This window comes from Kitasatospora sp. SC0581, assembly GCF_048159585.1.
Taxonomy (GTDB): Bacteria; Actinomycetota; Actinomycetes; order Streptomycetales; family Streptomycetaceae; genus Kitasatospora.
The window spans coordinates 55,446-110,085 of sequence record NZ_JBLRWA010000007.1; the positions used below are offsets into that span (position 1 = coordinate 55,446).

Here is a 54,640-nt window from a genome sequence, read left to right on the forward strand (position 1 = left end):
AGGTTCTCCCCGATGGTGTCGCCGAGCAGCGGGACGTCCGAGGTGCCGGAGGCGTAGCTGCGCGGGGTCGGCGTGGTCGGCACGGGCGGGCTCCCTGGGGACGGCGGTGCGGGACGGGGTCCATGGTCGCGGGCGCCGGCCCCGCGCCGCCACCCCCGAACGGGGGTACGGACACGGCGCTGGGGCCGCCCGTCACGGTCGACGGACGGCCCCAGCGCGCGGGGTCACTTGTTGATGCAGGTGTTGCCGAACGCCGGGTTGAGGAGCCCGATGATGTCGATCGAGTTCCCGCAGACGTTGGCCTCCAGGTTGATCGGGACCTGGATCACGTTGCCGGACAGGATGCCGGGCGAACCGATGGCGGCCCCGTTGGCGGTGGCGTCGCCGGCGGACGCGGTGCCGGCCCCGGCGAGGACCGTCACCGCGGCGAGGGCGGTGGCGGCGAAGGTGGTACGCATACGCATTGCGTCACTCCTTGTGAGCAGAGCGGGTCGAAGTGTGACGATCACACCTCGCCCACGATCACAAGGGATGCGCTCCTCCGCACGCCGGATTCGCCCGTCTAGGGCGTGTCGCCCTCCCGACCCACCGGCTCCCCGCCCTCGGGGCCGGCGCCGCCGAGCGATTCCAGCAGGTCCCGGGCCGGACGAAGCCCTGGCTCGGCCGCGACCGCGCGGTGCAGCAGCCCGAGGGCGAGCGGCCCCTCCCCGGCCGCCAGGGCCTCCAGTGCGTGGTTGTAGTCGATCCGTCCGGCGTAACGCAGCCGGAACAGCACGGACAGGTCCTCCCGGCAGGACGGGCAGCGCAGGGTCACCGGGTCCGCCGGAACCCTGCACAGCGGGCACGGCACCGGCGGGGCCCCAAGGGCCGCGACAGCGCCCCCGGCGCCCGGGACGGACACGGCGTCCACCGCGTCCACGGCGCTCATCGCGGCCCCGCCTCCTCCGGCCGGACCGGGCCGAGCGACTCCTGGGCCGGCTCGCTGCCCAGCTCCCGCTGCGCCTGCGCGTACAGGGCCAGCAGGTTCGACATGTGGGTGTTCACGTCCGCCATGTTGGGCGCCTCCACGGCCTCGTCCAGGCCGCGCAGCTCGGCCATGATCAGCTGGGCCAGGGCGGGCGAGACCATGCTCTGGGTCACATAGATGTTGCACATGGTCAGCATCCGCATGGTGTGCCCGAGCGAGTCGCACAGCTCGTCCGCCTTGCGGGCCGAGCGCACCGCGCCGTCCCAGTCGGCGGCCTCCCGGCGCAGCCGCAGCTCGGCGGCCACCGACCGCAGCCGGTCCAGGTCGCTCGGGTCGAGGAGCTTCTCGCAGTAGTGGATGAACAGGCTCAGGTACGCCTCCGAGCCGCGCACCCAGCGCTGGGCCTTGAGCTGCTGCTGGGCCCGCTCCAGCGCCGCGTCCACCGACTGGCCGCGGGTCTGCCCGGCCGCCAGGTCGTCCAGGGTGTCCATCAGCCGCTGCGCCTCGCGCATCTCGGCCTCGGTCAGCTCGCCGCCCCAGCGGTCGGTGAAGGACTCGATCTGCCGCTGCTGCTCCTCCACCTGCACCTTCAGCTCCGGGTCGAGGGTGACCCGCTCCAGCTTGACGGTCTTCTCGGCGCCGCCCTGGATCCGCACCGACAGCGTGATGGTGCGGTCCCGGTCGAGGCCGAAGGCGACCTCCACCGGGGTACGGCCGCCCAGGCCCTCGGGCAGCCGCAGGGTGAGGTGGCCGATCAGCTCGTTCTGCTGGGCGATCTCGTGCTCGCCCTCGTAGACCGCGACCTCCAGCCGCTGCCGGCCGCTGCCGGAGACCACGAACTCCCGGCTGACCGGCGAACTCGTCGGGTAGCTGGTGTTCTTGGGGATGATGACGGCGAGGCGGCCGTCGTTCAGCTCGATGCCGAGGTTCTTCGGGGTGATGTCGAACGGGTTGGTGACCTGCGCCAGCTCGCCGCAGCCCGGGCAGACCTCACAGCCCGGCGGGTTCACCAGGCCGCAGGAGGCGCAGCGCAGGCCGACGTCCTCGGCGGCGGTGGTGGCCACCCTGGTGTGGCCCGGGGCGGCCGAGTTGAGCGGCTCGCCGCACAGCTCGCAGGCGGTGACGCCGGGGGCGGCCGGGGTGCCGCAGCGCGGGCAGTTGCCGCCGTGCACCACGGCGGTGGCCCGGGTGGCCTGCCGCGGGACCGTCCCGCCGCCGCCCGAACCGTCCAGCGCCTGCTCGCACTTGGGGCAGGAGGCCGCCCCGGCGTCGACCGGGAGGTGGCAGGTCGGGCAGGAGACCCGGTCGCCGCCGAGCAGGCCGGCGGCGCAGTTGGCGCAGTTGGAGGCGGACAGGTCGCCGGGGGCCCGGCACTCGGGGCACTCCACCTCGCCGACCAGCGCGGACTGCACGGCCGCGCCGAGCGCCACGCACTGCATCGGGTTGACGCCGCGCCGGATCCGGCGGGGGCCGAAGACCTCGCCGAGCCGGCGGGCGACCAGCGGGATCGCGGTCGAGCCGCCGACCAGCACCACCTCGTCGATGTCCCCGACGGTCAGGTTGGCCTGCATGATGGCCTTGTGGGTCAGCTCGATGGTGCGCTCGATCCGGGCCTCGATCAGCTCCTCGAAGCGGGCCCGCTCGAACTCCGTCTCCAGCACCAGCTGTCCGGCGCCCAGGCCCGGCAGGATGACCTCGGAGGACTCCTGGTGGGAGAGCTCGATCTTGATGGTCTCGGCGGTCGCGGCGATCTTCGGACGGTCGCGCAGGTCGGGCTGGTACTCCGCGCCGTACTCCTCGCGGATGTCCTCCAGCAGCGCGGTGGTGATCCCCCGGTCGAAGTCGTCGCCGCCGAGCAGGTTGTCGCCCTCGATGCCGAGCACCGAGACCGAGCCGGGCACCAGCAGCAGGATGGAGATGTCGAAGGTGCCGCCGCCGAGGTCGTAGACCAGGACGGTCTTCCCCTCCTCGCCCGCCTCGGAGGTGATGCCGTAGGCGAGGGCGGCTGCGGTCGGCTCGTTGATGATCCGCAGCACGTGCAGGCCGGCCATCCGGCCCGCCTCCTGGGTGGCCGCGACCTGCCGCTCGCCGAAGTACGCGGGGACGGTGATGACGGCGCGGTGGAAGGGCTCGCCGAAGCGCTGCTCGGCATCCTCCTTGAGGCGGTGCAGGATGATCGCGGAGATCTCGATCGGCGTGTACGAGCGGCCGTTGAACCAGACGTTGACGTCGCCGTCGGTGCCCGCGGTGACCTTGTAGTCCACCTCCTTCAGGGCCGCCTGGACCTGCGGGTCCTTGAACTTGCGGCCCATGAAGCGCTTGACCGAGCGGATCACGTTGGCGCCGTCGACGGCGATCCGGCTGCGCGCGGTGGAACCCACCAGCAGCTCGCCCTTGCGGCCGCTGCCGACCACGGAGGGCGTCGCCTCCTGGTTCTGCCGGTTGAAGATGATCTCCGGCTCGCCCCGGCGCAGGTGGGCGACCACGGAGTTGGTGGTGCCCAGGTCGATGCCGAGTGTGCGGTACATGTCGTTCCCCTCTTGCCCCTCGTGGTCCTGGCTACTTCTTGCGCTTCATCTGCCTGGCCTGCTCGGCCACGGCCTTGGCCCGGCGGCGGGCCCGGGGCGGGGCCGCCTTGGGCTGGGCCCGGGTGACCGGCGCGGCGGCTTCGGGTGCGTCGTCCGCCTCGGGTGCCTCGGGTGTCTCGGGCTTGACGGTCTCGGCGGCTTCCGTTGCCTCGAAGGCTTCGACGGTCTCGACGGTCTCGGCGGCCCCGGTGGCCCCGGCGGCCCCGGGCGCCTCCGGCTCGGCGACCGCAGGCTCCGGGTACGGGTCCGGGTGCGGCTCCGACTCCGGTGCGGCGACCACCACTTGGGCCCGGCGCAGCACCTCGTCCCCCCAGAAGAACCCGGTCACCACCGTCCGTACCACCGTCTCCGGCGCCACCCCGGACCGGGCCTCGGTGCCCACGATCTCGGTCAGGTCCGGGTCGGCCGTCATGCCCTCCAGCCGCATCGGCCGCACCCTGGCCTTGGCGAGCTGCCCGAGCAGCCGGCGCCGGGTGGCCTCCAGGCCGGCGCCGCGCCCGAGCGCCACCAGCTCGCGGTCCAGGCCGAGGGCGGCGAGCGCGTCGTCCACCTCGACCAGGATGCCCAGCAGTTCGCGCTGCTCGGCCCGGGCTTCCTGCTTCTGCTCCGTCAGCTTGCTCCCCAGCAGGGACGCCCGGAAGAGCAGTCGGCCGAACGCCTGCTCCAGGTCGACGTCCTCGACGCCGGGCGGGATCTCCAGCGGCCGGTGGCCACCGGCCGGGGCTTCGGCGGGTGCGTCGGCAGGGGCGGCGGCGGGCGCGTCGGTGGGTGCGTCGGTCATTCTGGGACCTCGATCTGCGGCAGCACGGACAGGTCCGCCGCGTAGCGGGCGGGGACGGGCGGTTCGGGGTCGGCGCCGCCGGGGGCGGGCTCGGTGAAGTCGGCGGCCAGCTCGGCCCGGTGGAGGGCGGGCAGGGCGGCGGGCGGCAGCGGCGGGCGCTCGATCACCAGCAGCGGCTCGACGAGTGCGGGGGCGAGCAGCTCGGCGGCCTGGTCGACCGGCTCCGGCGGGAGGGGCCGCTGGAGGTCCGCCTCCAGGCGCCGGTCCGGGTTGCGCAGCAGCGCGGCGGCCTCCTGGATCTGCTGCCGGGTGTACCGGCCGGCCCGCATCGCCGGTCCGACGGCGAGGTTGATCTCGCGCACGCCGGCCGTGAGCGGGATGCCCAGGACCTCGTACGGCGACGGTTCGTGCAGTGGCATGGCGGGAGGTCTCTCTCCTCACGGTGGCGGTGGCGGTTCGGTCGGCGGTTCGGGTGACGGCCCGGGGCGACGGGGATCGGCCTGCGGTCTTCGGCGTACGGTCCAGGACGCTCCCGACTGCCGTGCGGTTGCCGTCAGTAGAGCGACCTGATCCGCATCTGCATGGCGTGCAGCTCAGGGTCGTCCGGGCTGTACTCGACGGCCGTGCGGGCCAGCTCCTTGGCCTCGCGCAGTTTCCGGGCGTTGGCCTGCTGGACGGCGAACGAGCCGTAGACGATGCCGAGTTCGCGGCACAGCTTGTCGGTGTCCTCCTGGGTGCCGGACAGTTCGAGCGCCTCCTCCAGCAGCTTGATCGCCGCCCGGTAGCGGCGGGCCTCGTAGTGGCTGATGGCCTTGCCGCGCCAGAGGCTGACCATCAGGCGGCGGATGTCGGTCGAGTCGTCGTAGGACCTGGCCTTCTCGAGCATCGCGGCCTGGTCCGCGAACGGCTTGTCCTGCATCGCGTCCACCACGTGGTTGGCGATCAGCACCGAGACCAGGCGCGGGGCCTCGTGCTCGACCCCGCCCTCCCACTCCGGGTCGGCGCGCAGCGCCTCGGCCATCCACGCGACGGCGCGCCGGTGGTCGTCGGCGAAGGCCGCCGAGCGGGCGAGCTGGCGCAGGACGAAGATCAGGCCGATCCGGTGGTCGGGGTCGGGGTTGAGTTCGACGAGCGCCCGCCAGGCGCCGGCGGCCTCCTCCAGTTCCGCGTCGGTGGCGTCGGGGTGGCTGAGCTGGCCGGCCCGGTTACCGAGGGCGGCCTCCAGGAAGTGCCGGGCGGTCGGGTCGCCGGGGACCAGCTCCAGGCTCTTCTCCAGCAGCCCGAGGGCGCGGGAGTAGTCCTTGTCCTCGTTGTTGATCTTGCGCGCCCACTGGGCGTAGGTGGCGCCGAGGTCGCCCCGCACCTCGGGGTCGTCGGGGGCCAACGCCAGGGCCTTCTCCAGGAGTTCGGCGGCTCCGGCCTGGTCGTCCAGGCTGTTCTTGAGCAGCGCGCGGGCGGCCCGGACCCCGGACTCGGCGGCGATCGCGGCGGCGTCGGCGGGCAGCCTGGCGCCGGGGACGGCCCGGGCGCGGGAGAGGCTGTCCAGGGCCTCGCGCCAGTCCTGGTTGCGGTGGTGCTCGCGGGCCTGGCTGACCAGGGACTCGCCGAGCAGTTCCTGCCAGTCCTCGCCGCGCCGCTGCTCGGGCACCGCGTCCAGGGCGGCGACGGCGGCGGCCTGCCGGCCCTGGAGCTGCAGGTAGCGCTGCGGGCCGAGTTCGCCGAACAGGCCGAGGGCCCGGGTGGGAGCGGGCGCGTCGGGGCCGGACGGGCGCTGCCGCCAGGGCCGGACGGCCTGCTCGAAGGCCTCGGCCCAGCCGTCCGCTCCGGGATCGGCGCGCAGCAGCCGGTCGAGGGTCGGGCCGAGCGCGAGGCGGCGGGCCGGGCGGCCTGGCAGGGTGATCCGGACGTCCTCCTGGGCGAGCGCGTCCGCGCAGTGGGTCTCCAGGCCGAGGCGCAGCGTCCAGGCGGTGACCTCGTCCCCGCTGCGCCCGGCGGCCCGGTCCAGGGCGCGCAGGTCGTCGCGGAGGCGGTCGAGCAGTCCGGCGCGGGCGGCGGCCAGCCGCTGGGGCTCGGCGGTGCGGCCGGTGGTCCGGGCGGACTCGGCCCACAGCTCGGGCTGGTGCAGGGCGGCGACGAGGCTGCCGATCGTCCAGGCCCAGACCTCCTCGCCTGGGCTGTCGGGACCGTCGGCGGTGTCGGCGGCGGCATCGGAGGTGTCGGCGGCATCGGAGGCACCGGCGGCGAGCCGGTAGCCGGCCAGGCCGAGCGCGTGCAGCACCCGGGGGTGGGCCGGGTCCCTGAGCAGCAGCTCGCGGTAGGCCTCCCAGGCCTCGCGGTGGCGGCCGTCGAGGACGGCCTGGTGCGCCTCGTGCTCGGCGAGCAGGGCGAGCGCGCCGGCCACCCGCTCACGGCCCGGCACCTCACGCCCCGGCACCCCGTCGCCGGGGACGGGCTGGAGCGCCTGGCGCAGGTCGACGGCGGCCTGGCCGAGCCGACCGGCGGCGAGGGCGGCGCCGGCCCGGCGGACCAGGACGGCCGCGCGGGCCGCCCCGGCCTCGGCGGGCACCCCGGCCAGGGCCTCGTCCAGGCGGCCGAGTTCGGCGCGCAGCAGGGCGAGGTCGGTCCGGACGGGCACGGCGGCGGCGCCGTCGCCGAGCGCCACGGCCCAGCGGGCGAGCACCGGTTCGGCCTGCTCGGGGACGCCGGCCCGGCGGGCGCAGTCGAGGACGGCGCGCAGCGCGGGGGCGGAGCAGCGGACGCAGCGGGGCGGGGCGGCGGCCTCGGGGGCGTGCTGGTGGTCGGGGCAGGCCTCGCGGCCGCAGCCGCCGCAGGTACCGGTGGCGGGGCGGTCGCAGAGCGCGCAGTCGCCGGCCGGCTCCGCCACGGCCGTGCCGGAGGTGAGGAAGTGCCGGTACCAGTCCAGGGCGGCTGCCCAGTTGCCGGCCCGTTCGGCGAGCAGGGCGCGCAGCCGGGCGGTCGCCGGGTCGCCGGCCGGGTCGGGCGGGCCGAGCAGGGCGATCGTCCGGGCCGGGCGGCCGGCCAGCAGGGCGACGGCGGCCAGGTGGTAGCGGTCGCGCGGGCCGAGGTCGGCGTCGAGCAGGGTGGCGACCGGCTCCGGGGTGCCCTCGGCCAGGGCGAGGGCGGCGCGCAGCCGGGCCTGGCGGTGGGTGAGGGCGCCGGGCAGGGTGTCGGCGAGGGCGAGCGCGGCGGCGGCGCGGCGGCGCGGTTCGGCGTGGTCGCGGCCGGTGACCAGCAGGTGGGCGGCCTCGCGCAGGGCGGCTTCGCGCAGCGCGGCGCGGTAGCCGGGAGCGTCCGGGTGCTCGGCGGTGGCCTGCTGCCAGAGTTCGCGGGCGGCCGTCGGGTCGGTGTCCAGCCGGGTGCGGGCGAGCCGGTCGCGGGCCAGGGCCCGGCGGGGGCGCAGGTCCTCGTCGTCCAGTGCCTCCCAGCGGGCGAGGGCGCCGGCCGGGTCGCCGGTGCGGGCGAGGGCGAGGCCGTGGTGGAAGGCGGCGACGGCGGTCCAGCGGGTGCCCGGTTCGGTACCGGCCCGGGTACCGGCGGCGGCCCCGGTGTCGACCTCGGCGCGCAGGAGCGGCTCGGCCTCCTCGGCCCGCCCGGCGGCGAGCAGAGCGGCGCCGAGCCGGACCCGGGCGGGGCGCCAGTCGGGGGCCGCGCCGAGGCCGGCCCGGTAGTCGGCGGCGGCCTCGGCGGGGCGTTCGGCGCGCTCGTGCACCAGGGCGAGGCCGAACCGGGCCGGGGCGAAGCCGGGCCGGACGGCCAGGGCGGCGGTGAACTGCTCCCGGGCCCGCTCGTCGGCGCCGAGCAGCAGGGCGAGCCGGCCGAGGGCGTAGCGGGGGCGGGGGTCGGCCGGGCTCTCGCCGGCGGCGGCCGCGAGGTCGGCCCAGGCCGCCTCGGTGGCGCCGAGGCGCTGGCGGGCCAGCCCGCGGAAGAGCAGGCCGTCGGCGCGCAGGGCCGGGCCGCGCCCCCACGGGGAGGGTTCGCCGGGGCCGCGGCGCAGCGCCTCGTCGAAGGCGGCGACGGCGGGTTCGTCGCGGTGCAGGGTGTAGAGCTGGGCGCCCCAGCGGAACCAGAGTTCGGCGCTGCCGGAGGGGGCCGCGGCGGCGAGCAGGGCCTCGGCCTCGGCGGCCCGGTCGGTGGCGCGCAGCAGGGCGGCCCGGGCGAGCACCGGCCAGTCCCGGCCGGGCAGGGCGGCGAGGGCGCGGGCGGTGGTGTCCTCGCGCTGCTCGGGGGCGCCGTCGCGGCAGCGGTGCTGGAGCCAGTCGACGGTGCGGGCGACGGTCTCGGCCTCCGCGCCGGGCTCGGGGCCGGCGGCGGTGGCCTGGAGGTGGGCGAACAGCGGGCCGAGGTCGCCGTCGGGTGCCCGCAGCCGCTCCTCGGCGAGCAGGCGCAGGCTCCACCGGGGCAGTTGCCGGGCCGGGTCGGCGAGCAGCGGGTAGGCCTCGCGGTGCAGGGCGAGGGTGGCCTCCTGGTCGCCGGTGGGGACGGTGGCCTCGGCCTGGCCGAGCAGGGCGAGGCCGCGCTGCGGGCCCAACTCCCCGGGTGCGTCGGCGAGTCGGCGGGCCAGCCGGGCGTAGCGGCGGCGGGCCTGGGCGTCCCGGCCGGCGGCGAGCCGGGCGGCGGCGGCGGCCAGTTCCCTCGCCACCGTCGCGGCGTCCAGGGCCCGACGGCGGCGGGCCAGCACGACGGCGGCCGCCGCACCGGCCAGCGCCACCACGACCAGCAGCACCGCTAACAGCGCCATGCACCGTCCCCCTGGGTTCGGACACCATCCATCCCATGACCAACTGGCTTCTGGAGATCATGAGTTGACGTCGTGTCGTGATGTTGCTCGGGCGCCATCAGAATAGGCCCTCGATCGGACAGCCGAACAGGAAAGCGCACTATCCTGGGCAGCGCGGCAGCCGTACGACAGCAGCACAGCAGCAGCTCGTCGGGAGCGGAACGGCAGCACAGCCAGCAGCGCGCCGGCGGCACCTGAACCGGCGCGTCAACAGCGGTCAACCGTCGGGGGTCGAGTGTCGGAGTCGCGTTGGGTGCCCGGGCTCCGGTTCGGGCCGGAGTTCGACCCCGAGCAGTACGAACTCCTGGAGTTCCACCACCGGGGCGGCGAGGCCGAGGTGTGGCGGGCGGTCCGCACCGGGCACAACGGGCGCAAGGAACTGGTCGCCGCGAAGATCATGCTGGAGCGCGACCCGGGCGAGGTGCGGCGCTGGCTCGGCCGCTGGGACGACGTCTCGCACAACGCGCACCGGCTGGGCGTCACCGACCTCGTCGTGCCCAGCTTCCTGCTCGGCCCCTCCCCGCACCGGCCCGGCACCCCGCCCGGCGGCGCGCTGCTGGGCTACCAGATCTCGCCCTGGGTCGAGGGCGTGCCGCTGCACACCTGGGCGCGCGGCCAGCGCGGCGGCCCGCCGGCGGTGGCCGAGGTGCTGGCCCGGCTCTGCCGGATCGTCGACGAGCTGCACCGCAAGCGCTGGGTGCACCGCGACATCTCCCCCGCCAACGTCCTGGTGGACGGCCAGGGGCAGGTCAAGCTGATCGACCTGACCTTCCTCGCCCCGCTGGACCACGCCCTGACCGTCGCGGTGTTCACCCCCGGGCACGTCCCGCCGGAGGCCGAGCAGGTCGGCGGCTTCCCGACCACCGCCAAGGACCTGTTCGCGGTCGGCACCCTCGCCCGCACCCTGCTGCTGCCCGACCACGGCCGCCTGGACCACCGGCTGGCCGCCGAACAGGCCCGCGCCGAACTGCTGGCGGCGGGCTACGGCGAGGAGTTGGCGCGCTGGGCCTGCGAGCCGCTGGCCCGCGACCCGGACCGCCGCCCCGCCCCGCTCGGCCCGTGGGCCGCCCGGGGCCGTGAACTGCTGCGCGCCCACCGGCCGGTGGCCCGTACCGCGGGCCTGGCCGTGCTGCCCGACCCGGCCGGGCGCCCGCTGGTGGTCACCGGCGGCGCCGACGGCACCGCGCTGACCGGGCCCGGCAGCCCCGGCCGGGCCCTACCTGCGGGCCAGGGCCTCTCCGCCGTACGGGAGTTGACGGCCGGCTGGGCCGGACACCCGGGCGAGCTGGTGGTCTGCGCCGAGGACCGCGGCGGCACCCTGTGGGTCGGTACGGCCGCGGGCTGGTGGGAGGCCGCGCGCGGGGTCAACGGCCTGGCGGGCGCGGTCGGTTCGGCCGGGGAGATGACGGTGTGGGCGGCCGTCGGCGGCGCGCTGCGCTCGTACCGCTGGGCGCCCGGCCGCACCCTCACCGGCCAGGAGCACCCCGGCTGCCCGGCCGACCGGGTGCTCGCCGCCGAGGAGGAGCGGCCCGGCAGCTGGCTGCTGCTGGTCGAGCACCGCGAACGGCTGCTGAGCTGGCGGCCCGGCGCCGCCCGACCGCCCGTCCCGGTGGGCCCGGCCGGTCCGCTGCGCGCCGGGGCGCTGGCCCGCACCTCCGCGGGACCGCAGGCCGCCGTGCTGCGGGCGGACGGCTCCGTCCAGCTGCACACGCTGGGCGCGGGGACGGGGGCGGGGGCAGCCGGGGCGGGAACGGAGGCCGGAACGGAGATCGGCGACGGCGAGCCCTCGCTCGGCCTCGCCATGGTGGGCCACCGCGGCGGCCCGACCGTCGCACTGGCCGGAGCGGGCGGCGTACGGCTGCGGCTGCCGGCCGGCGGCGCGTCCCGCCGGCCGCGCTGGTGGCGGCCCACGCTGCGCCCGGCCACCCGGGTCGCGCTGGCCATCGGCGACGACTGGCGGCTGTGCCTGGCGGCGGTGGTGGAGGGCGAGTTGCAGGTGTGGCAGGAGGACGCGGCGTACCGCTGGCAGGCGGTGGAGCTGCCGGAGGAGGGTTAGCGTCGGTGCGCTTCCGGGCAGCCCTGGAGCAGTTCGTCGGAGGGGTCAGGCCGTGGCTTCCGGGCAGCCGTGGAGGAGCTCGGCGAAGGCCGCCCCGGCGGCGTCCCGCGGGAGGATCCGTTCCGCCCGGCGGCCGTCCGGCGTGCTGATCACGTAGCGCTCGGCGTGGTACGAGAAGTCGTCCCAGGGCTCCCAGGTGTGGGCGCGCAGCAGGGTCCGGCCGCAGCGGGTGCAGCCGATCCACGGGACGAGGACCAGGTCGGCCAGCTCCGGTTCGCTCCAGCCCGTCACCACCTCGGCCTCGTCGCGCTCGCCGTCCAGCAGCCGTACCGGGGCGGGCGCGCCGTCGCCCGGGCAGCGCAGCAGGCCGGGGGCGAGCCGCTCGCGCTCCCCCCACTCCTCGGTGAGCACGGAGATCCGCGCCCGGTCCGTACCGCCGATCGGGATCTGGCGGGCGAGCAGGCCCTCGACCAGCAGGCCGAGCCCGCTCTCCTGCTCGCCGACCGCCCGGCAGTCCTTGACGCCCTGGGCGGCGTCGGCGGGCAGGAGGTCGGCGATCCGGTGCCAGAGCGCGGTGTCTTCGTCCATGGGTCGGACTCTAGTCGCGGGCGATCGGCGCTGGTCGGCCAGGGTCTGCGGCGGCGGCGCGCACCGAGGCCCCGGAACCCTGGTGGGGTTCCGGGGCCTCGGCCCGGCGGTGCGGAGCGGCTCGGTGGCTCCGCGGCTCGGCGGCTCAGCTGCTCAGCTGCTCAGCGGAAGCGGCGCAGCCGGAGGCTGTTGCCGACCACGAAGACCGAGGAGAAGGCCATCGCGGCCCCCGCGATCATCGGGTTGAGCAGACCCGCCGCGGCCAGCGGCAGGGCGGCGACGTTGTAGCCGAAGGCCCAGAACAGGTTGCTCTTGATGGTGGCCAGGGTCTTGCGGGAGAGCCGGATGGCGTCCGCCGCGGCCAGCAGGTCGCCACGGACCAGGGTGAGGTCGCCGGCCTCGATGGCGGCGTCCGTGCCGGTGCCCATCGCCAGGCCCAGGTCGGCCTGGGCGAGCGCGGCCGCGTCGTTGACGCCGTCGCCGACCATCGCGACGACCTTGCCCTCGGCCTGCAGCCGCTTGACGGTGTCGACCTTGTCCTGCGGCATGACCTCGGCGATCACGTGCTCCGGCCCGATGCCGACCTCGGCCGCCACGGCCTCGGCGACCAGCCGGTTGTCGCCGGTGAGCAGCACCGGGGTCAGGCCCAGGGCGCGCAGCCTGCCGATGGCCTCGGCGCTGGTCGGCTTGACCGCGTCGGCGACCTCCAGCACGGCCCGGGCCTCGCCGTCCCAGCCGACCGCGATCGCGGTGCGGCCGGCCGCCTCGGCGGTGCGCTTGGCCTCGGCCAGCGCCTCGGGCAGGTACTGCGACCACTCGTTCAGCAGGGCCTCCCGGCCGGCCACCACGGCGTGGCCGTCCACCACGCCTTGGACGCCCAGGCCCGGGACGTTCTCGAAGCCCTCGACGGCGGGCAGTTCGCCGGCCTTGGCGGCGGCGGTGGCAATGGCCCGGGCGATCGGGTGCTCGGAGGCGTGCTCCAGGGCGCCGGCCAGGCGCAGCACCTCGGCCCGGTCCACGCCGCTGGCGGTGTGCACGGCGAGCAGGGTCATCTGGCCGGTGGTGACGGTGCCGGTCTTGTCCAGGACGATGGTGTCGACCTTGCGGGTGGACTCCAGGACCTCCGGGCCCTTGATCAGGACGCCCAGCTGGGCGCCGCGGCCGGTGCCGACCAGCAGGGCGGTCGGGGTGGCCAGGCCGAGGGCGCACGGGCAGGCGATGATCAGCACGGCGACGGCCGCGGTGAAGGCGGCGGTCCAGCCTTCGCCGGTGCCCAGCCAGTAGCCGAGGGTGGCCACCGCGAGGGTGATCACGATCGGGACGAAGACCGCGGAGATCCGGTCCGCGAGGCGCTGGGCGGCGGCCTTGCCGTTCTGCGCCTCCTCGACCAGCCGGGCCATCCGGGACAGCTGGGTGTCGGCGCCGACCCGGGTGGCCTCGACCACCAGCCGGCCACCCGCGTTGACGGTGGCGCCGGTGACGCTGTCGCCGACCCCGACCTCGACCGGGACGGACTCGCCGGTCAGCATCGAGGCGTCCACCGCCGAGGCACCCTCGACCACCGTGCCGTCGGTGGCGATCTTCTCGCCCGGCCGGACCACGAAGCGGTCGCCCACGGCGAGGTCGGCGATCGGGATGCGCACCTCGGCCCCGCCGCGCAGCACCGTCACGTCCTTGGCGCCCAGTTCCAGCAGCGCCTTGAGCGCGGCCCCGGCGGTGCGCTTGGAGCGCGCCTCGAAGTAGCGGCCGGCCAGGATGAAGGCGGTGACGCCGGCCGCCGCCTCCAGGTAGATGTTGGACGAGCCGTCGCCGCGGGCGATGGTGAACTCGAAGCCGTGCCGCATGCCCGGCATCCCGGCGTCGCCGAAGAACAGCGCCCACAGCGACCAGAGGAACGCGGCGGTGGTGCCGAGCGAGACCAGGGTGTCCATGGTCGCGGCGCCGTGCCGGGCGTTGGTGAACGCGGCCCGGTGGAACGGCCAGGCGGCGTAGGTGACGACCGGTGCGGCGAGGGTCAGCGACAGCCACTGCCAGTTGTCGAACTGGAGGGCCGGCACCATCGCCATCGCGATCACCGGCACCGCGAGCGCCACGGCGGTGAACAACCGCTGGCGCAGCGGGGCCAGTTCGTCGGCCGGCTCGGCCTGCCCGGCGCCCGAACCCCCTTCCGCGGCCGGGGGCTTGGGCAGCGCGGCGGTGTAGCCGGTGGCCTCGACGGTGGCGATCAGGTCGGCGACCTCGACCCCGCCCTCGAAGGAGACCTTCGCCTTCTCCGTGGCGTAGTTGACGCTGGCCGTGACCCCGTCCATCCGGTTGAGCTTCTTCTCGATCCGGGCCGCGCAGGAGGCGCACGTCATGCCGCCGATCGAGAGTTCCACCTCCGCTGAGGCGGGTGCCTGCGTAGTCATCGTCGCTCCTCGTGACGTCGTCGTGCGGTACGTTCGGCGGCCGGGCCCTCGTACCCATGGGGGGTATCGGGCGGTGCCGGGTTCATTTATACCCCTGAGGGGTATCGGCCGCAAGACCTGACGGATACCCCCTGCCCGTATTTTTCCGGGGGCGGCGACTGCTTGACTTGATACCCCCATGGGGTATTCACTCATGGGCATCGAGCGGCATCGAGCGGCGTCGAGCCGCGTCGAGCCGCACCAAGGCGCGTCGAACCGCATCAAGTCGCATCACGTCGCACCGAGCCCGCGCCGGAACCCGAGGAGGACCCCATGGCCGGCTACCACAACGACAAGGACCAGCTCCTGCGCCGCCTGCGCCGCGTCGAGGGCCAGATCCGCGGCCTCCAGCGCATGGTCGACACCGACACCTACTGCATCGACACGCTCACCCAGGTCTCCGCCGCCACCAAGGCCCTCCAGTCCGTGGCGCTGCAGCTGCTCGACTCCCACCTCGCCCACTGCGTCCACGACGCCATCGCGGGCGGCGGGGCCGAGGCGGACGCCAAGGTCGCCGAGGCCACCCAGGCCATCGCCCGGCTCATGCGGGCCTGAGCGCCCGGCCCGTCCCCCTTCTGCCCTGCCGTCCTGCCGTCCTGCCGCCCCGCCGTCCTGCCGCCCCGCCGTCCTGCCGTCCCGCATCACGAGGAGAAACGCCGCCATGAACACCCCGCTGCGCATCACCGCCTTCACCGCCGGACTCGCCGCCGCCTTCGGCCTCGCCCTCGGCGTCGGCCACGCCACCGGCAACGGCCCCTCCCCCAAGCCCGCCACCACCGCGCACGGCGGGCACGCCGGGCACGGCGAGGAGTCGACGGACGGCGGCGCCGAGCACCTGCCCGGCGGGCTGCAGGTCTCCGAACGCGGCTACACGCTCAGCGTCGAGAACCCGTTCGTGACCGCCGGCTCCCCCACCGACCTGCGCTTCCGCATCCTCGGCACGGACGGCAAGCCCGTCACCGCCTACCAGCAGCAGCACGAGAAGGACCTGCACCTGATCATCGCCCCGCGCGACCTGTCGACCTTCCAGCACCTGCACCCGACCCTGGCCGCCGACGGCACCTGGAGCGCCCAGACCGCCGTCCCCGCCGCCGGGGAGTACCGGGTCTTCGCGGACTTCACCCCGGCCGGGGCGAGCGAGGGACTCACCCTCGGCGCCGACCTGCACGCCGCGGGCGACCTGCGGCCCGCCCCGCTGCCGGAGACCGGACGGACCGTCACCGTCGACGGCTACACCGTCACCCTCGGCGGCGACCTCACGCCCGGGCGCAGCGGCACGCTCACCCTCACCGTCAGCAAGGACGGCCGGCCGGTCACCGACCTCCAGCCCTACCTCGGCGCGTACGGCCACCTCGTCGCCCTGCGCGCCGGCGACCTCGCCTACCTGCACGTCCACCCGGACACCGGCACCCCGGGCCCGGAGATCGGCTTCACCACCACCGCCCCGAGCACCGGCAGCTACCGCCTCTTCCTGGACTTCAAGCACCAGGACACCGTCCACACGGCGGCCTTCACCGTGACGACGGAAGGCGCCGCCGCCCCGGCCGGCCATCAGCACTGAGCGGGCCCGTACGAAAGGTGCCGGGCGATCCCCTCGCGGGATCGCCCGGCACCTTTGCCGTTCACCCGATCGGGTGCGGAGCGGCTTGCCGGAGCACGGCCAGGAGAGAGGTTCCCGGGTGGATCTCGACTACGACCTTTCAGTACCCGACCGTGAAGCGGCGCTGGACGAAGCGCGGCAGCTCCGCCTCGTCGACCAGGGCGACCGCGGCGTCCTCCACCGAGATGCGACTGCGTCCGTCCGCGTCCAGGACGGACTGGTCGCCACCGGTCCGGAAACGGCCGGTACGCTCGCCGGGAGCGATGTCCTCGGCCGGGCTGAAGTAGGTCCACAGCCGATTCGAGGTTCGCAGGACGGTCAGGGCGTCCCGGTGGCCGCGCACGGCGGCCGCGTACTCCCGGGGCAGTCCGAGCGCGTCGAGGCTCTCATGGATCAGCTCGTCATGGTCGGCGCGCACCACGCCCGGTTCGACCTCCAGGCTTCCGGCACCGCCGATCACGATCAGGCGCGTCCTGGGGTGGCTCTCCAGTGCCGTCAGCAGCGCGCGGGCGGCAGTCGCGTAGACCGTGGGGTCGGCGATGGAGCGACGGACGGTGTCGGCGAAGTCCTTGGCGGCGTTGCCCGGCTGGAATCCGCTGATCAGCACGTCCAGGCCGGGCAGCACGGCCGCGATGCTCGCCGCGTCGAGGACGTCGACGTCGGCCCAGGTGATGTTCTCGCGGGTCTCCTTGATCCGTGAAGTGTCCCGACCGAAGGCCGAGACCAGGTGTCCGCGCTGAAGCGCCTCGGTGACGACCCGGCTGCCGATGCCGCCAGTGGCGCCGATGACTCCGATGTGCATGGTTCTCCCCTCAACCCGCCTGCGAATACGGCGACATGACGGACCGTCGGTCGCCACGGCGAAAACTATACGGCGTGAAGTTTCGATACGCCAACCAATCTTGTGACACTGTAGAGTGTCCGCATGGCGGCTACCGGGACCACAGGACGACGCGAGCGGCTGCGCGCCGAGACGACGGCCGAAATCAAGAGCGTGGCATTGGCGCTGATGGCCTCAGGCGGCCCCGACGCCATCACGCTGCGGGCCATCGCCCGAGAGATGGGCATGACCGCCAACGCCATCTACGGCTACTTCGCCACCCGCGACGATCTGGTCACCACGCTCATCAACGACGTGTACACCGCGCTGGCCGACGCCGTGGACGCGGCCTGGGAGGCCGCCCCCGCCAAGGACCCGGCGGTCCGGATCCAGGCATGGGCCACCGCCTTCCGGAACTGGGCCGTCGCCAACCCCGAGGGCTTCCGCCTCGTCTACGGTGACCCGGTCCCCGGCTACCACGCCCCCGAGGGCGGCGCCGCCCCGGACGCCGCGCGCCGGGTGTGCACAGGACTCGCCGCACTCGCGGCGGCTGCCTGGCCCCACACCGAACACCTCTACCGAGACAGCACGTTCGAGTGGCCCGACTTCGACCCCGGGCTCCGCGACAAGGTGCGCGAGGCCTTCCCGGAGCTGCCCCCCGCCGCCGTCGCACTCGCCCTGCGCATCTGGGGACACCTGCACGGCTTGGTGTCACTGGAGATCTACGGCCACCTCCACACTCAGATGGCCAGCCCGGACAAGCTCTTCCGCGAGGAACTGGCCCAGCTCGTCCGAGCACTGGGCATCCCTCACCAGGGCTGAGCGGCTCCGCCGCACAGCCCGGATCGGGCTTGTCCCGCGGCCCGGTGAGGTGAGGAGGAGCGGAACACCGGTTCAGGACCTCGTGCGGGTCGGGGGCCTCACACCTGTCCGCAACCACCAACACCTGAAAGCAGTTGCGCGAGAAGTCGGCCAGGCCGACTTCTCGCGCAAACCTTCCCGCCTCACACCACCTGCACGTTTGCGGGCCGGAGCCCCGGGCCGATCAGCGCTGGATTTCGGCCCGCGCCCGCTCGTCCGGCGTGCCGATGTCCCAGAAGCGGACGATTCCGTGCGCGCCGGCGTAGGCGCCCGTACCGCCGGTGACGGCCATGTCGAGCGGGGCACTCGATCCCTTCGTCCAGAGCGACTGCATGGTCAGGGAGCCGCCCTCGACCTCCATGGTGATGAGGCACTGCTTCGTCACCTCCCCACCGTGGAGCTGGACGACCTGGCACGATCCGCCCCCGCGTCCGACGCTGCGGCCGCCCTGGACGGTGGTACCGGAGTAGACGTCCATGTCGCCCAGGCTCGGCCCGGCCGCGCCGAGGTCCAGAACCTCGTACTGGTCGTTCTGGACCTTGAGTTCGAGTACCTCGACGCGGCCCTTCCGCAGGCTGTCGGCGTCCGCGGTGCCCACCGCGGCGAATCCGATCGCGGCCGTGGCCAGCGCGGCGGCGACGAATCTCCTGGCCGTCAGGTACCTGCTGCTGCTTCCGTTGGTGCCCATGGAGGCTCCCCCTTCGCTGTGAACTCGTGCGCGAACTCCCTCGACGCTATGACCCGCGAGCTGGCCTTTTCCAAGACCAATCCCGTTATCGCGCCATACCTTCGCGGGCATGATCGGCTCACAACGGACCCGGTCCGGTCCGGTCCGAGCGGCGGTCAGCCGGAGGACTTCACCGACTCCTCCGACAGGTCCCAGAGCCTCCGGGCGTTCTCGCCGTCCAGCGCGTAGCGTGCGACGCCTTGCAGCGGGACGCCTCGGCGGTCGAGCACCTCGGCCTCGTCGCAGTCGGCGAAGTAGCGGCCGCCGACGCCGTCCAGGAGGGGTGAGACGGCGAGCAGGACGGAGGTCGCCGCTCCCTGGGCGACCGTCTTCATCAGCTCGGGCGGGATGGTCCCGCTGCCCCGGCCGTCGGTGTGGCGCTGGAGGTTGGTGAGGATCGCGCCGGGCATCAGGGCGTTGGCGGTGATGCCGTCGTCGGCCCAGCGGCGGCTCGCCTCGACCGCGAACAGGACGTTGGCGGTCTTGGACTGGGCGTAGGCGAGCCACGGGTCGTACGGGCGGAAGGCGAAGTGGACGTCGTCCCAGACGATCGGCGACCGCTGGTGGGCGCTGGAGCTGACCGAGACGATCCGGGCGGCGCCGTCGGCGGCGAGCGCGCGGTGCAGGCCGGCGGCGAGGGCGAAGTGCCCCAGGTGGTTGGTGGCGAACTGCCACTCCCAGCCCTGCTCGGTGTACCGCTCCGGGCAGGCCATCACGCCGGCGTTGTTCACCAGGATGTGCAGCGGGCCCTGCCAGGCCTCCGCGAACGCGGCGACGGAGGCCAGGTCGGTGAGGTCCAGCCGGCCGACGTGCACCTCCCGGTTGCCGGTGGCCGCGGTGATCTCCTCGGCGACCCGCCGCCCGGCCGCCACGTCGCGGACGGCCAGGGTGACGGCGGCGCCGGTGCCGGCCAGCACCCGGGCGGTCTCCGTACCGAGGCCGGAGGCGGCGCCGGTCACCACGGCGCGGCGGCCGGTGAGGACGACGCCCTGCGCGACCTCGGCGGCGGTGGTCGCGAAGCCGTACGGCGTACTGATCGCGTTCATCGGTGAACTCCTCTTCGGGGGACGGGTGTTGTCGACGCCCTCACGGTACGAGCAGGCGGTCCTGCTCGGTCGGCGGCGTGCCGCCGTACCAGTCGAGCGGGCGGCCCGCGCGGACGAGTTCGCCGTACAGGACCGGGTCGACGGGCTCGGCGAACACCAGGTCCAGGATGTCCGCGGCCGCCACCGCCGGCGGGCGCGCCTCGCGGTAGTCGCCGAACCAGGGGCGCGAGGTCGCGGTGTCGACCATGCCCGGGCAGACGGAGGCGATCAGGATGCCGGCGGCGAGGTCGCGCTCGCGCCGCTCGGCGGCGACCGCCCGGACGGCGGCCACCTGGGCCACCTTCGAGGGCACGTTCAGCCAGCGCGGCCAGCCCGCCTCCTCGGCGGTGCCGTGGTGGATCGCGGCGCGCCAGGACTCGACGGCGTACTCCACCTGGTCGAGGGTCGCGCCGTCGAACAGGTGCCGCAGCCGGGGGTCCAGGTGGCCGAGGGTGCCCAGGCTGCTGGCCACCACGAGCAGTCGGCCGCCGGGGCGCAGCACCGGGGCGAAGTCGCGCAGCACGGCGTGGGTGGCGGTGTTGGAGACGTCGATGAACTCGTCGGCGCGCTCGGACTGCGACTCGCCGGGGAGCAGCCGGGCGACGGCGTTGGACAGGACGATGTCGACGCCGCCGTGCCGCTGCCGGAGTTCGTCGGCGAGGCGGGCGAGGGCCTCGGCGTCGGTGACGTCCAGGACCCGCCCTTCGACGCGACCGCGGGTGCCGGCCGACCGGGCGACCTGGCGGGCGGCCTCGGTGACGCGCTGCTCGCTGCGGCCGGTGAGCAGGACCAGGTCGGCCGGCCGCAGGCGGGCCGCCAGTCCCTCGGCGAGGGCCCGGCCGAGGCCCTGGTTGGCCCCCGTGACGAGGGCGGTGCGGGGATCGCTCATACCGACCACGGTAGGAACCGGCGCCTCCATGAGTCCAACGAAACTCTCGCACCTCTGCTATGCGTAGACGTCATGGACTTCACGGACGTCTCGCTGACCGCGCTGCGGGTGTTCCGGGCCGTGGCCGAGCAGGGCACCTTCACGGCGGCCGCGCAGGCGCTGGGGTACACCCAGTCGGCGGTGTCCCGGCAGATCGCCTCGATCGAACGGGCCGCGGGCGCGGAACTGCTGGAACGGCGCCGCGAGGGTGTCCGGGTGACGGCCGCCGGGCGGGTGGTGATGCGGCACGCGACCGTCGTGCTGGAGGAGATCGACGCGGCGGCCCGCGAACTGTCCGGTAGGCCGGAGGAGGGCGGGACGGTCCGGCTCGGCTGGGTGCCGACCGCCGGCACCACGCTCGTCCCGCAGGCCCTCGCCGCGCTGCGGCGCAGCGACCCGGGAGTACGGGTGACCAGCCGCGAGGGCGGCACGGCGACGCTGGCGCGGGCGCTGCGGGCGGGCGGCATCGACCTCGCCCTGCTCTCCTCGGCCCCGCCGTTCCGCGCCCCGGACACCGAGTCGCCGCCCCTGGTGCTGCAGACCCTGACCGAGCGCGCCCTGTGCCTGGCCGTGCCCGCCGCGCACCCGCTGGCCCGCGGGGAGTACGTCGACGTGGCCGACCTGCGCGGGCAGCGGTGGATCGCCGGGCCGTCCGCCGGGGCCGACCGGCTGATGGGGGTGTGGCCGGGGCTGGACGAACGGCCCGAGATCGCCCACACCGCCCGCGACTGGCTCGCCAAGCTGCACCTGGTGGCGGCCGGCGGCGGGCTGACCACCGTCTCCCCCGCCATGGCCGCCGCCGCACCGCCCGGCGTACGCGTCCTGCCGGTACGCGGCGGCCCGCAGGAGGTGCGGCGCCTGCTGCTGGCCCGCCTCCCGCAGCCGCCCACCGACCCGGTCCGCCGCCTGGCGGCGGCGCTGCGCGCGGCAGCGGTGGCGGAGGCGAACGGCGGTCCGCAGGAGGCCCGTTGAGCCCCGCGCAGGTCAGTCCGCGGCTCGTCGGTCCGCCCCGGGCGGCGGGACGGGCCCGAGGTCGGCCTCGGGCTCGCGGGTGAGGACGGCGAGCAGGGCCGGGTCCGCGTACACCTCGGCGCTGTGCTGCCACTGGGTGAGCAGGAGCTCCACCGGGGCGAGGTCGTCCGGGGCCACCGCGCCGCGCGCCGTGTCGACCAGTTCGGTGATCAGGGTGTCGAGGTCCCCGTCGGGCAGGACGGTGCACCAGGGCAGGGCTACGGGCAGAGCCTGCCGCAGTGCGGCGGCGTCTCCGGCCCGCGCGAGCTCGGCGAGTGCTTCGGGGGTGAAGTCCACGACTGAGGAGCGTACGTGAGGCGGGGAGGATCGAGTGCGGGCGCGAGTGGTCAGCGGCCCGGGCGGCAGGGGGCGGGGGTGCCACGGGTCGGGTCGGCGGTGACGGCCGCCGCGACGGCGGCGGCCAGGCAGGCGATCAGGCAGCGGGTGACGGGGTGGCGTACGGCGCGCAGCAGGGCCGACGGGCGTGTGGCGGGGGCCGGGTGGTGTGTCATCGGGGGCTCCTTCGCGTGGGGGTACGGCCGTCGGGGGCCGCGTCGGTGGACGCGGCCCCCGGCGGGGCGGGCGGGGTGGTGGGCGTCCTCACGCGGCCGTCGCGGACTTCGTCCCGGCGGCGTCCGCGCGCCCGGGGCGCGGGGTGCGCAGGGTGGCCGCCGCGAGCAGGCCCCCGGCCACCGCGATCGCCGCGGCGCCGAGGAAGGCAGCGGAGAAGCCCGAGGTCAGACCCTGGACGGTGGCGTCCGGGGTCCGGGCGCCGGCCAGTGCGGTCATCGCGGCCAGGCCGAGCGCCGAGCCCACCTGGTAGCCGGTGTTGACGATGCCGGAGGCGAGGCCGCCGTCCTCCGGGGGCGCGCTGGAGATCGCGGTGCCGAGGGAGGGGATGAAGGCGAGCGCCATGCCGGTCGCGGCGAGCAGGGAGGCGGGCAGCACGTCGGTCCAGAAGTTGCCGTCCGGGCGGGCCTGCGAGAGCCCGGCCAGGCCGGCGCCGAGGGCGAGCATGCCGGTGACGACAAGCGCCTTGGGGCCGAAGCGGGCGATCAGCCGGGGCGCCAGGGTGATCATGATGCCCATGATGGCGACGGTCATCGGCAGCAGGGCCGCGCCGCTGGCGAAGGCGCCGAGGTGGAGGACCTGCTGGAGGTAGAGGTTCAGGAAGAACCACATCGGCACCCAGGCCGCGGCCAGCAGGAACTGGGCGAGGTTGGCGGCGCCGAGGTTCGGCACCCGGAAGATGCCCAGCCGCATCAGCGGCTCGCGGCGCCTGCCCTGGACGACCAGGAAGGCGGCCAGCAGCACGGCCGCGCCGGCCAGGGTCAGCAGGGTCGACGCGGAGGCCCAACCCGCTTCCGGGGCGCGGACGACGGCGTACACGGCGGCGGCCAGTCCGGCGGTGACGGTGAGCGCGCCGACGAGGTCGATGCCGCCGCGGCGCCGGGGCGCGGAGGGCATCAGCGCGGGAGTGGCGAGCAGCGCGACCGCGGCCACCGGGATGTTGATGTAGAACACCCAGGGCCAGCTGACGTACTGGGTGATCAGGCCGCCGAGGAAGACGCCCGCGGTGCCGCCGGCCGGGGCCGCCGCGCCGTACAGGGCGAAGGCCTTGGTCAGTTCCTTCGGGTTCCCGCCGAAGAGCGTCATCAGCAGGGTGAGCGCCGAGGGGGCGATGAGGGCGGCGCCGAGGCCCTGGACGCCGCGGCCGGCCAGCTCGGTGGGCACGTTCCCGGCGAGGCCGGCGAGCAGTGAGCCCGCGCCGAGGACCGCCCAGCCGGCGCTGAACAGGCGGCGGGCGCCGAGCAGGTCGGAGAGCCGTCCGCCGAGCAGGAGCAGGCCGCCGAAGGCGACCACGTACGCGTTGAACACCCAGGACAGGTCCTCCTGGCCGAAGCCGAGGGCGTCCTTCATCCTGGGCAGGGCCACCCCGATGATCGAGGTGTCCATGATCACCACGAACTGCGCGGCGGCGATCAGCGCCAGTGCGCGCCACCTCCGGGGGTCGGGCCTGGTGCTGTCGGTTGCCATCTCTTGCTCCCTGTCTGTGAGGGGTATCGGCCGGGGGCGGTGCCTCGCGGCGATCGCCGGGGATCGTCAACTCGCAGGACGGGCACGGTGGGTGTGCCGGTCGACGACCCCGGTGAGGATGACCGAGAACATACCCTAGGGGGGTAGGGTTTAGTCAACGGAGCCGGGGCGGCGGGGAACGGGGCCCGGAGGCGGGAGGCAGCCCGCGAGGGCGGGGAATCCGGCGTCCACCGGCGGGGTTTCACCAGGCGTCAGCACCCGCCTCGTGAAGGGCCCTCCGTGCGCGCCATCCAGATCCACCGTTTCGGCACCCCCGAGGTCCTCGACCTCGTCGAGACCCCCCGGCCCGTGCCCGGGCCCGGGGAGGTGCTGGTCCGGACCGTCGCGAGCGGCATCAACCCCGTCGACGACAAGACCCGGGAGGGGGCCATCGGCGAGGGCGCTCCCCCGCTGCCGACGACGCTCGGCTGGGACCTGGCCGGCGTCGTCGCCGACGGCGGCGACAGCCCGCTGGAGGCGGGGGAACGGGTCATCGCCATGTCCCACCAGCTCGACACCACCCGCGGCACCTGGGCCGACCTGGTCGCCCTCCCGGCGGAGGCGGTGGCCGTCGCGCCGCGGGCGGTCAGCCTGGTCGAGGCCGCCACGCTGCCGCTGCCCGGGCTGACGGCCCTGCAGACGCTGGACTGGCTGGCGGTGTCCGCCGGCGAGCGGCTGCTGATCGCCGGTGCCGCCGGCGCGGTCGGCGGGCTCGCCCTGCAGATAGCCCGGGCGCGGGGCGTCGAGGTCGACGCCCTGGTCTCCCGGGACGCCCAGGCCGGCTTCGCCCGCGAGCACGGCGCGGGGCTCGTCTCCACCGACCCCGCCGCCTTCCGGGGCGGCGGCTACCACGCGGTCTTCGACACCTTCGGGGCCTTCGTCACCGACGCGGTCGCGGACGGCGGCCGCTACGCCTCGATCGCCACCCAGGCCGGCCCCGTCCCGGACCTCTCCGCCCGCGGCGTGCGCACCACCGTCCACCAGGTGCGCGAGGACGGCGCCGGGCTGGCCGAGTTGGCCCGGCTCGTCGACGCCGGCGCCCTGCGGCCTCGGGTGCACGCCACGTACGGGCTCCAGGAGATCCGGGCCGCGCACGAGCGGTTCCGCGAGGGCGGCCTGGCCGGGAAGATCGTCGTGACGTTCTGACCGCCGCCCTCGGCCGCCTCACCCGCGAGCGGCCCTCGGCCGGGCCGCGCCCACCGCACCGGGGGCCCTCGTGGAGGAACCCGGCGGGGTGGGCCGGCACCGGACTACCGGACTGGCGGCGGGAGTTCACCGACGCGGTCGGCGGCGGCCCGGGCGAGGACCGCGGAGGTGCCGACCACCGTCCCGGCCGGGCCCACCTCGCCGTCCTCGGCGAGGACCGTGCGCTCGCCGAGGAACCCGTACGTGCTCCGGTCGAAGACCCACTGCGTCTGCCGCCCGTACGCCGTACGGGCCACGGCGACGCCCTCACGCCCGGCGGCGTCGACGGCCGAGCCGACCACCGTGACCCCGGGGATCCGCTCGGCCGCCCGGTAGAGCGCGGCGGCGACCTGCGGCGGCGCCCAGGTCTCGGCCAGCAGGTCGCCGATCGCCGTGAACGCCCGCTGGTCCGGGTCCTGGCCCTGGCCCCGGGTCTGCTCCCTGACCAGCCGCAACAGGGCGTCCGGGTCGGTGGGCAGCGCGGCGACGAAGGCGTGGGTCGGTTCGCCGACCGACGGGCCGCCTCCCCCGCCGAACGCCTCGGGCCGGGCCGTCGCCCCCGGCTGGTCGAGGTGGAGGACCGGCCCGTCCTCGCCGAGCCGGCTGTCCGGCCCGCCCTCCTCGCGCAGCAGGCCGGGGCGGCTGCCGTCGGCGGACAGCCACACCTGCCGGGTGTGCGCGGGCGCCATCGTCACGGGGCCGCCGCCCGCGCTCTGCGCCGCGTAGGCGACCCTGCTCTCGATGTAGACGAACTGGTCGGCGCGGACCGCCGGTTGCTCCGATCCGGCGGCGGCGAGGGCGATGCGGTCGAGCAGCCGTACGGCTTCGGAGCCGCCGGTCGGACCGCCTCCCGCCACCGCCGCGTGGTCGCGCCCGGGCGTTCCCGCGCCCCCGAGGTCCGACGCCACGACGCCGACCACCGCCAGGGCGCAGGCGAGCGCAGGCACCGCGATCCGGAACCGGGCCGAACGCCTGGCCGGGCGCCGGACCGAGCGCCCGGCCGGACGCCGGAGCGGGGCTCGCGGAGCGGGGCGGCCCTGCGGCTCGGCGGCCTGGCGCAACAGTGCCTCCCTCAACAGCAGTTGGCGATCCGCGTCCAGGCCGGGCACCGTCGGCGGAGGCAGCAGCCCGGCGAGTTCACGGCGCTCCGACTCCTCGGACGCCGGGCGCTGCGCGGCTCGCCGTGGGGTGGCGTTCATCCGTGGCTCTCCTGGGTCGACGGCCGGAGCGCGGGGAGGCGGCCCGGTACGGGCAGGGCGGGGGCGGCGGCGCGGGCCCTGGCTTCGGCCTTCGCCTTCACCTTCGCCTTCACTTTCGCCTCCGCCCTGGCCTCGGCCTCGGTGAGTTCGCGCAGCCGGGCCCGCGCCCGGGACAGCCGCGAGCGGACGGTCCCGACCGGCGTGCCGAGCGCCTCGGCCGCGCTCGCGTAGTCCAGTCCGGCCCACACCACCAGCGTGAAGACCTCCCGGTCGCGCCGCCGGAGCCGGGCGAGCGCCCGGCGCGCGGCCCGCAGCTCCTCGACGTCCGCGAGGTGCGCGACCAGGTCGTCGGAGAAGTCCGGGACGGCGCCGCGCTCCGGGATCCGGGCGAGCGCGAGGTCGCGGCGCCGCCGGGCGCGGGCGTTGCGGCGCATGACGTTGGTCGCGATCCCCAGCAGCCACGGGCGCAGGCCGTCGCCGTCGGGGTGCAGCCGCTCCCGGCCCCGCCACGCCTCCAGGAAGGTCGTCGAGACGACGTCCTCGGCCTCCGCCCAGTCGCCCGTCACGCGCAGGGCGTAGCGGTACAGCACCTGGGCGTGCTCGTCGTAGAGCTCGCCCAGGACGTCGGGGTCGCCGCGGCGCAGACGCGTTCTCATGAGTGCTTCCACACTCTGCCCTGCCCGGTCCGACACCCGGGTTCCGGTGACGTGCGTCACAGGCCCCGACCCACCGTCGATGTGGCCCGGCTCACAGGAACTCTGGTGCCCCTCCGAGCAGTACAGGACATGACCACCGCTTCCGCTCCCCGCTCCGTTCCCCGCCGGAACGCCCTCCGGGCCCTGGCCGTCGCCGTCGCCCTGGTCGGCGCCTCGACTCCCGCCCTCGGCGGCCCGGCCTTCGCCGCCGAGCCGCAGACGTACACCCTCACCGTCCGGCACCTGGACCGCGCCGGCCAGGCGACCGCGCCGTACCGGACCAGCGTCACCGGGATCTCCGGCCCCGGCGCCGACACCTCGGTCCGGCTCGACGCCCCCTCCGGCGTCACCACCGTGCGGCTGCCCAAGGGCCGGTACGTGCTGGACAGCAACCTGACCTCGGGCCTGGAACCGGGCGGCACGATCTGGACGGACTGGATCGTCCAGCCGCGCCTCGACCTCGACCACGACACCACCGTCACCGTCGACGCACGGACCACCGCCCTCGTCGACGTCCGGCCCCCGGACGGGTCCGCGCGCTTCCGGCACAGCGGGATGTTCGTCGAGGTCACACACGAGGGTGCCACCAGGACCGTCAACGTCGCCAACGGGTCGCCGAACCTGCGCGTCGCCCACCTCGGGCCGCAGACCGAGGCCGGGGCGGTCAAGCAGTGGTTCGACGTCAACTGGGACACCGACACCGGCGGCTACCTGCTCGGCCGGACCTCCACCGGCACCCGCGCGCTGACCGGGCTCAGCAAGCACTACTCCGCACAGGAGCTGGCCACCGTGAACATCCGCGGCGCCGCCGGACCGGGCGGCGCCGGAACCGCGCTCGTCAGCCTCCAGCCGAGCGACGGAGCAAGCATCGGCGAATCCCGAAGCGTCACCACACCCGGCACCGCCACCTTCCACATCGCACCCGAACGCGGCACCTGGGACATCGGCGTCACCGTCCCCCGCACCGACGGCAGCCGGCCGACCTACTACACCGAAGACCGCGTCGCCGTACGGGCCGGGGCCACGACCACCCGCACCTTCGACGGCCCCGTCTTCGGCCCCGCGCTCACCGACCGCCCCGCCGTCTCCCGCGACGGCGACCGGATCACCGCGGACGTCCCGCTGCTCGCCGACGGCGACGGCCACGTGCCGTGGACCCCGTCGTTCGACACCGCCTACACCTCGCTGTACCGCGACGGGGTGCTGGTCGGCGCCGCCTCCGACGCCGCCGGGCGCGGCGAGTTCACCGTGGCCCCGGGCACGGCGGGCTACCGTCTGGCCGCCACCGTGACCCGCAAGGCCGCGGCCGGCGCGACCACCCGGGTGACCGCGTCCTGGACCTTCGCCTCCGCCACCACCGCCGCCCCGACCGCGCTCCCCGTCAGCGTCGTACGGTTCGCCCCCGGGCTCGACCCGAGCGGCACCGCGACGGCCGGCAGCGCGCTGCGCATCCCGGTCACCGTGCAGGGCGCCGCCGCGGACGGCCGCGTCCGCTCGCTCACCGTCTCGTCCTCCACCGACGGCGGCGCCTCCTGGACCCGCCTCCCCGTCGAGGCCGGCGCCGTCACCGTCCACAACCCCCCGGCCGGCACCGCCGTCTCCCTGCGCGCCGAACTGACCGACACCGACGGCAACACCCTCGACCAGACCATCACCGAGGCCTACCGCACCCGCTGACCGTCCCGTTGCGACGAACCCTGAGCGATCCTCACCGAAGCCTGACGGATCACACCGTGTCTCATCGAAGGTCAAGCAGGCAGGGCAGGGCCCTGCTGTGCCTACCGGATCCGAGATCGGCTCGGCCGGGATCCCGGCCGAGCCGGTTCGCTCACGCCGCCGGCCGCGGTGGAGTCGGTGGAGGACAGGGTTCGCGCGCCTGCCGGCCCACAGTCGGTCGGCCCCGTGGTCCTTGAGAAGATCTCGTTCATGAGTGAGGATCCGAGGGCCCGAGAAGCCGTGTGGGCGGATGGAAAGAACCTGTACGACGTCGTCCCCGCTCTCGACGCTGTCATCGGGATCATCGGGCGGGATCTGGTCCTGGGCGAGTACTCGCTGGCGCATGCCACGGCGCACATGGCAGCGGAAATGATCGTGGAGCAGAGGGAATCGACAGGGATCCACGACGAGGGGACGGCATTGCTCGTCGTCCGTGCACTCGCCGAGTCGGCGGCTGCTACGGAACGCGCGAATGATGGACTCCGTTCGTAGCGAGGCGCCCTCCGGCGTCGGCCTCCTCACCCGAGGAGGCCGGCGCCGGACTGGTTCGGCTTCGCCGTTCACCGCAGGGGTCAGGCCGCGGTGGGGGTCAGGGGGCGGGGGGTCGGGGTGGTGAGGGCGAGGTTGCGGTGGATCTCCAGGGCGGCGGTGGAGCGGTTCAGGGTGATGTAGTGGAGGCCGGGCGCGCCCTCGTGGAGGAGGCGTTCGGCCATCCTGGTGGCGTGGTCGACGCCGATGCGGTGGGCGGTCGCCCGGTCGCCGCGGGCCGCCTCCAGTTGTCGGGCCAGTCCGGCGGGGAAGGAGGCGCCGCTGAGTTCGGCGAAGCGGCTGATCTGGCGTACGTCGGTGGCGGGCATGATCTCGGGGATGACCGGGGTCGCGCAGCCGGCCGCGGCCAGCCGGTCGCGCAGCCGCAGGTAGTGCTCGACGTCGAAGAACATCTGGGTGACGGCGTAGTCGGCGCCGGCCCGGCACTTGGCGACGAAGTGCCGGATGTCGTCGTCCCAGTCCGCCGAACGCGGGTGGCGCTCGGGGAAGGCGGCGACGCCGACGGTGAACGCGCCGCACTCCTTGACGAGTCGGACGAGTTCGGCCGCGTAGCGCAGGCCCTGCGGGTGGGGCTCCCAGCGGCCGTTGGGGTTGCCCGGCGGGTCGCCGCGCAGGGCGAGGACGTCGCGGATGCCGACGTCGGCGTAGCGCCGTAGGACGGCCTGGAGTTCGGCGGTGGAGTGGCCGACGGCGGTGAGGTGGGCCACCGGGCGCAGGGTGGTCTGGGCGGCGATCAGTTCGGTGGTGCCGATGGTGCGGTCGCGCGAGGAGCCGCCGGCGCCGTAGGTGACCGAGACGAAGGTCGGCGCGACCGCCTCCACCCGCCGGATCGCCGCCCACAGGGCGCGTTCGCCGGCCTCGTCCTTGGCGGGGAAGAACTCGAAGGAGTAGCTCCGTTCGCCGGCCGCGAGGATGTCGCGCAGGCCGCGCGGGGCACGCCGGGTGGTGTGGTCCATGGGTTCACCTCAGGTGGTGGGGTCGGTCGTCCGGGGATGCGGGGGAGCTCCTCCACCCTGCCCCGGCACCCGCAACAGGACTGTCACAGCGGGTCGTTGACGGCCCAGTCCGGGCGGCGGAAGGTGCTCCGGCAGCTCTAGCGATTACCCTAGGGGGGTATGGTATGTTCGAAAGGAAGCAGCCGCCCGGGCAGTCCGGCCGGCGCCGGGCACCACGACAGGAGCACACCCATGAGCGAGACCACCGTCACCGTCGAGTCCGCCGCCGCCGAGGCCACCTCCTGCTGCGGCTCGTGCGGCACCGGCGCCGGCGCGGCCCCGGCCGCCGAGTCCGGCCGGACCTCGGTCTTCCAGGTGAAGGGCATGACCTGCGGCCACTGCGTCTCCTCGGTGACCGCCGAGTTGAAGAAGCTCGACGGCGTCGAGGAGGTCGCCGTGGACCTCGCCACCGGCCGGGTCACCGTCGGCAGCACCCTGCCGCTCGCCGACTCCGCCGTGGCCGCCGCCGTCGACGAGGCCGGCTACGAGCTGGTCGGCCGCGTGGAGGCCTGAGCCTCCGACGTCGGCCCGGACGGGAGGGCGCCACCCCGCCCGTCCGGGCCGACTCCCCCTCGGCACGCCCCCGGTAGAGTGAGCGCACGCCTCACCGCACAGGAACCGGAGACGGCCATGGCCGGCTACAGCTCGCACAAGGACGACTTCCGCAAGCGGCTCCGCCGCATCGAGGGCCAGATCCGTGGCCTCCAGCGCATGGTCGAGGAGGACACCTACTGCATCGACGTCCTCACCCAGGTGTCCGCCGCCAGCCGCGCCCTCCAGTCCTTCGCCCTCCAACTCCTCGAAGAGCACATCGAATGCTGTGTCCGGGACGCCATCGCCGAGGGCGGCCAGGAGGCGGGCACCAAGATCCGCGAGGCCAACCAGGCCATCGCCCGCCTGGTCAGGTCCTGACCGCGTTTCAGCGGTGACGGTTCCTCCGACGGCCCCCGGGGGCCGTCACCTTTACGGGGTGGGGGTATCTCGCCGGATCATTCCAGGAGGGGATCAGCCGTGTCCGCGATCGAGTTCGTCCGCCGCCTGGACGGACTGGTCTACCGCTTCGACCTGAACGGCACCGCCAACGGCCGCCCGTCCTACAAGCGGCGGGAGCTGGACCTGTGGTGCCGGTGGACGCCGGAGCGGGGCTGGTGCGTCGTCGACGCCGAGGGCGTGCCCAACTCCGGTCCGCTGCTGGGCGAGGACCGACACCGGGAGCTCCCGCCGACCGGGCCGTGGCGCAGCTGGAAGGCCGGCCGGTCGTACCTCTACGACCTGCGCCGCGTCGACGAGCACCCGGACGACAACGCGCCCTGAGGTGCGCCGTCCTCAGACCCGGTCGAGTGGGCGGTGCGGGCCGTCCGGCAGCTCGACCGCGACGGCGTCGCCGGGTCGGACCGGGCCGCCGGTGCGGACGACGCCCATAATGCCGGCGCGGCGCACGATCGTGCCGTCCTCGGCACGGCCGACGACCTGCTTGAGCAGGCCGGGCCGGTAGGCGTCGATCTGGGCGCACGGGTTGCGCAGGCCGGTGATCTCCACCTCGGCCTCCGGGCCGATCCGCAGCACCGCGCCGACCGGCAGGCCGAGCAGGTCGACGCCCTCGGTGGTGATGTTCTCACCGAGGGCGCCCGGTGTGACGTCGAAGCCCGACTCGCCGAGTTCGGTGAGCAGTTCGCGGTGGATCAGGTGGACCTGGCGCAGGTTGGGCTGGGTCGGGTCCTGGGCGACCCGGGACCGGTGCCGGACCGTCACCCCGGCGTGCACGTCCCCTTCGACGCCCAGGCCGGCGAGCAGGGTGATGCCGTCCCTGTTCGGCTTGGTGAACGAGTACTCGGCGTTGCTGCTGACCGCCACCACGGTGCCGCTCATGCTCCGGACCCTCCTCACGGACGTACGTTCGATCGCAGGAGCAGCATAGCCGCCGCTGACGACCGGCCCTCCGAGGACGGGGTGAACCGGGGGGCGCTCAGGCCCGGCCGTCCGCGTGCGCCCGCTCGTCCGCTTCGGCGAGCCACAAGTACACGGGTGCGAGCCCGAGTTCGATCCCCATCAGCACCAGCTGGAACCAGTGCGGACGGCCGTCCGCGACGAGCGACAGCACCCGCGCGAGGCCGCCCAGCAGGAGGACCGCCGCCAGCCACCGCACCGGCCGGGCGGGCACCGGCGCCTGCCGGGCGGCGTGGATCCAGGCCGCCCCGTACCCGGCGAAGACCGCGCCCATGAAGCGGCCGAAGCTGCCGACCGTCGGGCCGGCGTCCGCGATCCCGGGCATCGCGGAGTTCCCCAGCAGGATGTGGAGGAAGCCGATCGCCACGCAGGCGATCCCCATCGTCCACGCGAGCACCCGCAACGCCTTGGCCATGGCCCGTCCACCCCTCACAGAGGTCTGGTTGACACGTGTCTACTACGTTGCCCACCACGCTAGCGCCGGCAAGTAGACACGTGTCAAGTAGCCTGGCCCGCATGCCAGTCCACGAACGGCGCCGCCGGCTCTCCCCCGCCGAGCGACGCGCCCAGCTGCTCTCCGTCGGTGCCCGGCTGTTCGCCGAACGGCCCTACGAGGGGGTGCTGATGGAGGAGGTCGCCGAGCGGGCCGGGGTCTCCCGCGCCCTGCTCTACCGGCACTTCGCGAGCAAGCACGAACTCTTCGCCGCGGTCTACCGGGAGGCCTCCGCCGACCTGCTCGCCAGGAGCCGGTTCGACCCGGGCGACACCCTGGTCGAGCAGCTGGTCGAGGGCATGGACGCCCACCTCGACTACTTCATCGCCAACCGGCACGCCGTGCTCGCGGCCAACCGCGTGCTGGCCGGGGACCAGGTGATCCAGACCATCATCACCGAGGAGCTCGACGCCCTGCGCGGCCGGCTGCTCGGCGTCCTCCCGCTCGCGGACGAGCGGGCGCGACTGGCGGTGTCGCAGGTCCTGCGCAGCTGGCTGGTGTTCGTCCGGGTGCTGGTCATCGACTGGCTGACCGAGGAGAGCTGCTCCCGCACCGAGCTGCGGGACGCCTGCATCGGCGCCGTGCTGGGCGCGCTCCGGCCGCTGCTGCCCGTCGATCCGGCACCCGGCTGGGGGCACCGAGGGCATACCATCGGGACGTAAGGGGAGAAGCTCCGCAAGCGCCCAATTCCTCATGAACATATGACAATTGGATGCTCTGACTCCCCTCGACCAGTCGGACCTCCGAACCCCGCGAAGGGACCCATGGACTCCGCCGCAGCCGACACCGGGACCACCCTCCCCCCACTCCACCGGCTCCCCACCACCCCCGCCCAGCCGCCCCACCCCACCACCCTCCCGGACGGCACCCCCGCGTGGCTGATCACCCGCTACCACGACGTCCGGCAGGTCCTCGGCGACCCCCGGGTCACCCGGGCCGACCTGCATGACGTCGGCACCGCGGGCGCCACCGCCGACGTGGCCGCCAACCCGGCGTCCCTGTTCAACCAGGACGGGCCCGCCCACCGCCGGCTGCGCGGCACCGCCCAACGGGCCTTCACCCCGCGCGCCATCGCCGGCTGGCAGCCGTGGGTCGCCGCCGCCGTCCAGCAGTCCGTGGACCGGCTGGTCGCCGCCGGCCCGACGGCCGACCTGGTCCCCGCCTTCGCCCGGCCGGTGCCGTTCGCCGTCACCACCCGGCTGATGGGGCTCGACGGGGACGGGCCGGACCACCTGGACGAGGAGCGGCTGCAGCGCTGGACCCGCGCCCTGCTTGCCCAGGGCGAGGACCAGGGCGGCGAGCCGGCCGGCGGTCAGGACGGCGCTCAGGACGGCGGGCAGCAACCGGGCACGGACCCCGACCACGACGCCACCCTCGCCGAATTCGGCTCCTTCATGGGCGAGTTGGTTGCCCGCCGGCGCCGCGAGCCGGGCGACGACCTGGTCAGCCGGCTGGTCCGGGCCGCCGACCAGGACGGCGGCGTCCCCGAGGAGTCCCTCGTCTTCCTGGTCGCCGGGCTCACCGCCAGCGGCAACGAGAGCGTCGCCGGCGCCCTCGCCAACGCCCTGGTCTACGTGCTCGGCGAACGCCCCGAGCACTGGCCGCGCCTCGCCGACCCGGACACCGCCGAGCGCACCGCCGAACGGCTGCTGCACTACATCCCGCTCGGCGACGACGAGGCCACCATCCGCCGCACCACCGCGCCGGTCGAGGTCGGCGACGTGACCATCCCGGCCGGCTCGGTCGTCGCCGTCAGCCTCGGCAGCGCCAACCGCGACCCGGCCGTCTACCCCGAGGGCCTCGACGCCGACCTGGGCCTCCCGCTCCCCGCCCCGACCCTCGCCTTCAGCTCCGGCCCGCACTACTGCATCGGCGCCTGGCGGGTCCGGCTGGAGATGCGGGAGTCCCTGCACCGGCTCGCCACCGCCCTGCCGGGCCTGCGCCTCACCACCCCGGTCGCGGAGCTCGCCTGGCAGCTCGGCGGCACCACCCGGAGCCCGGCCCGCCTCCCGGTCGACTGGTAGGTCGAACGGGAGGCGGCACCGGTGATCGGCCGGTAGCCGGCACCGGCGGTCGGCCGCCCGGCCTCAGCCGGCGGGCGGGGCGGCCGACCACCGCCCCCGGCTCACCCGAACAACCCCTCTCCCAGCGTCCCGCCCTCCGGCGCTCCCGGCAGGACGTAGGCCACCGCCGAGGCGGTGTGCTCGATGAAGGTGTTGAGGGCGTCGCGCGCCGCCAGGCGGTTCTGGACGCGGGTGAACTGGGCCGGGTCGCGCATGAAGGCGCAGAACAGCAGGCCGCGGTCGCCCGGGCCGTCGTCGTAGTTGTAGCCGCGCCGCAGCATCCGGGCGCCGCCGTCCAGCCGGGGGCTGGACAGGCGGACGTGCGCGGTGGCCGGGATGAGGTACGAGCCGTCCGGGTTCTTGGCGTAGATGTCCGGCTCGTCGTGCTCGGCCGTGCCGGTGAGCGGGGCGCCGTCGCCGGCCCGGCGGCCCATCACCTGCTCCTGGTGGTCGACGGGGAGGGCGGCGAAGGCGGCGGTGTCCATCCGGATCCGGCGGTAGACCAGCACCGTCCCGTGCTCGTACGGCCCCGGCGGGCCCCAGACCCACTGCCCGCTCTCGGTGCCGTCCGGGTTCGCCGTGCCGTCCTTGAAGCCGAACAGGTTGCGCGGGGTGGCGCCGCCGGCCGTCCGGGCCAGGAAGCCGGACTGCGTCCACCGCGCGGTCGCGCCCGCCGCCCGGGCCGCCGCGTCGACCTGCTCGGCGACCACGGACAGCGGCCAGCGGTCGGCCGCGCACAGCTGGACCACCAGGTCGCCGCCGCCGCGCGCCGGGTCGAGCCGGTCCCCGGGGAAGGCGGGCAGCTCGGTCAGCAGGGCCGGCGGAACGTTCAGCCCCAGCCGGGCGGCGAGGCCCGGGCCGACGCCCACCAGGCTGCTGAGCCGGGCCGGTTGGCCGCCCTGCAGCCGGGCGTCGGCCGGGCTGCCGCCGGTCGCCCCGGCCAGCACCCGGGTCAGCTCGCCGAGCAGGCCGCGCAGGGCGGCCCGCCCGTCCGAGGTCGCGGCGGGCGCCAGGTCGAGGGCCAGCAGCTGGGTGGCCGGCTGCTGCGCGGTCGTCACCCCGGCCTGCCGTTCGCCGTGGAAGGGGACGGCCGGTGGCTCCGGTGCCGCCGCCGGTCGGGCGCCGCGGCCGTGCCCCCGGACGCCGCCGGTGCCCATGGCCAGTGCCGTGACCCCCGCGCCGAGCCCGGCGGCCACCACCGCCCCGCCGGCGAGCAGCCCCCTTCGATCCACCCCGGCGCCCCGCGCGGTCGGTGGCTGGTCCTGCGCCTTTCCGGTTTCGGCATGCATGGGCGACATTGGAGACGATAGAACACGCCGTATGCAACTTTTGACCACACGTCACCCGCGGTCCGGCACGACACCCCCACCCGGGGCCCGCATCGCCAGGCGCCTGCCCGCCCTGCTCGCCGCCGCCGTCCTGGCGCTGGCCGGCTGTTCCTCGGGCGGCTCGTCCTCCTCCGACGCCAAGCACCCGGACGGCACGGTCATCCGCGTCCCGCAGCACTTCCCGACCATCCAGCAGGCCGTGGACGTCGCCCGCGAGGGGGACACCGTGCTGGTCGACCCGGGCACCTACCGGGAGAGCGTGCGCCTCACCAAGCCCCGGATCGTGCTGCGCGGCACCGACCGCAACACCGTGGTGCTGGACGGCGGGCTGCGGCTGGTCAACGGCATCACCGCCTCCGGCCCCGGCTCGGTGGTGGAGAACCTCACCGTCCACGGCTACCTCGCCAACGGCGTGCTGTTCACCGGCGTCACCGACGAGAAGCTCCAGCAGCACGGCGCCGGCGGCTCCGCCTACAACCCGCTGGACACCGTGCGCTTCCCGGTGGTCGAGGGCTTCCGCGCCAGCAGTGTCACCGCCTACAACAACGGCCTGTACGGGATCTACGCCTTCGACGCCCGCGGCGGCGTCATCGAGGACTCGTACGCCTCCGGGGGCGCCGACTCCGGCATCTACGTCGGCCAGTGCAAGCCCTGCGACACCCTGGTGCGGGGCAACACCGTCGAGCGCAACGCCGTCGGCATCGAGATCACCAACGCCTCCGACGGGCTCACCGTGGTCGGCAACCGGGTCACCGGGAACCGGGTCGGCGTCACCGTCAACTCCAACGACCTCGAAGCCCTCGCCCCGCAGCACGGCGCGGTGATCGTGGGCAACGTCGTCACCGACAACAACGCCACCGACACCCCCCAACAGGCCGACGGCGCCTACGGGATCGGGATCGGGATCGGCGGCGGCACGGCGAACCAGGTGCAGCGCAACCTGGTCCAGGGCAACCGCGCGGCCGGAATCGTCATCACCGACCCGCCCGGGCACCCGGCGAGCGGCAACCGGGTCGAGGGCAACCGGGCCACCGGCAACGGCACCGACCTGGTGCTGGCCTCCGTCGACCCGGGCAACTGCTTCACCGGCAACCAGCCGGCCGTCCAGAGCCCGGACGGCCTGGAGACGCTGGCGGGCTGCGCCGCCCAGGGCCGGAGCGCCCCGCCCTTCGGCCGCACCAGCCCCGTCCAGGCGCCGCCCGGCATCCCGTTCAGCCAGGTGCCCGTCCCGCCCGCGCAGCCCTCGCTGCCGGACCCGACCGCGCCCGGCCGCCCGGCGACCGACCTCCCGGGGCCGGTCGACCCCGGCGCCTACCCGCTGCCGGAGTCCGCGGACGCCGTCCCGAAGCACTGAACCGGCCGCACCGGGCGGGCCCGCGGACTCCTGCTCCCCGCGGGGCCGCCCGGTGCCGGTCACCGGTCGTGCGGCAGCCAGGGGCCGGGGATCAGCCGGTTGACCACCGTCACCGTGATCCCGTCGCCGAGGTTGTCGCAGGTGAGCACCAGCGGCCCGAAGACCGTCCGGTCCGCCGCGTAGCCCTCGGGCGGCCTCAGCTCCACCCAGTAGTACGTCCCCGGCCCGCCGCGGCCCCGGCAGACGCCGTCGGCCCCGGTCGTGCAGGGCTCGCCGACCGGCGTGTCCCCGCGCTCGCGGCCGGGGCCCGGCCAGCCGAGCCACCCCGGCCACCCCGGTCCGCCGCTGACCCGCCACAGCTGGAACGTCGCCCCGGCCAGCGGCCTGCCGTCCTGGTCCACCTTGACCAGGGTCAGCACGCCCCTCGTCGGCCGGAAGCCGAAGTCGAGGGTGTGGTCGTTCTCGCCCGGTCCGCCGGTGGTCAGCTCCCGTTCGGCGTACTTCCCGCCCCGCGGGACGACGCCCTTGGAGTTGACGAACGGGTCGTCGCCGACGTCGTGCCGGGTGGGCGCCCACTCGAACAGCGGGCCGCCCTCGGCGTAGTCGGCCGGCTCGTCCAGCCGGAGGGTGTACCGGGTGCGCGGCGCGAGGCCGCCGGTGACGTTCGAGTCGTCGAAGTAGTACTCGCCGCGCGCCGAGGTCCTCGTCGTGCCGACCAGCGCGCCCGCCCCGTCGTACAGGTGCACCGTGACACCGGGGACCGGGCGCCCGCCCGGCCGCTGGATGCCCGTGCGCCCGGGGTCATACCAGACCCGGTTGCCGATCTGCAGCGGCGCCCGGTCGCAGAGCACCTCCAGGTCGCCCATCGAGGCGCCCTTGCCGAACGGCGCGGGCACATCCGCCGGGTTGAGCCGCAGGCCGGTCCCCGGAGCCTGCCGGCCGTCCGCCCGCTGGACGAAGGCCGTTCCGTAGCCGAAGGCCGTGTTGTTCGGGTCGTACCCGGAGATCCCGATGGTGCTCTCGACCTTGGACAGCGCCATCCCGGCGTAGTCCGCGTTGTGGTGGACGCCGAACCGGCTGGTGTCGAAGAAGCGGGTGCCCCGGGGCGAGAGCCCGCACCCGTTGTCGGTGTCCAGCACGTACGTGCCGTTCTCCGCGCAGGCCTTGTCCAGGTCACCGCCGGACAGCACCTCGCCGACCGCGGCGCCCGAGGCCGACTGGCCCGTCGCCCGGTCGGCCAGGCGGTCGCGGAAGGCCAGCAGCATCGAGCCGTCCGTCTCGAAGCCGACCTCGGCCAACTCCGGTTCCGGCTGGGCCCGGTAACCGGAGCAGGCCTGGCCGTTCTGCGAGGTCGGGTAGGTGTCCGTCCACGGGAACCAGCCCGCGCCGTCGCACGGGCCGCTGCCCACGGTCGACTGCCGCGGGTAGTCCAACGGCTGTTCCAGGACGGCCGGTTGGAACAGCCCGGTGGCGGGGTCGAAGGGCAGCACGACCGCCCGCAGGTCCGAGGCCCGGCCCGTCGACTCGCCCGAGCAGACACCGCCCAGGTAGCCGACGCCGTCCTGGAGGCCCAGGCCGAACGGCCGCCAGTCCCCGGCCGAGGGGCAGCCCGGGTCCGGGACCGGGTAGACGGCCGTCGGCGCCGCGGCCGTCGCCGCGGTGGCGTCGTAGCGGTACAGCGCACGGGAGTTGAGGTTGACGACGAACAGGTCCCGGCCGTCCTCGGTGACCTTGAGCCCGCCGAGGCTCTCCTTGCCCGGCACGGCCAGGAACGCGTCGTCCGACCCCGGCGCGTGCGCCGTGCCACCGGCGTCCGGGACGGTGGCGAACAGCGTGGTGGTCTTCCGCGCCGGGTCCGTCACGTAGATCCCGCCGGCGCCGCCCGGACCATAGTCGGTGGTGCGCTTGGCCGCCGCCGAGGAGAACACCCGCCGGTCGGCCTTGTTCCACGCGATGCCGAACAGCGTGCCCGTCTGCGCGTCGGTGGCGATGCCGGTGACGTCGACGTCCACGCCGTCCTGGCCGCGCGCGCCGTACGGGAACGACACCAGCGTGCGCTGCGCCCCGCCCTGCCAGGCGGTGTTCTGACAGGTCGTCACCAGCGGGGCGTTCTTCTGGCAGTAGTCGCCCGGGTACCAGAACCCGGTGGTGTACGCGACGTTCCTGCCGTCGGAGAGGTCGACGAACTCCTCGTTGGAGCTCAACTGGTTCGGCGCGCCGTCCAGGCCCTGGCGCGAGGCGAAGGCCGGGAAGAGCGTGCCCGGCTTCGGATTCACCACCCGGACGCGGTACTTGCCGTCGGTCGCCGTGCTCGCGGCCGGGGCCAGCGTCACCGTGCCGTCGGTGCCCGTGGCGCCCTCGGTCCTGGTGCCCGCGTCATCCGTGAGCGTCACCGTCACGCCCGCGATCCCCGGCTCCAGCGCGGGCGTCCACACACCGGTGGCGTCCACCGCCCGGACCACCCGGACCGTCACCGCCCCGACACCGCCCTGCGCGGAGGCCGACGGGGCCGCCACGAGTCCTCCGCCGGCCAGCACGACGGCGAAGGCCGCCGTCAGCGCGGCCCGGCGCGTCCGTCTTCTCGTCCTCTTCAAGATTCCGTCTCCCCTCACCGACGGGCGCAGGCCCGATCCGGACAGGACCCCCAGGACAGCGGCCACCGGTCGCCCACGTCCCGCACTCACCCCGCGTTCACCGGCGCGAGTGACGGAAAGCGCCGGGAAATCGCATCGAGTTCGGACACGGCCTCACTAGTTCGCATACTTCCCGACCACATCTCCGGGCCGTCCCCGATGAGACCGACGGCACGCCCGACCCGCCTGTACGGCATGATCGGTACGCACCGCCCGCCGACGGCGGAGCCCGCCGAGAGGGAGGCCGCGCCCGATGCCCGACGGCTTGACCACCGACCTCGTACTGGGCTGCACCGTCCTGCTGGGCGCCTCCGTCCAACGGCTCGCCGGGATCGGCTTCGCCCTGGTCGCGGCGCCCGTCCTGGTGCTGCTGCTCGGGCCGGGCGACGGCGTCACGCTGTCGAACCTCGCCGCCGGGGCCATCAGCGCCGTCGGCCTGCTGGGCAGCTGGCGGCAGGTACGGCTGGCGGCGATGCTGCCGCTGATCCTCGCCGCGGCCTGCACGGTGCCGGCCGGGGTCTGGGTCGCGGCGACGGTTCCGACGCCCGGACTGCTCGTCGGCATCGGCGCGCTGGTCACCCTGGCCTCGCTGCTGGTGCTGCGCGGGGTCCGGGCGGCCGCGCTGCGCGGGGTCGGCGGCGCCCTGGTCGCGGGCGCCACCAGCGGGTTCATGAACTCGGCCGCCGGGGTGGGCGGTCCGGCCGTCTCCCTGTACGCCGTCAACACCGGCTGGACGGCGCGCGAGTTCCTGCCCAACGCCCAGTTCTACGGCGTGGTGGTGAACGCCTTCTCCCTGGCGGGCAAGGGGCTGCCCGCGCTGTCCGGGACCGCCTGGTGGCTGGTGGCCACCGCGCTCGCGGGCGGCGCGGCGATCGGCCGGCTGCTCGCCGCCCGGGTGCCGGAGGCCCGCGCCCGGCTGGTCGTGCTGGGCCTGGCCCTGGCGGGCGGGCTGACCACCCTCGTCAAGGGCGTCTCGGGGCTGGGCTGAACGCACCCGGCCCTCCACCGCCGTCCGACGAACCACCGGAAACCGCCCGAAACCCACCGGACACTCCGGACGCCTCCGGATGAGCCCGACACCCGTACCGACACGGACAGTTCGGGACGCCCCGGGCACTTCGGAAACCGCCCGAACGGCCCTCCGCGGACATGACATACTGCCTCGGTGACCTCAGCAGACCTGGCCGCGAAGCCGTCCAAAAGCCGTCCCCAACTGGGCCGGAAGTTCAACCTGCTGTGGTCCGCGTCGGCGATCTCATCGGTCGGCGACGGCATGCGGGACTCCGCCCTGCCGCTGCTCGCGGTGGCCGTCTCCGACTCCCCCAGCGCGGTCTCCGTGGTCTCCGTCTCCGCCTCGCTGCCCTTCCTGCTGATGTCCCTCTACGGCGGGGTGCTCGCCGACCGGGCCGACCGGCGGCGGCTGATGTGGACCATCGACGCCGCGCGCGCCGTCGTCGTCCTCGGCTTCGCCGCCTGGGTCTTCCTCGCCGACCCGCCGCTGGTCGCGCTCGCCGCCCTGGCCTTCCTGCTCGGCTGCGGCGAGACGGTCTTCTCCAACGCCGCCACCTCCGCCGTCCCCGAGCTGGTCCGCCCCGACCAACTCGACGCCGCCAACGGCCGGATGCAGGCCAACATGCTGGTCGGCGGCAACCTGATCGGCCCGCTGCTCGGCTCCGCGCTGTTCGCCGTCGCCGCCGCCCACCCCTTCGCCGTGGACGGCGTCTCCTTCGCACTCGCCGCCGTCCTGGTCGCCGCCACCGGCCGCTCCACCGCCCCCAGCACCCGGGCCGACCGCCGACCGGTGCTCACCGAGATCCGCGAGGGCGTCGACTGGCTGCTCCGCCACCGCGACGTGCGGATGCTCGCCGTGCTCTCCACCCTCGGCGCGCTGGCCTGCTTCATGGGCACCACCATGATGGTCCTGATGGTCACCAAGGTCATCCACGCACCCGCCGCCTCCTACGGCATCGTGCTCGCGGCCGGCGCCATCGGCGGCACCGCCGCCAGCACCCTGGCCGGCCGGCTCAGCCGGCTGCTCGGCCGGGGCACCCGGATCGCCCTCGCCTTCCTGCTGATGGGCGTCTCGCTGATCCTGATGGGCCTGAGCACCTCGGTGGCCGAAGTCGCCGCGCTGTACGGCGTGATCGGCTTCGGGATCGTCACCTGGAACATCCAGGCGATCTCGCTGCGCCAGCAGGCCGTACCGAAGGAACTGCTCGGCCGGGTCAACAGCTGCTACATGCTGCTGAGCCGCCTCGGCATCATGGCCGGCGCCGCCCTCAGCGGCTGGATCGCCTCCGTCGTCAGCATCCGCACCCCGCTGCTCGTCGGCGGCGGGCTGCTGCTGGTCCTGCTGGTCGCGGTGCTGTTCCTGCTCCCGCGGATGACGGCGCTGGAGACCGTCCCGGCCGCCTCGGAGCCGTCCGACGCCGGGTAGTACCCTCCGGGCCGTTGCGCGTCCTCCCGCCCAACGGCCGCTGTCCGCCGGTATGGTGACCGCGGGGGGTGTGCCGGGAAGTCTGGTCGGCGGGCAGCTGCTCGCCCGTCCTGAGGAGAGCCATGAACACCGACCGCCCCGCCGCCTCCGGTACCGCCGCGCCGCCCGTCGGGGCCGGCCGCGACCTCGGTCCCGGGCTCGGCCCGCTGGTTCGGGTCGACGGCAGCTGGTACATCGGCGACCACGAGAGCAAGGCGTATCTCGCCGTCCTCCCCGAGGGGTTCGAGCACCGCGTCACCGGACGGGAGCCCTTCCTGGTCCCGTGGAAGCGCCTGATGAGCCTGAAGCTCGGGGTCACCAGCGGCCGGTTCCTCAGCACACCGGCCGGCGGACTCCTGACCGGTCACCACGCGCCCCACGAGGCGATCGGCACCCACGGCTCCTGCCTGAGCGCCATGGTCCGGCACCCCTACGACCTGTGGAGCCCCCGGTTCGTCCACCACCGGCGGTGGTACCCGGCTCCCGAGATCACGCTGCTGCACCAGCTGCTGGGGAACATCGTCGACCTCGGCCGGGTCGAACGGCTCGGCGACGACGCCTGGCTGACCTCCGTCGTCGAGGAACTGGCGGCGGACCGCCTCCTCCGGAAGTGGCGCACCAGCAAGGCCGTCGCGGACGGCGTACGGGAACTCATCGCGCGCGGGGCGTGACCGCCGGGTTCGAGCGCCGCTCCGTACTCCGATGCGCCGCCCAGGCCCCGGAGGCCGCGCGGGCGGGTGCTGCCGCCCGCGCGGTGGCCCGGCATCAGGCGGGCAGGCGGTCGGGCGGGGTGGTGGGACGGGGCCGGGCGGTGCTGAGGGCGGCCAGGGCCGGGGTGGCGGCGAGGGCGAGGCAGAGGGGCAGCGGCAGGTGGTCGGCGAGCAGGCCGGCCAGCGCGGTGCCGCCCGAACTGCCCGCGTTGAAGCACGTGTTGACCCAGGCTCCGGCGCGCGTCCGGTGGCCGGGCTCGGCGAGTTCGTCGGCGAGCAGGTAGGCGGTGGTGAGGGTCGGGGCCACGGTGAGGCCGGCCAGGGCGGCGACGGCCGCGAGGAGCGGGACCGTCGGGGCGAGGGCGGTCAGGGCCAGCGCGCCGGCGAAGGCCGCGGTGAGGACGGCGAGCCGCCGCCGGGCCGGGGCCCGCCAGTCGAGGGCGCCGAGGGCGAGGCCGCCGGTCGCGCTCCCGGCCGCCAGCGCCGCCTCCACCCAGGAGGCGTCGGCCGCCTGCCCGTGCCGCCGGGCGAAGACCACCGCCAACAGGGCGAACGCACCGAGTCCGGCCCCGGCCCCGGCGGCCGCGGCGAGCGGCAGGCCGGTCCGGGCCGGCGGCCGCCAGGGGCGCGAACGGCCGCCGGTGGCGGCGGAGTCGGCCTCGGCGCGGTCCGGCCCGACGGCGCGGACCGAGGCGGCCAGGGCGAGGGAGCCGGTCAGGACGAGGGCGGCGCCCAGCACCAGCCCGAGCGCCGGGCGGGCCGTCGCCGCGATCACCCCGGCCAGCAACGGGCCGGTGACGTACAGGAGTTCCTCGGCGACGGTGTCCAGACTGTAGGCCCGGCGGCGCAGCCCGGGATCGGACAGCAGGGCGCTCCACCGCGCCCGGGTGACCGGGCCGAGGGGTGGCGCGAGCACGCCGGCCGCCACGGCGAGGGCGAGCAGGACGGGGTACGGGACGCCGGGGCGCCAGGTGGCGGCGGCCAGGCCGAGCAGCACCAGCGCGTACCCGGCCGCCATCGGCGGCAGTGTCCGGCGCGGGCCGTGGCGGTCGACCAGCCCGGCCCGGGCGGGTGAGAGCAGCACGTTGGAGGCGGCGAACAGCGCCGTCAGCCAGCCGGCCCGGGCGTACGAGCCGGTCGTGGCGGTGACGGCCAGCAGGAGCGAGAGCGGGACGACACCGTAGGAGAGGCGGCCGGTCAGGGCCGCGCTGAAGAGCCGGACCGCGCCGGGGGTGCGCAGGACCGTCGCGTAGGACGAAGACATGGAGGGGTTCCTCTGGAGCTGGCGCGCGCCGCGCGCCGGTGGACCGGGACGCCGAAGGACCGCACCACCGGGGTGCGGTCGCCGCGCGGGGCCCTAGTCACGGAAGAGGAACACGGGGCCATGGTAGGGCACGTCCGCGCGGGGGCCGTCCGCGCGGGGGCCGTCCGCGCGGGGGCCGTCCGCGCGGGGGCCGTCCGTGCGGGGGCCGTCCGTTCGGGGGCACGTCCGTGCGGGCGCCCGTCCGGGACGTCGGCCGCACCGGCTCCCCGGCCGGGCTCCGCGCCGCCGGCCGCAACGGTGCGGAACGCCGGTATCAGAACGGACGGTGTGTCATATTCATTGAGACCAAGGAGAGTTCACCGCCCCTCCTGGGTTCCGGCGGGCTCGCCGGAGCCCCATCAGGGTGCGGTCAGCACCATGTCAGCGAGCCGAGGGAGCATGTGCGGAGCGGGCCCACCCGGTTGTCCCGCGTGCGCCGATGACCCGAGGGCCGCACCGCGCCCTACCCGGAATGGAGTGTGCGACATGTCGAACCCCTTTGACGACGCGGACGGGACCTTCCTGGTGCTGGTGAACGACGAGGGCCAGCACTCGCTGTGGCCCGCGTTCGCCGAGCGGCCGGACGGCTGGACGGTGGCCCTGGCCGAGGGGCCGCGCGAGGAGGCGCTGGCCTACGTCGAGGCCAACTGGACCGACATGCGCCCGCGCAGCCTGCGCGAGGCCTCCGCCGCCCGGGCCTCGTAGCGGCGACGTCCGATCCATCCGAGGAAGGGCCCGGCCTGCCCGCGTGGCGGCGGCCGGGCCACGTCGATTTCTCCCTCATCGACACGGAAACGGGGACCTTCATCGTGCAGAGGATTCACTTCACCGCAGCCGACCTCGCCAGAACCCGACTGAAGAGCACCATGGGCCCGCTCGTGGAATCGGCCTTCGCCTGCGACCTGCTGGACCGCGGCGTGAGCGCGCCGTACGCCCGGTGGCGAAAGCAGGTGAACGAGCGCCTCCCCCGGCGGCCGGTGCCCCGCCCGCGCAGCCGTCCCGAGCACGACGTGGACTCGCTGCTCCGGCAGGCGCTGCGGTACGCGGGGGCGCCCGACGCGCCGCCCGAGCCGTCCGGGCCGTTCGACGCGTCCGAGGCCGCCGAGCTGCCGCAGCGGCCCGGGGCGGGCGTGGACGCCTGCCTGCTGGAGGCCTGGCAGCTGGCCGTGGCGCCGTTCTGGCAGCACCTGCACGCCTACCTGGTGGCCGAGTGCGAGGCACGCGGCCGGATCGTGATGGCCGGCGGGGTGGAGCTGCTGCTGTCCACCGCGCACCCCCGGATGACCTGGCGGGCGCCGGTCCTGGAGATCCCCGGCGGGCCGGACCAGGACATCCGGCTGGGCGGCCGGGGCCTGGTGCTCACCCCCTCGGTGTTCCTCAACCACCGGCCGGGCCTGGCGATCGACGCCGAGGGGCCGGACGCGCAGGTGGTGCTGGTGTTCGCGGCCCCGCCGCACGCCCGCAAGGGGGCCCAGCTGTGGCAGGAGCGGGACAGCGGCTCGCGGCCGCTCGGCGCCCTGGTGGGCCAGACCCGGGCGGCCGCCCTGCGTACGCTGCGGGCGAGTTGCACGACCAGCCAGCTCGCCGACCGGCTGGGCATCTCGGCGGCCAGCGCCAGCCAGCACGCGGCGGTGCTGCGCCGGAGCGGGCTGATCACCACCCGCCGGGTGCGCAACACCGTGCTGCACTCGGTGACGCCGCTCGGGATGGCGCTGCTGGACGGCGGGCCGGTACGGCCGGCGGCGACGGGCTGCGACCGGTCCGAGCGGCCGGCCCGCGGGGCCCGGCCGCGGAGCGCCTCGCACCTGCTCGCCTCGTAGGCACAGCGGGCTGGACCCCCGGCCGCCGTCCGGTGCCGGGGGTCCTCACCCTTCCCGCCGTTCCGGGATCAGCTCCGCGGCCAGGCCCGGAACTGGCGCAGCCCGTACAGCAGCGGCCGCGGGTGGTGGCGCCGTACGACCCGGCGGATCTCGCCGTAGACGGTGACGTGGTCGCCGACCCGCTGGGCCAGCACCACGTCGCAGTCGGCCACCGTGTGGGCGTCGCGCACCAGGTGCGGGCCGGCCGCCTCCGGGGCCTGCTCCCAGGGGAGCAGCTGGAACCGGTCCGGGTTGCCGGAGGCGAACAGTTCGGCGGTCCCCTGGGCGTCCTCGTGCAGCAGGTTGACCGCGAACAGGCCGCTGTCGGTGACCGCTTCGAGCGTGGGACTGCCGTCGCGCAGGCAGACCAGGAGGGTGGGCGGGTCGAGTGAGACGCTGCACACCGCGGAGCAGGTCATGCCCCTCGGGGCGCCGTCGGGGCCAGTGGCGGACACCACGCTCACGCCCGTGGGGAACCCGCTCATCATGGCCCGGAACTCGTCGGGGGTGGCTCCCGCCGTCCCCACGGCTCCGGACGCCCCGGAGGCCCCGGCCCGTAACCGGGCCCGGTCGCCCGCGTACTCGGTCATCTCGCACCGCTTTCTGTCTCGACGGACTCCACCGGCGCCATGGCCGTCGCGCTGATCCCCTCGGCCGCCGGGCGGCCCTCCATCCGGTCGAACAGCTCCAGCAGCGGCCCGGTGGCCGCCGTGGTGACCAGTGCCATCACCACCAGGGCCAGGACCAGCGGCGCGGGCAGCACCCCGGAGGCGAAGCCGGCCTGGAGGACGATCAGTTCGGTGAGGCCGCGGGTGTTCATCAGCGCGCCGATCCGCCGGGCGGTCCGGGGCGACTGGCCGCCGACCCGGGCCCCGAGGTAGCCGCCGAGGCCCTTGCCGAGGAAGCCCAGCAGGACGGTGCCGGCGATCAGCACCCCGGAGGTGGCGGAGAAGGCGCCGGTGAGCACGGTGACCCCGGTGACCACGAAGAAGGCGGGGGTCAGGAACTGCCCCGACCGGGAGACCGTGGACACCACCCGGGTCCACGGGCCGCCGTCGTCGTGCGGGACCGCCAGCCCGGCCAGTGCCGCGCCGAGGATCGACGTCATGCCGAGGTGCTTCATGGCGAAGGCCACCGCGAGGGCGGCCACCGCGACCAGGACCGCCATCGCCCGGGGCGAGCGGCCGCAGAGCCGGGACGCGGTCCGGGTGCCCAGCGCGTAGCGGATGGCCAGCGCGCAGACCACGCCGATGGCCAGGGCGCGCAGCGAGTGCAGCGAGCGTGCCGGGTCCCCGGCGCCCAGGCTGATGGCCAGGGAGAGCAGCAGCCAGCCGCAGGCGTCGATGACGACGGCGGAGGCCAGCGAGAGCCGGCCCGGGACGCCGTCGCTCATCCCGCGGTCGGCCAGGATGCGGGCCATCACCGGGACGGCGGTGATGGCCATGGTGACCGCGACCATCAGGAGGAAGGCCGGCAGCGGGGCGCCGCCGCGGGCCGCCCGGTCGCCGGTGAGGGCGATCAGCCCGACCAGCAGGCCTCCGGTGGCCAGCGGCGGCACCAGCGCTCCGACGGTGATCCAGGTGGTGGCGCGCCGGGGCAGCCGGTCCCGGCCGCGGCGCAGTTTGTGGGCGAGGCCGACCAGGAAGAGCACCAGGGCGGCCTCGGCGACGGTCTTGACGAGGTCGAACACCGGCCCCGGCAGCACGGCGTCGAGGGCGGGCCGGCCAGCCAGGGCGATCACGGCGGGCCCGGCCAGCAGGCCCCCCGTGATCTCCCCGATCACCTCCGGCTGCCGGAGACGGCGCGCGACTCTCCTGCCCGCCACGGCGATCAGCAGCACGACGCCGAGGACGGCGGCCGCGTGCACGACGCGTGTCAGGAGCTGGAGGACGTCCATGACGAACGGGCCCCTTTCCCGGGATCGTGGTCAGCGCATCCGGGCGAAGTAGTCGTACGCCTTGGGCAGCGTCGCGACGAGCCGTTCGGTCTTCTCCCGGATCTGGGCGAACTCCCGTTCCGCGGCGGCGCCGTCGGAGAGGTCCAGGGCCGGGGAGTGCGCCACCTCGATGCCGCCCATCCCCAGCAGGACGCTCATGTAGGAGTACGGCGGCAGGCCGTGGTAGTAGGGGAAGACCGTTTCGGAGTCCGGGAGTTGGGCCTTCCAGAGTTCGAGCCGCTCGGCCAGCGAGTCGGGGATCTTCCGGGTCTTGGTGTCCCGCCAGTACTGGGTGTCGGTGCGCTTGGCGGCGACGTAGTGCAGGACCAGGAACTCCCGTACCCCGTCCATGACATGGGCGACGGCCCGGTTGTAGAGGTCGCGCCGGACCGGGTTCCAGTCCTGCGCCGGGAAGTACTTGACCAGTTGCTCGATGGCGTGGTGGATGAAGAAGATCCCGGTGGACTCCAGCGGCTCCACGAAGCCGCTGGCGAGGCCGACGGCCACGCAGTTGCGGGACCAGGAGTTGCGGCTGCGGCCGATCCGCATCCGGATGTGGTTGGCCTCGACGTCGGCGGCGGCGGGGCCGACGAAGGCGCGCAGGGTCCGCTCGGCCTCCTCCGGCGAGAGGTAGTCCTTCGCGTAGACGTACCCGGTGCCGACCCGGCCCATCAGCGGGATCGTCCAGATCCAGCCGGCGTCCTGGGCGGTCGCGGTGGTGCAGGGCAGCACGCCGCGCTTCGCCATGTCCATCGGCACCTGGAGGGCGACGGCGCTGTCGTTGGGCAGGGTGTCCTGGTAGGAGATGAACGGCTCCTCCAGCGCCTTGTTCAGCAGCAGCCCGCGGAAGCCGGTGCAGTCGATGAAGAGGTCGCCGGTGAGCTCGCCGTGCTCGGCGGTGCGCAGTCCGCTGATCCAGCCGCGGTCGTCGAGCCGGACGTCCTGGACGTCGTCGACGATGCGCTTGACGCCTCTGTCGGTGGCGTACTGCGTCAGGTACTTGGCGAGCAGCGCGGCCTCGAACTGGTAGGCGTACGGGAACTGGGTCTTGCCCTGGTGCTCGGACATGGTGAGGCCCTGCATCTCGTCCGCGCCCTCGTCGAAGGGCTGGTCGATGAGGGCGCCGTCGAGGTGGCGGGGGCTGAGGCCGGCGTCGATGACCGAGGCCATCACGAAGCAGTCCTTGTCGAACCGGCTGGTCGGCCCCTGCTTGAGCCACCAGTCGGTGAGCGGGAAGCCGTTGACCGAGCGCATCTGCTCGAACGGGTGGTAGAAGTAGTGGCCGGGCTCGCGCCAGTCCTCGAAGCGGACGGCGAGCTTGTACGTCGCGTTGCAGGCCGGCATCCAGTCCTTCTCCTTGAGTCCGAGGAACTCGAAGAAGTGGCGGATGTCGCTGAAGGTGGCCTCGCCGACGCCCACGGTGGAGATGTTGCCGGATTCCACGAGGGTGATGTCCACCCGGTCCTCGAACGCGGCCTTCAGGTACGAAGCCGTCATCCAACCCGCTGTTCCGCCGCCTACGATCACAACCCGGTCGAGCACTGGTGACTCCTCTTCGGTGGTCCACGTGTTTCCGGCAGGGGAGGTGCCGGATACCGGCCGAGGTGGCGCCGTCGGTCGTCACCCCGCTGGTAGAAGCTGAGGGCGGCGCCACCAGAGAGTGACTCTAGGCATCCTCGTAAGGTCCGACCAGGTCATTTGGCACTGGTCGAAAGTCGCAGGTCGGGTTGACCCGTACCTGTCGGACCATTCGAACGCCTGACGGGTCATCAGCGCGGTGTCAGCGCAGGTCAGCCACACTGCTGTGGCCAGATCTCCCCCGAGACGGAGCCACTCATGACGCAGCAGAGGCAGATCCCGCAGTTCGCCGTCGTCCCCGGCGCGCAGGTGCACGGCGTGCTGTCCGGCAACGAGAAGCAGACCGTCGACCTGGTCGCGGCGACCTACCGGGTGCACGGCGAGGGGGACACGGTCAACCCGCCGTCGTACTTCCTGCGCTTCCCGGACCGGCCCACCTCGCGCATCATCGCGCTGCCGGCCTCGGTGGGCGGCGGCACGCCGGTCGACGGGATCAAGTGGATCTCCAGCTTCCCGGAGAACGTGGCCGCGGGCCTCCCCCGGGCCTCCGCGGTGCTGGTGCTCAACGACCCCGCGACCGGCTACCCGATCGCCTGCCTGGAGAGCTCGATCATCAGCGCCGCCCGCACCGCCGCCTCGGCCGCGCTCGCGGCCGACCGGCTCTCCGCCGGCCGGCCCCGGCCGCGGCGGGTCGGCTTCATCGGCACCGGGCTGATCGCCCGGCACATCCACACCTATCTGGCCCGCACCGGCTGGGAGTTCGACGAGGTCGGGGTGCACGACCTGTCCGCCGAGCACGCGGCCGGCTTCCGCTCCTACCTGGAGCGCGCGGACCCGGAGCGGGCCGACCGGGAGCAGGGCGGCGCCTCGCCCCGGATCACCGTGCACGGGAGCGCCGAGGAACTGGTCCGCGCCTCGGACCTGGTGGTCCTGGCGACCGTCGCCGCGAAGCCGCACCTCACCGACCCCTCGTGGTTCTCCCACAACCCGGTGGTGCTCAACGTCTCGCTGCGCGACCTGGCGCCCGAGGTGCTGCTCGCCTCGGCCAACGTGCTGGACGACGTCGAGCACTGCCTGAAGGCCGAGACCTCCCCGCACCTGACCGAACAGCTCACCGGCAACCGGGACTTCATCGACGGCACGCTCCACGAGGTGATGGCCGGAAAGGTCCGGGTGCCGACCGACCGGCCGGTGGTGTTCTCGCCGTTCGGGCTCGGCGTGCTCGACCTCGCGGTCGGCCGGTACGTCTACGACGAGCTGGCCGCGCGGGGTGAACTCGCCGTCGTGGACGGCTTCTTCCACGAGCTGGACCGCTACGGCCGGGGCGCCGGGCAGCCGTAGCCGCACCTCCGACTTCCCATGGACAGCTCAACCCGCCACCTGTAGCATTCTTCTGACAGGTCGACAGATACGGGCCCGCCGTCACGGTGCGTCCCCGTCGGCCCGTCCCGGGTGGCGCGGCGAGGCCGCACCCCCACCTCCGAGCCGGGCGCCGGATCGCTCCCCCGTCGATCCGGCGCCCCTCCGGGTGTCATGCACAGGGCGTGTCATACCATCCGCCCCCGGCCGCCCCGCCCGGCTGGTATCTCCCGGTCCGCACCGGCGTCGCGCAGACTCACCTGGACGGCTCGGAAAATCATGGGGTGCTGCTGTGGAAATCAAGCTTCTCGGTCCGCTGCTCCTGTCGCACGAGAACGTGCACTACACCATGGCGTCGAAGCGGACCAGCGTCGTGCTGACCCTGCTGGCGACCTCACCGGGGATCCCGGTCCCGTTCGACGAGATCGTGGACGAGTTATGGGGCGACCAGCCGATGGCCAATGCCCGCAACGCCCTCCAGGCGAATGTCGGCCGACTGCGCCGGCTGCTGGAATCCGTGACCGGCCGCAAGGGCGACGAAACCCTCCGCACCGCCAACGGCGGCTATCTCCTCGACGTCCCGACGGACGCGATCGACGCGCACCGTTTCCTGCGGCTCGCCGACGCGGGCGGCGATCTCGCCCGGCGCGACCCGGACCGCGCCATCGCGACCCTGGAGGAGGCGCTCGGCCTGTGGCGCGGCGGCGCCCTGATGGACTCCTGCGACGGGCTGCGCTGCCGGATCCGGGCGGCGCACCTGGAGGAGCGCCGGATCAGCGCGTACGAGGACCTGACCGCCGCCAAGCTCGCCGTGGACTCGGCCCGGGTCCCGGTGTCCGAACTGCGGCAGCTCGCCGTCGAGCACTCCGAACGGGAGCGCCTGAGCGAGCTGTTGATGCTCGCGCTCTACCGCGACGGCCGGCAGGCCGAGGCGCTGGAGGTCTTCCACAGCACCCGCCGCCGGCTCGCCGACGACCTGGGGCTGGAGCCCGGCCGCGCGCTGCACCACGCCTACCAGGCGATCCTCCGGCAGGCCGACCTGCTCGGCGAGCCGCGGCGGGTGCTCGACTTCGCCGGACCCGTACCGGCCTGATCCCGCTCGGCATATGCCCGTTCCGGAAAATCCCGGAATACCGGTTTCCGATCACCGGCCGCGCCGCGCATTCCCCCCTCCCGACCCCCGTCCCGTTCCGGCCCGTTCACGCCGCTTCCGACTGTGGACGGTCAAGGATCACTCTGTTAGCGTGGCGACCGCCTTGGATTTTTCCTGGTGGCTACGCGAGGAAGTCGGAATCGCGGACGGGGGCCCAGTGGACGTTGAGTTGAGGCATGCCAAGATCGTTACCACCATCGACCGGCTGGGCAGCATTTCCAGAGCCGCCGCCCAATTGAGCCTTCCCCAATCGAGCCTCACCGCACAATTGAAGCGGATCGAAAGAGCCGTGGGCGGCGAGCTGTTCGTACGGACCAGAACCGGAACCATTCCGACCGCCTTGGGGGAAAGGCTCATCCCGATTCTGGCCGAACTCGTCCAGCACGCGGACCGGGTGATCGCCGAGGCGGCCGCGCACTTCTCGGAGGTGTTCCGGTTCGGGAACGCCGAGTGGACGCCGCCGTCGCTGCGCAGCGCGCTCAAGTCCGCGCTGCCGGTCAAGGAGGTGCAGACCGAGACGCTCAGCCCCGACGCCGCCATCGCGCAGGTGTCCCGCGGCGCCCTGCACGCCGCGATGGTGCCCGGGGTCGCGCTGGCCGCCTCGGCCGAGGCGGACGAACCCGCCCTGGCCAGTACGGTGATCGTGCGGGAGCCCGTCTGGGTGGCGCTCCCGCACGACCACCACCTGGTCGGCCAGGAGGCGGTGAGCCCGGCGCAGCTCGCCTCGCTGCGGTGGGTCCGCTACACCCGCGACCACTGGTTCCACCCGATCGAGAAGCAGCTGTTCGCCGCCGTCGGCCGGGCCGACCTGGAGGTGCTGCACTACGTCGACGGCCACCACGAGGCGATGAACTGGGTCCGGGACGTCCGGGCCGCCGCGCTGACGCCGCCCACCGGCGTCACCCGCGAGGTGCGGCTCGTCCCGGTCTCCGTCGCCGAGGGCACCGACATGCTGCTGGTGTGGCGCAGCGACTCGGTGACCGACGACATCCAGCGCAGACTGCTCACCACGCTCCGGCGCTACTACTGCGAGTACGCCCGCACGATCCCCGGGTACTGGTCGTGGGTCATCCGACACCCGGACCAGTTCACCGAGTTGGAGTCCTTCCTGCCGCCCCGGGTGCAGTGGGGCGGGGCCGGCCGGGCGGGCCCGGAGTGGTCCGGGCCCGGGGCCGGTCACAGGGTGGCGAGCGCCTCGGCCGGCGGCGTCCGCAGGGCGGCGCCGGTGGCCGAGACACTGGCGAGGGCGGTCAGCGCCCCGACGAACCCGACGATCGAGAGGTAGATCCAGACCGGTCCGCGGGGCAGCCAGGAGCCGTCCAGCGCCATCCGGAAGGGTGCGAGCGTGGCCGCGGCGACGAAGGTGCCCAGCGCCGTGCCGACGATGGTGACGAGCAGCGACTCGATGCCGGTCATCGCCAGGATCTGGCCGGGGGTGGCGCCGACCAGCCGTTGCAGGGCGAACTCCCGGCGGCGCTCGGCGGCGGCCACCACCAGGGTGTTGACCAGGGAGATCACCGCGTACGCGATGATGCTGCCGGCCAGCAGGTAGTCCACCCAGGCGCCGACCCCGTCGCCGCCCTGGCCGGCGGAGAGCGTGGTCTGGAGGTAGATCAGCGCGGTGGACAGCCCGGTGGCCAGCATCACCGGGCTGACCGCGCCGGCGATCCGGATCCGGCGGGCCCGGGCGTTGTCCATCGCCAGGTCCCCGGTCAGGCCGAACAGCGCGCGCAGCGGGCGGTGGAACACCCCGGTGAGCACCTTGGTCAGCCCGGGGCCGAGCAGGGCGATCCCGCCCGCCCAGAGCATCGCCGAGGGGCCGGCCGTACTGGCGGCGACCTCGCCGTTCATCACGGTGCCGGTCACCACCGCCAGCGCGGTGCCGCCGGCCAGGCAGAGCACCGCGAAGGCCAGCCGCGGGCCGCTCAGCCAGCGGTGCTGGAGGCGGGACTCGGCGAGCGCGTCGGCGGGCCGGGAGAGCGCCGCCCGCCGGGAGGCGATGAAGGCCGCGGTCAGCGCGGCGAGCATCGAGGTGCCGCCCGCGGTGACCATCGGGATCCAGCCGGCGTGGTAGGTGATCCCCTTCGTGACCACGCCGCTGGCCGCGATCTGCTCCAGCATCCACCCGCCCGCGAGGTAGCCCGGGACGAGGGCGAGGGCGACGGCGACGAGCGCGACGACCAGGGTCTCCACCACGATCATCCGGCGGAGCTGGCCGGGCAGGGTGCCGATCGCGCGCAGCAGCGCCATCTCGCCGAGCCGCTGCTGGACCACCAGGGCCAGCGTGGAGCCGACGATGAAGACGGTGACCATCGCGGCGATCCCGCCGAACACCGCGGACATCGAGATCAGCCGGCTGGCCGCCTGCTGGGTGCCCGGCGGGACGGCCGCGAACGGGGGCACCCGGTGGCGGATGCCGGTCTCCATCAGGCCGCCGCAGGCGGTGAGGATCACCGCGCCGAAGAACAGCGCGACGGTGGAGGCGATGAAGCTCGTCCTGCGGAACCGCAGGGTCTGCAGGGCCAGGGCGAACATCAGCGGGCCGCCTCTCCGCCGCGGGCGACGGGGGTGCCATGGGCGCCGGATGTCACCGGGGTGTCCGGGCTGTCGCCCCAGGCGCCGAGCCGGGTCATCCGCTCGGCGATGGTGTCGGCCGAGGCGCCGCTCAGCTCGTCGACGATCCGCCCGTCGGCCAGGAACAGCACCCGGTCGGCATAGGAGGCGGCGACCGGGTCGTGGGTGACCATGACGGCGGTCTGCCCGTCGTTGTGGACGG

51 protein-coding genes and 1 pseudogene (2 of these 52 only partly in view) are annotated in these 54,640 nt (G+C 74.7%); 23 read left to right on the plus strand and 29 right to left on the minus strand.

Translation table 11 applies throughout. The features are described from left to right. From ACLWS4_RS14305 to ACLWS4_RS14335, 7 genes are all read right to left on the minus strand, one after another. Nucleotides 1-83: the 5' portion of an AMP-binding protein gene (locus tag ACLWS4_RS14305; protein WP_416874298.1), read on the minus strand. The gene continues 1,549 nt to the left of window position 1, outside the view; the window shows 83 of its 1,632 coding nt (coding positions 1-83); it begins with the start codon at nucleotides 81-83; its stop codon lies off the left edge, out of view. A 141-nt stretch (nucleotides 84-224) separates the two neighbouring features. Then, nucleotides 225-464: a chaplin gene (locus ACLWS4_RS14310; protein ID WP_079272115.1), complete on the minus strand. Its 240-nt coding sequence runs from the start codon at nucleotides 462-464 to the stop codon at nucleotides 225-227. Between the two features lie 98 nt (nucleotides 465-562). Then, the gene (locus ACLWS4_RS14315; RefSeq protein ID WP_416874299.1) at nucleotides 563-928 is read right to left on the minus strand and encodes a hypothetical protein; all 366 of its coding nucleotides are present in this window, start codon (nucleotides 926-928) and stop codon (nucleotides 563-565) included. Then, nucleotides 925-3,495 carry an Hsp70 family protein gene (locus tag ACLWS4_RS14320; protein ID WP_117487068.1) on the minus strand — a complete coding sequence of 857 codons (2,571 nt, stop codon included), beginning with the start codon at nucleotides 3,493-3,495 and terminating at the stop codon, nucleotides 925-927. The genes ACLWS4_RS14315 and ACLWS4_RS14320 overlap by 4 nt, the downstream gene beginning before the upstream one ends. 31 nt (nucleotides 3,496-3,526) lie before the next feature. Further along, nucleotides 3,527-4,336: a nucleotide exchange factor GrpE gene (locus tag ACLWS4_RS14325; protein WP_049656719.1), complete on the minus strand. Its 810-nt coding sequence runs from the start codon at nucleotides 4,334-4,336 to the stop codon at nucleotides 3,527-3,529. Continuing rightward, nucleotides 4,333-4,755 (minus strand): hypothetical protein, encoded by a 423-nt coding sequence (locus ACLWS4_RS14330; protein WP_049656716.1) that lies wholly within the window; start codon nucleotides 4,753-4,755, stop codon nucleotides 4,333-4,335. Before ACLWS4_RS14330 ends, ACLWS4_RS14325 begins: the two co-directional genes overlap by 4 nt. Nucleotides 4,756-4,889: 134 nt before the next feature. After that, on the minus strand, nucleotides 4,890-9,095 hold the full coding sequence (locus ACLWS4_RS14335) for a hypothetical protein (RefSeq protein ID WP_416874300.1): 4,206 nt from the start codon (nucleotides 9,093-9,095) through the stop codon (nucleotides 4,890-4,892). A gap of 292 nt (nucleotides 9,096-9,387) precedes the next feature. Here ACLWS4_RS14335 and ACLWS4_RS14340 point away from each other — a divergent pair, with 292 nt between their 5' ends. Then, the gene (locus ACLWS4_RS14340) at nucleotides 9,388-11,190 is read left to right on the plus strand and encodes a protein kinase domain-containing protein (protein WP_416874301.1); all 1,803 of its coding nucleotides are present in this window, start codon (nucleotides 9,388-9,390) and stop codon (nucleotides 11,188-11,190) included. A gap of 45 nt (nucleotides 11,191-11,235) precedes the next feature. Here the strand turns inward: ACLWS4_RS14340 and ACLWS4_RS14345 are convergent, their stop codons facing one another. Then, nucleotides 11,236-11,778: a hypothetical protein gene (locus ACLWS4_RS14345; protein ID WP_049651139.1), complete on the minus strand. Its 543-nt coding sequence runs from the start codon at nucleotides 11,776-11,778 to the stop codon at nucleotides 11,236-11,238. 161 nt (nucleotides 11,779-11,939) lie between these two features. Next, the gene (locus ACLWS4_RS14350) at nucleotides 11,940-14,186 is read right to left on the minus strand and encodes a heavy metal translocating P-type ATPase (RefSeq protein ID WP_416874302.1); all 2,247 of its coding nucleotides are present in this window, start codon (nucleotides 14,184-14,186) and stop codon (nucleotides 11,940-11,942) included. Nucleotides 14,187-14,498: 312 nt separating this feature from the next. Between ACLWS4_RS14350 and ACLWS4_RS14355 the strand changes: the two genes are divergently transcribed. Beyond that, a complete protein-coding gene (locus ACLWS4_RS14355) occupies nucleotides 14,499-14,780 on the plus strand; it encodes a metal-sensitive transcriptional regulator (protein ID WP_049651130.1) in 282 nt (93 codons plus the stop codon). 106 nt (nucleotides 14,781-14,886) lie between these two features. Continuing rightward, nucleotides 14,887-15,786, plus strand: a complete 900-nt coding sequence (locus ACLWS4_RS14360; protein WP_416874303.1) for a hypothetical protein — start codon at nucleotides 14,887-14,889, stop codon at nucleotides 15,784-15,786. A 139-nt stretch (nucleotides 15,787-15,925) separates the two neighbouring features. Here ACLWS4_RS14360 and ACLWS4_RS14365 read toward each other — a convergent pair whose 3' ends face one another. Further along, nucleotides 15,926-16,627, minus strand: a complete 702-nt coding sequence (locus tag ACLWS4_RS14365; protein WP_375877139.1) for an NAD(P)-dependent oxidoreductase — start codon at nucleotides 16,625-16,627, stop codon at nucleotides 15,926-15,928. Between the two features lie 123 nt (nucleotides 16,628-16,750). Between ACLWS4_RS14365 and ACLWS4_RS14370 the strand changes: the two genes are divergently transcribed. Further along, complete coding sequence (locus ACLWS4_RS14370; RefSeq protein ID WP_049651127.1) at nucleotides 16,751-17,467, plus strand: TetR/AcrR family transcriptional regulator; 717 nt, start codon at nucleotides 16,751-16,753, stop codon at nucleotides 17,465-17,467. Between the two features lie 223 nt (nucleotides 17,468-17,690). Here ACLWS4_RS14370 and ACLWS4_RS14375 read toward each other — a convergent pair whose 3' ends face one another. The 3 genes from ACLWS4_RS14375 to ACLWS4_RS14385 form a co-directional block, all read right to left on the minus strand. Beyond that, on the minus strand, nucleotides 17,691-18,194 hold the full coding sequence (locus tag ACLWS4_RS14375) for an allene oxide cyclase barrel-like domain-containing protein (RefSeq protein ID WP_416874304.1): 504 nt from the start codon (nucleotides 18,192-18,194) through the stop codon (nucleotides 17,691-17,693). 155 nt (nucleotides 18,195-18,349) lie between these two features. Continuing rightward, the gene (locus ACLWS4_RS14380; RefSeq protein WP_416874305.1) at nucleotides 18,350-19,279 is read right to left on the minus strand and encodes an SDR family NAD(P)-dependent oxidoreductase; all 930 of its coding nucleotides are present in this window, start codon (nucleotides 19,277-19,279) and stop codon (nucleotides 18,350-18,352) included. A gap of 40 nt (nucleotides 19,280-19,319) precedes the next feature. Further along, on the minus strand, nucleotides 19,320-20,207 hold the full coding sequence (locus ACLWS4_RS14385) for an SDR family NAD(P)-dependent oxidoreductase (protein ID WP_416874306.1): 888 nt from the start codon (nucleotides 20,205-20,207) through the stop codon (nucleotides 19,320-19,322). Nucleotides 20,208-20,279: 72 nt separating this feature from the next. Between ACLWS4_RS14385 and ACLWS4_RS14390 the strand changes: the two genes are divergently transcribed. After that, nucleotides 20,280-21,218: a LysR family transcriptional regulator gene (locus ACLWS4_RS14390; protein WP_416874307.1), complete on the plus strand. Its 939-nt coding sequence runs from the start codon at nucleotides 20,280-20,282 to the stop codon at nucleotides 21,216-21,218. Between the two features lie 12 nt (nucleotides 21,219-21,230). On the opposite strand, the gene ACLWS4_RS14395 is transcribed toward ACLWS4_RS14390, so the two are convergent. From ACLWS4_RS14395 to ACLWS4_RS14405, 3 genes are all read right to left on the minus strand, one after another. Beyond that, nucleotides 21,231-21,554, minus strand: a complete 324-nt coding sequence (locus ACLWS4_RS14395) for a hypothetical protein (RefSeq protein ID WP_380745547.1) — start codon at nucleotides 21,552-21,554, stop codon at nucleotides 21,231-21,233. 50 nt (nucleotides 21,555-21,604) lie between these two features. Next, entirely contained in the window at nucleotides 21,605-21,769 is a 165-nt protein-coding gene (locus ACLWS4_RS14400; RefSeq protein ID WP_416874308.1) for a hypothetical protein, read from the minus strand. An 88-nt stretch (nucleotides 21,770-21,857) separates the two neighbouring features. Then, a complete protein-coding gene (locus ACLWS4_RS14405; RefSeq protein ID WP_416874309.1) occupies nucleotides 21,858-23,294 on the minus strand; it encodes an MFS transporter in 1,437 nt (478 codons plus the stop codon). A gap of 279 nt (nucleotides 23,295-23,573) precedes the next feature. Here ACLWS4_RS14405 and ACLWS4_RS14410 point away from each other — a divergent pair, with 279 nt between their 5' ends. Continuing rightward, nucleotides 23,574-24,479, plus strand: coding sequence for an NADP-dependent oxidoreductase (locus ACLWS4_RS14410; protein ID WP_416874310.1), 906 nt, complete (start codon nucleotides 23,574-23,576; stop codon nucleotides 24,477-24,479). 104 nt (nucleotides 24,480-24,583) lie between these two features. Here ACLWS4_RS14410 and ACLWS4_RS14415 read toward each other — a convergent pair whose 3' ends face one another. Both ACLWS4_RS14415 and ACLWS4_RS14420 read right to left on the minus strand, forming a co-directional pair. After that, nucleotides 24,584-25,717, minus strand: a complete 1,134-nt coding sequence (locus ACLWS4_RS14415) for a CU044_5270 family protein (protein WP_416874311.1) — start codon at nucleotides 25,715-25,717, stop codon at nucleotides 24,584-24,586. Next, nucleotides 25,714-26,373 (minus strand): RNA polymerase sigma factor, encoded by a 660-nt coding sequence (locus tag ACLWS4_RS14420; protein ID WP_416874312.1) that lies wholly within the window; start codon nucleotides 26,371-26,373, stop codon nucleotides 25,714-25,716. The genes ACLWS4_RS14415 and ACLWS4_RS14420 overlap by 4 nt, the downstream gene beginning before the upstream one ends. 129 nt (nucleotides 26,374-26,502) lie before the next feature. On the opposite strand from ACLWS4_RS14420, the gene ACLWS4_RS14425 reads away from it, so the two are divergent. Continuing rightward, the gene (locus ACLWS4_RS14425) at nucleotides 26,503-28,089 is read left to right on the plus strand and encodes a serine protease (protein WP_416874313.1); all 1,587 of its coding nucleotides are present in this window, start codon (nucleotides 26,503-26,505) and stop codon (nucleotides 28,087-28,089) included. 225 nt (nucleotides 28,090-28,314) lie between these two features. After that, nucleotides 28,315-28,620, plus strand: coding sequence for a hypothetical protein (locus ACLWS4_RS14430; protein ID WP_380745140.1), 306 nt, complete (start codon nucleotides 28,315-28,317; stop codon nucleotides 28,618-28,620). Between the two features lie 80 nt (nucleotides 28,621-28,700). On the opposite strand, the gene metF is transcribed toward ACLWS4_RS14430, so the two are convergent. After that, nucleotides 28,701-29,633 (minus strand): methylenetetrahydrofolate reductase [NAD(P)H], encoded by a 933-nt coding sequence (gene metF, locus ACLWS4_RS14435; protein WP_416874314.1) that lies wholly within the window; start codon nucleotides 29,631-29,633, stop codon nucleotides 28,701-28,703. Between the two features lie 231 nt (nucleotides 29,634-29,864). Between metF and ACLWS4_RS14440 the strand changes: the two genes are divergently transcribed. The 3 genes from ACLWS4_RS14440 to ACLWS4_RS14450 all read left to right on the plus strand — a co-directional run bounded on the left by ACLWS4_RS14440 (nucleotide 29,865) and on the right by ACLWS4_RS14450 (nucleotide 30,986). Then, nucleotides 29,865-30,185 carry a heavy-metal-associated domain-containing protein gene (locus ACLWS4_RS14440; RefSeq protein ID WP_074002457.1) on the plus strand — a complete coding sequence of 107 codons (321 nt, stop codon included), beginning with the start codon at nucleotides 29,865-29,867 and terminating at the stop codon, nucleotides 30,183-30,185. Between the two features lie 78 nt (nucleotides 30,186-30,263). Beyond that, nucleotides 30,264-30,584, plus strand: a complete 321-nt coding sequence (locus ACLWS4_RS14445) for a metal-sensitive transcriptional regulator (protein WP_369808334.1) — start codon at nucleotides 30,264-30,266, stop codon at nucleotides 30,582-30,584. 99 nt (nucleotides 30,585-30,683) lie between these two features. After that, complete coding sequence (locus ACLWS4_RS14450) at nucleotides 30,684-30,986, plus strand: hypothetical protein (RefSeq protein ID WP_416874315.1); 303 nt, start codon at nucleotides 30,684-30,686, stop codon at nucleotides 30,984-30,986. 12 nt (nucleotides 30,987-30,998) lie between these two features. Here ACLWS4_RS14450 and ACLWS4_RS14455 read toward each other — a convergent pair whose 3' ends face one another. Together ACLWS4_RS14455 and ACLWS4_RS14460 are read right to left on the minus strand one after the other, a co-directional pair. Continuing rightward, nucleotides 30,999-31,541 (minus strand): MOSC domain-containing protein, encoded by a 543-nt coding sequence (locus tag ACLWS4_RS14455; protein ID WP_416874316.1) that lies wholly within the window; start codon nucleotides 31,539-31,541, stop codon nucleotides 30,999-31,001. 97 nt (nucleotides 31,542-31,638) lie between these two features. Beyond that, entirely contained in the window at nucleotides 31,639-32,034 is a 396-nt protein-coding gene (locus ACLWS4_RS14460; RefSeq protein WP_416874317.1) for a DUF4345 domain-containing protein, read from the minus strand. A gap of 101 nt (nucleotides 32,035-32,135) precedes the next feature. Between ACLWS4_RS14460 and ACLWS4_RS14465 the strand changes: the two genes are divergently transcribed. Together ACLWS4_RS14465 and ACLWS4_RS14470 are read left to right on the plus strand one after the other, a co-directional pair. Continuing rightward, complete coding sequence (locus tag ACLWS4_RS14465) at nucleotides 32,136-32,774, plus strand: TetR/AcrR family transcriptional regulator (RefSeq protein WP_387966834.1); 639 nt, start codon at nucleotides 32,136-32,138, stop codon at nucleotides 32,772-32,774. A 102-nt stretch (nucleotides 32,775-32,876) separates the two neighbouring features. After that, on the plus strand, nucleotides 32,877-34,136 hold the full coding sequence (locus ACLWS4_RS14470) for a cytochrome P450 (protein WP_416874318.1): 1,260 nt from the start codon (nucleotides 32,877-32,879) through the stop codon (nucleotides 34,134-34,136). A 101-nt stretch (nucleotides 34,137-34,237) separates the two neighbouring features. Here ACLWS4_RS14470 and ACLWS4_RS14475 read toward each other — a convergent pair whose 3' ends face one another. After that, nucleotides 34,238-35,464, minus strand: coding sequence for a Dyp-type peroxidase (locus ACLWS4_RS14475; protein ID WP_375875559.1), 1,227 nt, complete (start codon nucleotides 35,462-35,464; stop codon nucleotides 34,238-34,240). Nucleotides 35,465-35,495: 31 nt separating this feature from the next. On the opposite strand from ACLWS4_RS14475, the gene ACLWS4_RS14480 reads away from it, so the two are divergent. Next, on the plus strand, nucleotides 35,496-36,857 hold the full coding sequence (locus tag ACLWS4_RS14480; protein ID WP_416874319.1) for a right-handed parallel beta-helix repeat-containing protein: 1,362 nt from the start codon (nucleotides 35,496-35,498) through the stop codon (nucleotides 36,855-36,857). 59 nt (nucleotides 36,858-36,916) lie between these two features. On the opposite strand, the gene ACLWS4_RS14485 is transcribed toward ACLWS4_RS14480, so the two are convergent. Then, nucleotides 36,917-39,451 (minus strand): SdrD B-like domain-containing protein, encoded by a 2,535-nt coding sequence (locus ACLWS4_RS14485; RefSeq protein WP_416874320.1) that lies wholly within the window; start codon nucleotides 39,449-39,451, stop codon nucleotides 36,917-36,919. 292 nt (nucleotides 39,452-39,743) lie between these two features. On the opposite strand from ACLWS4_RS14485, the gene ACLWS4_RS14490 reads away from it, so the two are divergent. The 3 genes from ACLWS4_RS14490 to ACLWS4_RS14500 all read left to right on the plus strand — a co-directional run bounded on the left by ACLWS4_RS14490 (nucleotide 39,744) and on the right by ACLWS4_RS14500 (nucleotide 42,637). After that, a complete protein-coding gene (locus tag ACLWS4_RS14490; protein ID WP_117487094.1) occupies nucleotides 39,744-40,478 on the plus strand; it encodes a sulfite exporter TauE/SafE family protein in 735 nt (244 codons plus the stop codon). A gap of 177 nt (nucleotides 40,479-40,655) precedes the next feature. Next, nucleotides 40,656-41,927, plus strand: coding sequence for an MFS transporter (locus ACLWS4_RS14495; protein WP_416874321.1), 1,272 nt, complete (start codon nucleotides 40,656-40,658; stop codon nucleotides 41,925-41,927). Nucleotides 41,928-42,049: 122 nt separating this feature from the next. Continuing rightward, a complete protein-coding gene (locus ACLWS4_RS14500; RefSeq protein ID WP_074002449.1) occupies nucleotides 42,050-42,637 on the plus strand; it encodes a hypothetical protein in 588 nt (195 codons plus the stop codon). Between the two features lie 94 nt (nucleotides 42,638-42,731). Here the strand turns inward: ACLWS4_RS14500 and ACLWS4_RS14505 are convergent, their stop codons facing one another. Beyond that, entirely contained in the window at nucleotides 42,732-43,940 is a 1,209-nt protein-coding gene (locus ACLWS4_RS14505; protein ID WP_416874322.1) for an MFS transporter, read from the minus strand. A gap of 525 nt (nucleotides 43,941-44,465) precedes the next feature. Here ACLWS4_RS14505 and ACLWS4_RS14510 point away from each other — a divergent pair. Next, nucleotides 44,466-44,684: an MbtH family protein gene (locus ACLWS4_RS14510; protein WP_117487098.1), complete on the plus strand. Its 219-nt coding sequence runs from the start codon at nucleotides 44,466-44,468 to the stop codon at nucleotides 44,682-44,684. A gap of 104 nt (nucleotides 44,685-44,788) precedes the next feature. Next, on the plus strand, nucleotides 44,789-45,799 hold the full coding sequence (locus tag ACLWS4_RS14515; protein WP_416874323.1) for an ArsR family transcriptional regulator: 1,011 nt from the start codon (nucleotides 44,789-44,791) through the stop codon (nucleotides 45,797-45,799). A gap of 68 nt (nucleotides 45,800-45,867) precedes the next feature. Here ACLWS4_RS14515 and ACLWS4_RS14520 read toward each other — a convergent pair whose 3' ends face one another. From ACLWS4_RS14520 to ACLWS4_RS14530, 3 genes are read right to left on the minus strand one after another with little or no spacing between them, the layout of a single operon-like run. Next, nucleotides 45,868-46,428: a flavin reductase family protein gene (locus ACLWS4_RS14520; RefSeq protein WP_117487100.1), complete on the minus strand. Its 561-nt coding sequence runs from the start codon at nucleotides 46,426-46,428 to the stop codon at nucleotides 45,868-45,870. Further along, a complete protein-coding gene (locus ACLWS4_RS14525; protein WP_416874324.1) occupies nucleotides 46,425-47,735 on the minus strand; it encodes a cation:proton antiporter in 1,311 nt (436 codons plus the stop codon). The genes ACLWS4_RS14520 and ACLWS4_RS14525 overlap by 4 nt, the downstream gene beginning before the upstream one ends. 30 nt (nucleotides 47,736-47,765) lie before the next feature. Beyond that, nucleotides 47,766-49,316 (minus strand): tryptophan halogenase family protein, encoded by a 1,551-nt coding sequence (locus ACLWS4_RS14530; RefSeq protein ID WP_074002444.1) that lies wholly within the window; start codon nucleotides 49,314-49,316, stop codon nucleotides 47,766-47,768. Nucleotides 49,317-49,610: 294 nt separating this feature from the next. On the opposite strand from ACLWS4_RS14530, the gene sbnB reads away from it, so the two are divergent. From sbnB to ACLWS4_RS14550, 4 genes and pseudogenes are all read left to right on the plus strand, one after another. Further along, nucleotides 49,611-50,693 (plus strand): 2,3-diaminopropionate biosynthesis protein SbnB, encoded by a 1,083-nt coding sequence (sbnB, locus tag ACLWS4_RS14535; RefSeq protein WP_416874325.1) that lies wholly within the window; start codon nucleotides 49,611-49,613, stop codon nucleotides 50,691-50,693. 310 nt (nucleotides 50,694-51,003) lie between these two features. Continuing rightward, nucleotides 51,004-51,804, plus strand: a complete 801-nt coding sequence (locus tag ACLWS4_RS14540) for an AfsR/SARP family transcriptional regulator (RefSeq protein ID WP_234348407.1) — start codon at nucleotides 51,004-51,006, stop codon at nucleotides 51,802-51,804. 13 nt (nucleotides 51,805-51,817) lie between these two features. Further along, nucleotides 51,818-52,201: pseudogene (locus ACLWS4_RS14545) on the plus strand (helix-turn-helix domain-containing protein); the annotation flags it as partial. A gap of 3 nt (nucleotides 52,202-52,204) precedes the next feature. Next, nucleotides 52,205-53,149: a substrate-binding domain-containing protein gene (locus ACLWS4_RS14550; RefSeq protein ID WP_416874377.1), complete on the plus strand. Its 945-nt coding sequence runs from the start codon at nucleotides 52,205-52,207 to the stop codon at nucleotides 53,147-53,149. Here the strand turns inward: ACLWS4_RS14550 and ACLWS4_RS14555 are convergent. Both ACLWS4_RS14555 and ACLWS4_RS14560 read right to left on the minus strand, forming a co-directional pair. After that, nucleotides 53,041-54,399 (minus strand): FtsX-like permease family protein, encoded by a 1,359-nt coding sequence (locus tag ACLWS4_RS14555; protein ID WP_416874326.1) that lies wholly within the window; start codon nucleotides 54,397-54,399, stop codon nucleotides 53,041-53,043. The two genes, ACLWS4_RS14550 and ACLWS4_RS14555, sit on opposite strands and share 109 nt — an antisense overlap. Continuing rightward, nucleotides 54,399-54,640, minus strand: the end of a protein-coding gene (locus ACLWS4_RS14560; protein ID WP_416874327.1) for an ABC transporter ATP-binding protein. The gene runs 586 nt beyond the window's last position; only the last 242 of its 828 coding nucleotides appear in the window; the start codon falls outside the window, past its right edge; its stop codon occupies nucleotides 54,399-54,401. The genes ACLWS4_RS14555 and ACLWS4_RS14560 overlap by 1 nt, the downstream gene beginning before the upstream one ends.

Bases quoted from the DNA above. Each gene is read 5' to 3' on its own strand.
- ACLWS4_RS14465 (WP_387966834.1), top strand. From the start codon at position 32,136: ATGCCAGTCCACGAACGGCGCCGCCGGCTCTCCCCCGCCGAGCGACGC.
- ACLWS4_RS14420 (WP_416874312.1), bottom strand. From the start codon at position 26,373: ATGAGAACGCGTCTGCGCCGCGGCGACCCCGACGTCCTGGGCGAGCTC.
- ACLWS4_RS14345 (WP_049651139.1), bottom strand. From the start codon at position 11,778: ATGGACGAAGACACCGCGCTCTGGCACCGGATCGCCGACCTCCTGCCC.
- ACLWS4_RS14405 (WP_416874309.1), bottom strand. From the start codon at position 23,294: ATGGCAACCGACAGCACCAGGCCCGACCCCCGGAGGTGGCGCGCACTG.
- ACLWS4_RS14555 (WP_416874326.1), bottom strand. From the start codon at position 54,399: ATGTTCGCCCTGGCCCTGCAGACCCTGCGGTTCCGCAGGACGAGCTTC.
- ACLWS4_RS14390 (WP_416874307.1), top strand. From the start codon at position 20,280: ATGGACTTCACGGACGTCTCGCTGACCGCGCTGCGGGTGTTCCGGGCC.
- ACLWS4_RS14320 (WP_117487068.1), bottom strand. From the start codon at position 3,495: ATGTACCGCACACTCGGCATCGACCTGGGCACCACCAACTCCGTGGTC.
- ACLWS4_RS14415 (WP_416874311.1), bottom strand. From the start codon at position 25,717: ATGAACGCCACCCCACGGCGAGCCGCGCAGCGCCCGGCGTCCGAGGAG.
- ACLWS4_RS14310 (WP_079272115.1), bottom strand. From the start codon at position 464: ATGCGTATGCGTACCACCTTCGCCGCCACCGCCCTCGCCGCGGTGACG.
- ACLWS4_RS14505 (WP_416874322.1), bottom strand. From the start codon at position 43,940: ATGTCTTCGTCCTACGCGACGGTCCTGCGCACCCCCGGCGCGGTCCGG.
- ACLWS4_RS14440 (WP_074002457.1), top strand. From the start codon at position 29,865: ATGAGCGAGACCACCGTCACCGTCGAGTCCGCCGCCGCCGAGGCCACC.
- ACLWS4_RS14470 (WP_416874318.1), top strand. From the start codon at position 32,877: ATGGACTCCGCCGCAGCCGACACCGGGACCACCCTCCCCCCACTCCAC.
- ACLWS4_RS14380 (WP_416874305.1), bottom strand. From the start codon at position 19,279: ATGAACGCGATCAGTACGCCGTACGGCTTCGCGACCACCGCCGCCGAG.
- ACLWS4_RS14375 (WP_416874304.1), bottom strand. From the start codon at position 18,194: ATGGGCACCAACGGAAGCAGCAGCAGGTACCTGACGGCCAGGAGATTC.
- ACLWS4_RS14460 (WP_416874317.1), bottom strand. From the start codon at position 32,034: ATGGCCAAGGCGTTGCGGGTGCTCGCGTGGACGATGGGGATCGCCTGC.
- ACLWS4_RS14360 (WP_416874303.1), top strand. From the start codon at position 14,887: ATGAACACCCCGCTGCGCATCACCGCCTTCACCGCCGGACTCGCCGCC.
- ACLWS4_RS14525 (WP_416874324.1), bottom strand. From the start codon at position 47,735: ATGGACGTCCTCCAGCTCCTGACACGCGTCGTGCACGCGGCCGCCGTC.
- ACLWS4_RS14490 (WP_117487094.1), top strand. From the start codon at position 39,744: ATGCCCGACGGCTTGACCACCGACCTCGTACTGGGCTGCACCGTCCTG.
- ACLWS4_RS14500 (WP_074002449.1), top strand. From the start codon at position 42,050: ATGAACACCGACCGCCCCGCCGCCTCCGGTACCGCCGCGCCGCCCGTC.
- ACLWS4_RS14325 (WP_049656719.1), bottom strand. From the start codon at position 4,336: ATGACCGACGCACCCACCGACGCGCCCGCCGCCGCCCCTGCCGACGCA.
- ACLWS4_RS14335 (WP_416874300.1), bottom strand. From the start codon at position 9,095: ATGGCGCTGTTAGCGGTGCTGCTGGTCGTGGTGGCGCTGGCCGGTGCG.
- ACLWS4_RS14365 (WP_375877139.1), bottom strand. From the start codon at position 16,627: ATGCACATCGGAGTCATCGGCGCCACTGGCGGCATCGGCAGCCGGGTC.
- ACLWS4_RS14370 (WP_049651127.1), top strand. From the start codon at position 16,751: ATGGCGGCTACCGGGACCACAGGACGACGCGAGCGGCTGCGCGCCGAG.
- ACLWS4_RS14350 (WP_416874302.1), bottom strand. From the start codon at position 14,186: ATGACTACGCAGGCACCCGCCTCAGCGGAGGTGGAACTCTCGATCGGC.
- ACLWS4_RS14520 (WP_117487100.1), bottom strand. From the start codon at position 46,428: ATGACCGAGTACGCGGGCGACCGGGCCCGGTTACGGGCCGGGGCCTCC.
- ACLWS4_RS14475 (WP_375875559.1), bottom strand. From the start codon at position 35,464: ATGCATGCCGAAACCGGAAAGGCGCAGGACCAGCCACCGACCGCGCGG.
- sbnB (WP_416874325.1), top strand. From the start codon at position 49,611: ATGACGCAGCAGAGGCAGATCCCGCAGTTCGCCGTCGTCCCCGGCGCG.
- ACLWS4_RS14400 (WP_416874308.1), bottom strand. From the start codon at position 21,769: ATGACACACCACCCGGCCCCCGCCACACGCCCGTCGGCCCTGCTGCGC.
- ACLWS4_RS14480 (WP_416874319.1), top strand. From the start codon at position 35,496: ATGCAACTTTTGACCACACGTCACCCGCGGTCCGGCACGACACCCCCA.
- ACLWS4_RS14315 (WP_416874299.1), bottom strand. From the start codon at position 928: ATGAGCGCCGTGGACGCGGTGGACGCCGTGTCCGTCCCGGGCGCCGGG.
- ACLWS4_RS14455 (WP_416874316.1), bottom strand. From the start codon at position 31,541: ATGAGCGGCACCGTGGTGGCGGTCAGCAGCAACGCCGAGTACTCGTTC.
- metF (WP_416874314.1), bottom strand. From the start codon at position 29,633: ATGGACCACACCACCCGGCGTGCCCCGCGCGGCCTGCGCGACATCCTC.
- ACLWS4_RS14510 (WP_117487098.1), top strand. From the start codon at position 44,466: ATGTCGAACCCCTTTGACGACGCGGACGGGACCTTCCTGGTGCTGGTG.
- ACLWS4_RS14355 (WP_049651130.1), top strand. From the start codon at position 14,499: ATGGCCGGCTACCACAACGACAAGGACCAGCTCCTGCGCCGCCTGCGC.
- ACLWS4_RS14385 (WP_416874306.1), bottom strand. From the start codon at position 20,207: ATGAGCGATCCCCGCACCGCCCTCGTCACGGGGGCCAACCAGGGCCTC.
- ACLWS4_RS14330 (WP_049656716.1), bottom strand. From the start codon at position 4,755: ATGCCACTGCACGAACCGTCGCCGTACGAGGTCCTGGGCATCCCGCTC.
- ACLWS4_RS14425 (WP_416874313.1), top strand. From the start codon at position 26,503: ATGACCACCGCTTCCGCTCCCCGCTCCGTTCCCCGCCGGAACGCCCTC.